We start from the raw sequence: 55690 nt of genomic DNA on the forward strand, positions 1-55690 counted from the left end.
CCCTCTCGCTCCGCCCGAACCCGTACGAGTTCGAGCTCTACTTCGGCGTGTAGCCCTAACGGGCACAGGCGGGCATAGCGCGCAGAGTCCGCACGATTCGACCGCACCTTCTGGTCGTCGAATCGTGCGGACTTTTTTGTGTCGGCGACTGCCAGTCACCTATAGCGTTCGAACCATGCTGGACTACGCCGTCCGGCTATCGCTTGCGCCAAACCGCTCCCGTTGGTTCGTCCGCAACCTCCATGAACTGGCCATCCTCGCGCTCCCCGCGTTGAGGCCGCTCCGGCTCCTTCGGCTGGTCACCTTGCTCAAGGTGGTCCATTCCAGGGCGGGCAATGCCCTTCGGGGGAAGATCCTCGTCTATGTCCTGGGCTCGGCCACGATGCTGGTCTATTGCGGAGCCCTCGCAGCGCTCGATGCTGAGCAGAACGCCCCGAATTCGAACATCAAGTCAATCGGAGACGCGCTGTGGTGGGCCCTTTCGACCATCACGACAGTCGGGTACGGCGACCACTACCCGGTGACCGCGGTCGGCCGATTCGCTGCAGCAGGTCTGATGCTGGCTGGGATTGCGGTGCTCGGGGTGGTCACGGCGTCTATCGCCTCGTGGCTCGTGGAGAGCGTCTCTGCCGAAACAGCGGCCAAGACCGCCGCGAGCACGGCGGCGGCCTTGGAGGCGATAGACGAACCATTGGAGGACCAGATACGAGCGCTCACGGCAGAGGTCACCCGGCTCACCGCGGCGCTGGAGGCTCGCCGGCAAGGACCTTCGGCGACCTAGGGGAAAGCGATGTGGCTCGCTTTCCCCTAGGGACCCCTAGCGGCGCTTCCCGCCCAGCCGCCACGTGATGCCAGGGGCCAGCCTCAGCGTGACCCTGCCCCTGCTGTTGACGGTGACGGGACCCACGCGCTCGCTCACCGAGAGGCCGGACTTGGAGACGTTCACCGCAGTGTTCTTCCCCACGGTGAAACGTTTGCGGTAGATCAGGCCCATGTCGTTCCCCTATTCTCGTGCCCGCGGCTAACCAAGCGCCCGGGCTACGTCCACGATCATTGAGCAAGGCCACGGCTCCCCGCAGGCGGCGCACGGAAAGCCCGTCAGCTCGGACGTAGGTTGATGTCTTTCCACGACTGGACGCCACATCTCGGCGGTCGCCACGACGTGCTGCGAATCGCTCGAACGCAGCGCGTTCAGCTTGCCCAGAATGCCGAGGTAGAGCGGCGCGGCCAACTCCCCCTTGTTCATGCCCGAAGCGTACCTCAGGACCCGAGACTTTGGCTGTCAGAAATCAGGGAGCACTCGCTCATTCGCCCCGCGATCCGGGCGGACGCGGCTACTGACCCCGCCGCCACGCGTCAAAGGCCGCCGCACGGTCGCGTTCCCTCATCGCCTCGAGAGTCCGCACCAGCTTTCCCTCGCTCGCTGCGAGGGCGACCGCGGCGTCCTCCAGCCGTTCGACGAGGCTCTCAAGTCGGCTGAGATCGACTGACGGAGCTGCTTCATCACTCATCTCTCTCCCTTCCCTCGCCGGATCCCATCGTTGGCGGGGCCCGTGACAAGTCAACTGTCCCAATCAGAGGCCGCGAGAACATGCGTACCCGGTACTCGAATCCGCGCAGGCGAAGGGCGGGCACCACGTGCTGCTCGAGCGTTGTACTCGCCAAGCCCACTCGCCGCCGAGTCAGGTACCTTCCGCTGGCCGTCGTGATGGCCTTGTGAGGAACAGCGGACGACGGCGGTCAGCCGGCAATCGTCGAGAGGATCAGCACGGCGTCGCCCAGCGCAACCACGTCGTGGCGCGGCCCGGGCAGTGCGACGAGTCCGCCCTCCTCGACCCTCGTCTCCCCCTCACCGGCCCGAACGAGGACCGATCCGGACAGGACATGGAGCGTTGCTGCCTCGGGTTTCGGATGGTCGCCGAGCGCCTGACCGTCGAGCAGGGCGATGAGCGTGTGCCGGAGTCTGCCGTCATGCAGAAGCGCCCGCGCGCTGCGTCCGTGGGGGCTTACCCTCGCGCGGTCGAGCTCCAGTTCGGCCGCCGCCGCGACGTTGACCAGCTCTGCCATCCGTGCCCTCCTTGACCGTGTCCGCGACCGTCAGCGGCTGACGGCGTAGAACTTCTCCTCGAATACATGGCGTGTGCGGCGCGTGAGCTGAAGGTACTGCTGCTCGAGCGCGCTCGCCTGGCCGGGGGCGTACCCGCACCACCGTGCGACGGCCTCGAGATCACGTCGGGACGACGGCAGCATGTCCGAGGGCCGGCCCGTCCAGACCACGTTCGCGCTGCGGATCCGGCTCGCAAGTCGCCATGTCTCGGCGAGCAGCGTCGCCTCCCGTTCTTCGAGGAACCCCAACTCGGCCGCTGCGTACAGGCCTCCGAGAGTCGACGTTGTCCGGAGCTCTGGATGCCGGGCCGCGTGCTGGAGCTGGATGAACTGCACGAGCCACTCGACGTCGCTGAGGCCGCCGCGGCCGAGCTTGAGATGGCGTGCCGGATCGGCTCCGCGCGGAAGCCGCTCCGCCTCGACTCGGGCCTTGATCCGCCGGATCTCCGTGACGTCGGCTGGCGAGAGCTGCTCGGGGTAGCGCACGCTGTCGGCGAGCCGCATGAAGTCGGCGGCCAGACCGTCGTCGCCCGCCATGGGACGCGCCCGCAGGAGCGCCTGCCACTCCCACACGAGCGCCCACCGCCGGTAGTACTCGGCGTACGAATCCAAGGAGCGCACGAGCGGCCCCGCCTTGCCCTCGGGCCGAAGGTCGGCGTCGAGCTGCAGTGTCCGCTCGGCGAGAACCGCGGGCCGAATCGGCTGCGTCAGAAGGCCTGACATCGCGCTGACGATTTCCTTCGCCTGGCGCTGTGCCTCCCCGGGATCCGCGCCGGGGAGCGGACGGTGCACGTACATGACGTCTGCATCCGATCCATACCCGATCTCGCGGCCGCCCTGCCGACCCATCGCGACGACGAGCACGTGCGTCAGGAGCGGCCCGCGGGCTGACGCCTGATCCTCGGCGACCCGCAGAGCACCGAGCACGGCGGCCTGATCCGCGTCGGCGAGGGCGTTGCCCACTGCGTCCTGGTCGAGCAGGCCCGCGCTGTCGGCGATTGCGGTACGCAGGATCTCTCGACGCCGGATGAGCCGGACGAGCCTCATGCGCGCGGTCGGGTCCTCATGGCGGGAGATCTTGGACTGGATCTCCTGCCACTGCGCCTCGAGAGGCACGGGCGCGAGGTCCCTTTCATGGCCCAGCCACGCCACGGACTCGGGTGAGACCTCCAGAAGGTCCGCGATAAGCCGAGAATTCGCGAGAACGTGGCACAGACGCTCGGCTGCCGCGGCCGAGTCCCGCAGCATGCCGAGATACCAGTGCGTCGTGCCCAGCGCTTCGCTGACCCTGCGGAACGCGAGCAGGCCAGCGTCCGGGTCGACGCCCTCGGCGAGCCAGTCGAGCAGGACCGGCAGGAGTTGGCGCTGGAGGGCCGCACGACGGCTGACGCCCGCTGTGAGCGCCTCGATGTGCCGCATGGCCCCCTGCGGATCCCGATAGCCGAGCGCGGCCAGACGCCCCTGAGCGGCCTCGGGCGAGAGCTTGGCCTCCTCGGGGCTCAGGTTGGCGACGGTGTTGAGGAGCGGTCGATAGAAGATCCGCTCGTGGAGCTCCCTGACGCTCCGTTTGGTCCGATGCCATGAGTCGAGGAGGGCCTCGGGCGAGGCCTTCCCCGTGTCCATCACGCCCTGGACTGCGCGTGCCAGCGCGCGGAGAGCGTCCTCCTTCACGGGCATGAGATGAGTCCGGCGCAGCTGGGCGAGTTGGATCCGGTGCTCGAGGAGACGGAGCCTGCGGTACGAAGCATCGAATTCGGCGGCCGCGCTGCGCCCGATGTAGCCTCCTGCAGCCAGGGCCGCGATCGCGGATGTGGTGTCCCGGACGCGGAGCGTCTCGTCCGCACGCCCGTGAACGAGCTGGAGGAGCTGCACAGTGAATTCGACGTCGCGCAGGCCGCCCGCTCCGAGCTTGATCTGCCGATCCGCCTCAGCGGGCGGGATGTGCTCGGTAACGCGCCGACGCATCGCCTGGACGGAGTCCACGAAACCTTCGCGACCTGCGGACGCCCACACGAGCGGCGCGACCGCCTGCTCGTACCGGCGTCCCAGTTCGGCGTCGCCCGCGATACAGCGGGCCTTGAGAAGGGCTTGGAACTCCCAGCTCTGGGCCCACCGGTCGTAGTACGCAAGGTGTGACGCGAGCGTCCGCACGAGGGGACCGTCCTTGCCTTCCGGGCGAAGATTCGGGTCGACCTGCCACAAGCCAGGCTCCCGGGCTGTCCCGGACACCGCGCGGGAGAGGCCGGTCGCGAGCGAGGTGCCAATGCCCAGGATCGTCGAGGCGTCGAGTCCCGAGTCGTCGTCGGCGTCCACGACATAGATGACATCGACGTCGGAAATGTAGTTCAGCTCGCGCGCCCCGCACTTGCCCATCCCGATCACGGCGAGGGCGACGGCGCCAACCGCCTCGGTGCCGAACGTCGCCGCGGTCTCGGCCCGGGCGACGGCGAGCCCCGCCTCAAGGGCCCCAGCCGCGAGATCGGCAAGCTCGGCGGCGGCGATGGGGAGGAAATCGGTCGGAGACGCCGCGCCCAGGTCCCGGATCGCCAGTTCGCAGAGATGGCGGCGATAGCGAATCCGGAGCGCCTCCCATGCGTCGGCCCCGGTCCTGCTCGAGACCGGGCGCGCCGACGCGGGGTCCGCGCCGACCGAGCGAAGGAGCGAGGCCCGCAACGCCACGGGGTCCGCTCCCTGCGGTTCGGCGGAAGGAACCACATCGAACACATCGACGTGTTCGGGGTGCCGGATCAGGAACTCGGCGAGCGCCTCTGACGCCCCGAGAAGCCGGAACAGCGGCTCTGAGCGTGCCAGGCCAGCGTCGACGGTCGCCCGAAGACGGGGCTCCTTCTCAAGGAGGCGCACAAGCGCGACGAGCGCCCCGTCCGGATCCGGCGCAGCCCCGAGACCCTCGAGCAGAACCTCCTCGTCGATCCCAACGAGCTCGGGTGCCCCAAGAAACCGTTCGGCCCGTTCCGGGTCCGACGAGCCGAGGGCGATGAGCCGTCGAGTCAGGCTTGGCGCCATGGCTGACTAGAGGATGCCGAGGTTGCGATGCAGCTCGTAGGGAGTGACCTCGAGGCGATACTCGTTCCATTCCTGGCGCTTGTTGCGCAGGAAGTACTCGAACACCTGCTCGCCGAGGATCTCTGCCATGAGCTCCGAATCCTCCATGGTGCCGATTGCATCGTAGAGGCTCGCTGGAAGCGGGGAGTGGCCGAGCACGCGCCGCTCGGCCGACGTGAGGGACGAGATGTCGTCCTCCGCCGCTGCCGGCAGCTCGTACTCCTCCTCGATGCCCTTGAGCCCGGCACCGAGGAGGACCGCGTACGAGAGGTAGGGGTTGGTCGCCGAATCAATCCCCCGGTACTCGACGCGCGCCGACTGTCCTTTGCCCGGCTTGTAGAGCGGGACGCGGACGAGTGCGGAGCGGTTGTTGTGACCCCAGCTGAGGTAGCTCGGCGCCTCGCCGCCGCCCCAGAGCCGCTTGTAGGAATTCACGAACTGGTTCGTCACGGCCGTGAACTCGTTCGCATGACGGAGCAGGCCAGCGATGAAATGCCGCGCCGTCTTGGAGAGCTGGAACTCCGCGCCGGGTTCGTGGAAGGCGTTCGAATCCCCCTCGAAGAGGGAGAAGTGCGTGTGCATCCCGCTCCCGGGGAACGCCGTGAACGGCTTCGGCATGAACGTCGCGTAGGCGCCCTGCTGGATGGCGACCTCCTTGACGACCGTCCGGAACGTCATGATGTTGTCCGCCGTCTGGAGCGCGTCCGCGTAGCGGAGGTCGATCTCGTTCTGGCCCGGGCCGCCCTCGTGGTGGCTGAACTCGACGGAGATGCCGACCGACTCGAGCATGTTGACGACCGTCCGCCGAAAGTCCTGGGCCACGCCCCCGGGGACGTGATCGAAGTAGCCGCCCTGATCGATGGGAACAGGCGCGCCGTCCGGACCCAGGCGGTCGGACTCGAGGAGGTAGAACTCGATCTCCGGGTGCGTGTAGCACGTGAAGCCCATCTCGGCGGCCTTCGCGAGGGTGCGCTTGAGGACGTTTCGGGGATCCGCCGGCGACGGCTCGCCGTCGGGCGTCAGAATGTCGCAGAACATCCGCGACGTCGGCTCCGTCTCGCCGCGCCACGGCAGGATCTGGAAGGTCGAGGGATCCGGCTGGAGCAGCATGTCGGACTCGGAGACGCGGGCGAGGCCTTCAATCGACGAACCATCGAACCCGAGCCCCTCCTCGAAGGCGCCCTCCACCTCGGCGGGCGCCAGGGCGACTGATTTGAGGGAGCCGACGACGTCGGTGAACCACAGACGAACGAAGCGGACGTCGCGCTCCTCGATGGTCCGGAGCACGAATTCCTGCTGACGGTTCATGGGGGAAGTCTCCCTTACGGTAACGGGCCTGAGCGCTTCCCCCACTCTACTCAGCTTGGACTAGTCTCGGTGGTATGGTCCCCTCCACTCCTGACGAGTCTCCCGCGCCCTACGGATCCGGGCCGCGGCCGGCTGGCGCCCTTTCCGCGGGCCGCCCCGGGGCGCGCGTGCGCATCCACCATCTCGCCGCGGCGAAGCAGCGCGGCGAGCGCTTCGCGATGCTCACCGCCTACGACCAGTACGCGGCCCAGATCTTCGACGAGGCGGGCATCGAGGTCCTCCTGATCGGCGACTCGGCCGCCAACAACGTCTTCGGCTACGAGACGAGCCTGCCCGTCACGGTCGATGACCTCCTCCCCCTGTGCCGCGCCGTCGCCCGTTCCGCCCGCCGGGCGCTCGTCGTCGCGGACCTGCCCTTCGGCAGCTACGAGACCTCCCCCGCCCAGGGCGTCGAAACGGGCGTGCGCTTCCTCAAGGAAGGCCTCGCCCACGCCGTGAAGATGGAGGGCGGGGCCTACTACGCGGACACCGTCCGCGCCATGGTCCAGGCCGGCATCCCCGTCATGGCCCACATCGGCTTCACCCCCCAGAGCGAGCACGCGCTCGGCGGCTACCGCGTCCAAGGACGGGGCGACGACGCCGCGCGCCTCATCGAGGACGCCAAGGCCCTCGAGGCGGCCGGGGCCTTCTGCGTCCTCATGGAGATGGTGCCCGCCGAGACCGCCGCCGCCGTGGACGCCGCGGTCAGCGTGCCGACCATCGGCATCGGCGCGGGCGCCTCGACCACCGGCCAGGTGCTCGTCTGGCAGGACATGGCGGGCCTACGAGGCGGCGAGGGCACGCGGATCGCCAAGTTCGTCAAGCAGTACGCGGACCTGCGCGGAACCCTGCTCGACGCCGCCCGCCGCTACGGCGAGGACGTCCGCTCAGGCACCTTCCCCGGGCCCGAGCACAGCTTCTAGCCCCGGCGCCTTCTAGCCCCGGCGCGGCCCTCAGTCCCGGTCCGACCAGCCGTCGCCGTTGGCATCGTCCGGGTCCCACGACCGGTTCCGCTCCTTGACCTTCTCGAGCGCGTGCTCGGCCTCTTCCCGTGTCGCATAGGGCCCGAGAAGCTGGGTCCAATCACTCATCGCGTCCTCTTCGACCTGATGGGTGCGGACGTTGTACCAATACTGCGTCATGCCGCTCGCCCTCCGTTCCCTCACGAGTACACTCAGCCTATGCCTTCACCGTCACCCACGGCACCCGTGGGCACACTTGTGCCCGGGTCCGTCTCGCCACTGCGCACCGTTCCGGGATCGATCCCCCGGCCCGAGTACGTCGGCAAGGACGGCCCGGAGCAATACCAGGGCAACGACGTGTATTCGCCGGAACAGATCGATCGCATCCGGGCAGCCGGGAGGATCGCGGCGCAGGCGATCGTCGAAGTCGGGCGGCACATCCGCCCTGGGGTGACGACAGACGAGCTCGACCGGATCGGCCACGAGTTCCTCGTGTCCCACGGCGCCTATCCCTCGACGCTCGGCTATCGAGGCTTCCCGAAGTCGCTGTGCACGTCGCTCAATGAGGTGATCTGCCACGGCATCCCGGATACGACCGTCCTCGCCGACGGCGACATCATCAATATCGACATCACCGCTTTCAAGGACGGTGTCCACGGCGACAGCAATTACACGTTCCTCGTGGGAGACGTGGACGACGAGTCGAGGCTGCTCGTGGAGCGGACGCAGGAGTCCCTCCGCAGGGCCATCAAAGTCGTCGCGCCCGGCCGCGAGATCAATGTGATCGGACGCGCGATCGAGTCGTACGCCAAGCGGTTCGGCTACGGCGTGGTGCGCGACTTCACCGGGCACGGAGTAGGCGAGGCCTTCCACTCCGGGCTGATCATCCCGCATTACGACGCCGCACCGGCTTACAGTCGGGTGATGGAGCCGGGGATGGTCTTCACGATCGAGCCGATGCTCACGCTCGGCAGCATTCAGTGGGACATGTGGGACGACGGTTGGACCATCGTCACACGCGACAGGCGGCGGACCGCTCAATTCGAGCACACGCTCGTGGTCACCGAGACGGGAGCCGAGGTCCTGACCCTCCCTTAGCCCGCTGTCCGGCTGGCCGCCGCCCGACCCCACACCACCCTATGAACACCTCCCCTACCTGCGAGAGGCGCAACGCATGTCCAAAGACGACAAGAAGAAGTCCACCCACCTCATCGGCGTCGACATCGGCGGCACGGGGATCAAGGGCGGAATCGTCGACCTCAAGAAGGGGAAGCTCGTCGGCGATCGTGTGCGCATCGACACGCCTCAGCCGGCCGCTCCTGAGCCGGTGGTCGAGGTCGTCGCTCGGGTCGTCGAAGAACTCTCAGCCCGGGACGGAGCGCCGGCCAGGGACACCCCGATCGGTGTGACGTTCCCCGGCATCATCCAGCATGGGGTAGCCCATTCGGCGGCAAACGTGGACAAGTCGTGGATCGACTTCGAGATCGACAAGTTCTTCAGCGAGCGCCTGGGGCGCCCTGTCGAGGTGATCAACGACGCCGACGCTGCTGGCCTTGCCGAAGTCCGCTACGGCGCCGGCAAGGGCGTTGACGGCACGGTCCTCGTCATCACGCTCGGAACGGGGATCGGCTCAGCCTTCGTCTTCGACGGCAAGCTCGTTCCCAACGCCGAGCTCGGGCATCTCGAGATCGACGGCTTCGACGCTGAGAGCAAGGCCTCCGCCGTTGCACGGGAACGGGACGGCATCGGCTGGGAAGACTACAGCGTCCGCCTCCAGCGCTACTTCTCCCACGTCGAGTTCCTGTTCTCGCCCGAGCTGTTCATCGTCGGTGGCGGCATCTCGAAGCGCGCCGATGAATACCTCCCACGGCTCAAGCTCCGCACCCCGATCATCCCGGCCGAGCTCAAGAACGAGGCTGGGATCGTGGGGGCCGCGCTTCAGGTGGCCATCCACCACAAGCTCAGGAAGTAGTCAGGCACAGGCCTGACGAGGAGGAGCCCGTTTCCGGCAGCTGCCTCGTCAGGCCTGTCCTGTTCGCCCTGTCAGCCGGCGTTCGCCCTGTCAGCCGTCGCCTACGGTGACTCCGCGTCGAGGCTGCCGCCCGACGCCGCTTCGGTCTGCTCCGACCGGAGCAGCTGGATCGCGGCCTCGAAATCCTCGAGCGAGTCAAACGACTGGTACACGCTTGCGAACCGCAGGTATGCGACGTGGTCCAGTTTCCGCAGGGGCCCGAGGATGGCCAGACCCACCTCGTGGGCTTGGATCTCCGCGGCCCCGCTCCCCCGGACCGTCTCCTCGACTTCTTGGGCCAGCATCGCGAGATCGTCCTCGGTCACGGGGCGGCCCTGACAGGCCTTCCGGACGCCGTTGATGACCTTGGACCGGCTGAACGGCTCGCCCACCCCCGAGCGCTTGACGACGGTCAGGCTCGTCGTCTCGATCGTGGTGAAACGCCGCCCGCACTTCGGGCACTGCCGTCGCCGACGGATCGCAGAGCCGTCGTCCTGGATGCGGCTGTCGACGACGCGCGAGTCCGGGTTGCGGCAGAAGGGGCAGTACATCCCTCAATTCTAGGGTGGGCCGGGAGCACCGCCAAGGCGATGACCACTAGATGTAGTGGTCGCCCCCACTAGGGGCGGGGGTCGAACTCGCGCTCCTCAAACCGACGGGCGACGGCGTCGCCATGCCCGGGGAGGTCCTCGGCGTCGGACAGGCTCCTGATGTGGCGGGCCACGGCGTCGAGCGCTGCCTCACTGTAATCGACGATCTGGACCGCCTTGAGGAACGTCGCGACGTTCAGTCCGGACGAGAACGCTGCGGTCCCGCTCGTGGGAAGCACGTGATTGGAACCGGCTGTGTAGTCGCCGAGGCTCACGGGGCTGTAGTCGCCTACGAAGATCGCCCCCGCGTTCCGGATGCGCGTCGCCACCTCAGCCGCGTCGGCCGTCATGATCTCGAGGTGCTCCGCGGCATAGGCGTCGCATACCGCTATGCCTGCATCGACGTCGTCCACGAGGACCGCGCCCGACTGACGCCCGGACAGCGCAGTCAGGACCCGCTCGCGGTGCTTTGTCACCTCGGCCTGTTCGGCGAGCTGCGCGCGTACGGCCTCGACGAGCGCGGGCGAGTCCGTGACGAGGACCGAGCCCGCGCGCGTGTCGTGTTCCGCCTGACTGATGAGGTCGGCGGCAACCAGCTCCGGCCGTGCAGTGCAGTCGGCGAGGATGGCGATCTCGGTCGGTCCAGCCTCGGCGTCAATGCCCACGATCCCCTTGACGAGGCGCTTGGCGGTGGCCACGAAGATGTTTCCGGGCCCAGTCACGACGTCAGCTGGCTCGATCGACGGCAGGAGGCCCTCGGCGTCCTCCGCCGAGGGAATCCCGTAGGCGAACGCGACGACTGCCTGAGCCCCGCCGATCGCATAGACCTCATCGATGCCCAGCAGCGCGGCAGCGGCGAGGATGGTCGGATGCGGAAGCCCTCCGTTGTCACGCTGCGGGGGTGAGGCGAGAGCGATGGACCCGACGCCCGCGGCCTGCGCCGGAATCACGTTCATGATCACCGAGGACGGGTAGACGGCGAGGCCACCGGGGACGTACAGCCCGACCCGACGCACGGGCACCCAGCGCTGGGTGACGGTAGCGCCGTCGCCGGGCCGAACGGTCACGTCCGCCGGCCGCTGCGCCTCGGCGAAGAGCCGAGCGCGCCGAATCGACTCCTCGAGAGCGGCGCGCACGGACGGATCGACCGATTCGAGCGCCTGCACAATTGCCTCGGCGGGAACACGCGGGTGGCGCTGCGCGACGCCGTCGAACTTCTCCGCGAACATCGACAGCGCCGCAAATCCGCCCGAGCGGACGTCAGCGATGATGCCGCGGACCGCGTCCTCGACCGCCGCGCCCTGCTCGGCCTCGAGCCGGGGCACGAGGGCCCTGAGTTCGGCGAGACCGAGGCTCCTGCCCCTGAGGTCGATCGTGCGGAAGTCGAGGGCGGATGCTGGCGATGTCACCCGCCCAGTCTACGTGTCGAAGCGATCAGCGGCGCGCGGGAGGGCTCCACAGGACGGTCACCAGCGCGAGGATGACGACGGCGACAATGGCCGGCCACAGCGCGAGCGCGCTGAGCGCGTCGAGGCCGAACGCTGAGCCGTCCACGCTCGGATCCTTCCGCGACGAGCCCAGCACCTGGCCGAGGCCGGTTCCGGTGAGCCACATCAGGAGACTCCCGATCACCGAGCCGACCAGGGCCGCGAGGTAGCGGGCAGCGAAACCGAAGCGAAGGTGCGCGCGGACGACGAAGACCACGACGACGAGCCCGGCCAAGGCCGCGAGGCCCGCGAACACGAGGTCGCGAGGGAGCCACTGCTGATAGTCCGAGCCGTCCCCGTACAGCCGGCCTCCCGGCGCCGCGAGCCACCAGACGACGCCGAGCACGATCCCCGCCACGAGAGGCGAGAGCAGCCAACGGAGGACAAGGGGCCACCCAGGCCAGAGGCGGGGCTCAAGCATCGAGGCACGCCGGGCCGAGGAGGACTTTGAGGTCGCCGAAGAGGGCAGGATTCGGATTCACGCGCAGATGGACTCCCAGTTTCATGACCTCGATGCTCCGGGTCCCTTGGAGCCGGAGCTGGACCTCGCTGTGCCCCGGATGCGTCTTGAGCACTTCGCCGAGCCGGGTGACGACGCGCTCCGTGGCCTTGTGGGTCGGCATCGAAATCACGACGGGGCCGCCGTCGGCCTGGCTCAGGTCGGGGACAGTGAGCTCCATCGCGCTCAGCATGACGGCGCCGTCGTCCCGCCGCTGGAGGCGGCCCTTGACCACGACGATGAGGTCCTCGGCGAGGATTGACGAGATGGGCCCGTAGACCTGGCCGAAGAACATGACCTCCATCGACGCACCCAGGTCCTCGACCTCGGCCCGCGCATAGGCGTTGCCACTCGCCTTGGCAATGCGGCGGCTGAGCGACGTGATCATGCCGGCAATCGTGACGATCGCGCCGTCGGCCGGGCCTTCGTCCGAGATGAGCTGGGAGATCGCATGGTCCGCGTGACCCTCGAGCACGCCCTCAAGGCCCTGGAGCGGATGGTCCGAGACATAGAGTCCGAGCATGTCGCGCTCGAACGCGAGGCGGTCCTTCTTCTCCCATTCGGGCAGCTCGGGAATCTCGACCGCGAGCCCCGACGAGAGTTCGCCGCCCGCGCCGCCGTCGAACGCGCTGAAGAGGTCGAACTGGTTGGCCGCCTCGTTGCGTTTGAGGACGACGACGGCGTCGACCGCCTCTTCATGGATCATCGCCAGGGAGCGACGCGGGTGGCCGAGCGAGTCGAACGCACCGGCCTTGATGAGCGATTCGATCGTGCGCTTGTTGCAGACGACCGCCGGGACCTTCTGGAGGAAGTCGCTGAAGCCGGTGAACGCCCCCTTCTCCTCGCGGGCTTCGACCATCGAGTGCACGACGTTCGCGCCCACGTTGCGGATCGCGCCCATGCCGAAGCGGATGTCGTTGCCCACTGGGGTGAAGTTGAGCGCCGACTCGTTGACGTCCGGCGGCAGGACGGTGATGCCCATCCGTCGGCATTCGTTGAGGTACATGGCGCACTTGTCCTTGTCGTCGCCCACGGACGTCAGGAGCGCCGCCATGTATTCGGCGGGATAGTGGGCCTTGAGGTAGGCGGTCCAGTACGAGACGACGCCGTAGGCCGCCGAGTGCGCCTTGTTGAAGGCGTAGTCGGAGAACGGCAGCAGAATGTCCCAGAGTGTCCTGACCGCATCGGCTGAGTACCCGCGCTCGCGCATTCCAGAGGAAAAGCCTTCGAACTGCTTGTCCAGCTCGGACTTCTTCTTCTTGCCCATCGCGCGCCGAAGGATGTCGGCTTGGCCGAGCGAGTAGCCGGCGAGCTTCTGCGCGATGGCCATCACCTGCTCCTGGTACACGATCAGGCCGTAGGTCCCGCCGAGAATGTCTTCGAGGGGCTCCGCCAGTTCCGGGTGGATCGGCGTGATTTCCTGCAGTCCGTTCTTGCGCAGCGCGTAGTTCGTGTGGGCGTTCGCGCCCATCGGGCCGGGACGGTAGAGGGCGAGGACGGCGGAGATGTCCTCGAAGTTGTCCGGTCGCATGAGCTTCAGGAGCGACCGCATGGGACCGCCATCGAGCTGGAAGACGCCCAGCGTGTCGCCGCGGGCCAGGAGCTCGTACGAATCGGCATCGTCGAGCGGGAGGCGTTCGAGGTCGAGGTCCTCTCCTCGATTGAGCTTGATGTTGTCGAGCGCGTCGGTGATGATCGTGAGGTTCCTCAGCCCGAGGAAGTCCATCTTGATGAGGCCGAGGCCCTCGCAGGTCGGATAGTCGAACTGCGTGATGACCTGGCCGTCCTGCTCGCGGCGCATGATCGGGATGATGTCGATGAGCGGATGCGACGACATGATGACGCCGGCCGCGTGGACACCCCACTGGCGCTTGAGGCCCTCTAGCCCGAGTGCCGTCTCGAAGACCCGCTGTGCGTCCGCGTCGGTCCGCAGGAGCTCGCGCATCTCCTCGGCCTCGCCGTAGCGCTTGGCCTCAGGGTTGTGGATGTCGACGAGCGGCATGCCCTTGCCCATGACGTCGGGCGGCATGGCCTTCGTGAGCCGCTCGCCCACCGAGAAGGGGTACCCGAGCACGCGGGAGGAGTCTTTGAGCGCCTGCTTGGCCTTGATCGTTCCATACGTGACGATCATCGCGACCCTGTCGTCGCCGTACTTCTCGGTCACGTACTTGATGACCTCGGGACGGCGGCGATCATCGAAGTCCACGTCGAAGTCCGGCATCGAGACCCGATCAGGGTTGAGGAAGCGCTCGAAGATGAGGCCGTGGTCGAGCGGGTTGAGGTCGGTGATCCGCATGGCGTACGCAGCCATGGAACCGGCACCGGAACCGCGGCCGGGGCCGACGCGGATTCCGTTGTCCTTGGCCCAGTTGATGAAGTCGGCAACGACGAGGAAGTAGCCCGGGAAGCCCATCTGGGTGATGATCCCGATCTCGTACTCCGCCTGCTTGCGGACCGCGTCCGGGATCCCGTCCGGGAAGCGGTAATGGAGGCCACGCTCGACCTCCTTGACGAACCACGTCTCCTCGTTCTCCCCATCGGGGCAGGGGTAACGGGGCATGTAGCTCGCCTTGGTGTTGAACTCGACGTCGCACCGCTCGGCGATGAGCAGCGTGTTGTCGCACGCCTCGGGGTGGTCGCTGAAGATAGCCCGCATCTCTGCCGGCGACTTGAGGTAGAACTCGTCGGCGTCGAACTTGAAGCGCTTTGGGTCGGCGAGCGTCGAGCCGGACTGGACGCACAGGAGCGCGGCATGGCTCGAGGCATCCTCGGCGTGCGTGTAGTGGAGGTCGTTGGTCGCCACGAGCGGGAGCCCCAGGTCCTTCGCGAGCTTGATGAGGTCCGCCTGCACCCCGCGCTCGATGTCCAGGCCGTGGTCCATGACCTCGCAGAAGAAGTTCTCCTGGCCGAAGATGTCCCGGAACTCCGCGGCGGCCTCCCGCGCCTCCTTGTAGAGGCCAAGACGCAGTTTGGTCTGGACCTCGCCGGACGGGCAGCCCGTCGTGGCGATGAGCCCCTTGCCGTAGGTCTGGAGGAGCTCCCGGTCCATTCGAGGCTTGTAGAGGTAGCCCTCGAGGGAGGCGAGCGAGGACATGCGGAACAGGTTGTGCATTCCCTGGGTGTTTTCCGCCCACATGGTCATGTGCGTGTAGGCACCCGCGCCCGAAACGTCATCGCGCCCGCCGTCGCCCCACCGGACGCGCGTCTTGTCCCGCCGAGCGGTTCCCGGAGTGAGGTACGCCTCGACGCCGATGATGGGCTTGATGCCCGCGTCGGTGGCCTTCTTCCAGAAGTCGAAGGCACCGAAGACGAACCCGTGGTCCGTCGTCGCGACGGCGTTCATGCCGAGCTCTTCCGCGTGGCTGAAGAGGTCGCCCAGACGCGCCGCGCCGTCGAGCATCGAGTACTCGGTGTGGTTGTGGAGATGAACGAACGACCCGGTGGAACTCACTGCTCCAGTCTAGGCTCGACGTCCGACAGGTCAGCGGCGGTCGCCCCGCAGCGTGTCGATCGCGTACTGCAGATCGGCCGGGTAAGGACTCGTGACCTGGATCCACTCGCCGGTGCGAGGGTGGGCGAAGCCGAGCCGGTACGCGTGCAGCCACTGGCGTGTGAGGCCGAGCTCGGCGGCAAGCCGTGGGTCGGCTCCGTAGGTGAGGTCGCCGGCGCAGGGGTGGTGGAGCGCGGAGAAGTGTACGCGGATCTGATGGGTGCGTCCGGTCTCAAGGTGGATCTCGACGAGGCTCGCGCGGCCGAACGCCTCGAGGACCTCGTAATGCGTCACGGAGGCGCGGCCGTCCTCGACCACGGCGAACCGCCAGTCGTAGCCGGGGTGCCGGCCGATCGGCGCGTCGATCGTGCCCTCGAGGGGATCCGGAAGCCCCTGCACGACGGCGTGGTAGACCTTGTCCACCGTCCGCTCCTTGAACGCCCGCTTGAGCGCGGTATAAGCGGGCTCGGTCTTCGCCACGACCATCGCGCCCGAGGTCCCCACGTCGAGCCGGTGAACGATCCCGGCGCGCTCCGGAGCGCCCGAGGTCGAGATCCGGAAGCCGTCGGCCGCGAGGCCACCCACCACCGTGGGGCCGACCCAGCCCGGGGACGGGTGTGCGGCGACGCCCACCGGCTTGTCGACGACCACGAAGTCCTCGTCGTCGAGGAGGATCTCGAGGCCGTCCACGTGCTCCACCACCACTTCCAGGGGATCGCGCCCTTCCGGCGCGTCGACTTCGATCACTTCGCCGGCCGTCAGCCGGCCGGACTTGGCCAAGGGACGGCCGCCGACGGTGGCATGGCCGCCGGCAAGCAGCTGTGCAGCCGCCGAGCGCGAGACCCCCAGCAAGGCTGAGAGCCCGGCGTCCGCGCGCGCGCCCGCAAGCTCCTCCGGCACACTGTACCGTTCAGGCACCCGGCGTCTCCCCGGCGTCGTCCGAGGGACCGCTTGCGCCCTTGGCGCTGCCGCGTCCGTGACGGGTGCCGTCTGCCCCAATCCCGAGGAGTGTGAGGAGACAGATGAGGGCCACACCGGTGACGACCGCTGAATCGGCGACGTTGAAGATGGCGAAGTTCGGCAGCTGGATGAAGTCCACGACGTGCCCCATCCCGAAGGACGGCTCGCGGAAGAGCCGGTCAGTGAGGTTGCCCAGCGCCCCTCCGAGGACAAGGCCCAAGGCCACCGCCCAACCGATCGAGCGGACTCGGCGGGCAAACACGATGATCGCTACCGCGACCACGGTCATGATGATGCTGAAGACCCAGGTGACGTTCTCTCCGATGGAGAACGCTGCCCCCGAGTTCCGGATGTAGTACCAGTGCAGGAGCGGCGGAAGCACCGGGATGCGCTCCCCCTCCACCATGGTGCTGGTGACCCAGTGCTTCGTCGTCTGGTCGAGAACATACGCGACGACCGCAAGGGCCGCGAGGACCACCAGGGCCCGGCGGTCGATCCGCTTCTCGGGCGCGGGCTGCTGGTTCCGCGGAGGCGTCACCGGGGAGGAGTTGTCCATACTGCTTTCCGTTGGCATGCCGAAGCCGGCGACCGCAGGATTCGCGGCCGCCGGCTCGGGACTTCGCTTGTCAGACCTCGGCGTTGTCGGGGATCTCGCTCGACACGACCGAGCCACGGGCGTCGAGATCGCGGAGCTGACCCTCGATGTAGGCCTTGAGGCGTGCCCGGTAGTCGCGCTCGAATCCGCGGAGCTGCTCGACCTTGCGCTCGAGTACCGAACGCTGCTGCTCGAGGGCGCCCAACGTCTTGCGGGACTTCTCCTGGGCCTCGTTGACGAGGCTGCTCGCCTCGATCTGGGCCTCGGCGATGATCTTGTCCCGCTGGTCGATGCCGTCCTGCACATGCTTGTCGTGCATCTGCTGTGCCATCGCAAGGAGGCCTGCGGCCGACTCGGCCGTCTGGTTCACATTCGCCTGAGCGGGGGCCGGAGCCTGGGCGGGCGTCGGCTCCGGCTTTGCGACCTCAGCGGGCTTCGTCTCCTGGGCGGCCGGCTTCTCCGCCGGAACAGCAGCGCCGCCCTTGGAGGTGAGCTCGGCGACCTTCTTGCGAAGCTCGTCGTTCTCCTGGTTCAGACGGCGAAGCTCGATGACGATCTCGTCCAGGAAGTCATCAACCTCGTCCTGGTCGTATCCCTCGCGGAACTTCGTCGGCTGGAAACGCTTGTTGACGACATCTTCTGGCGTCAGAGCCATCTGCTCACCTCTTTGGTCTAGTCAGTCAGGGGCTTGCGCCACCTTGACTACCGTAACTGACTTGCGCCCGCACGCTCCACTCCGCGGCATCATGCCGCTTCGTGGCGTCGGGACTCTGCTATGAACCTACGCGAGATTCCTAACGATTGCCATAGCGATGTTGACAACAATCGCCAGGACGATAAAGCCGAGATCGAGACTCATCGAACCGATCCGGACTGGCCGGAGAAGGCGCCGTGAAAGTCTCATCGGCGGATCCGTCACCGTGTAGATCGCACTCGCAGCGACGAGCGAAGCGCCTCTCGGCCGCCACGACCGCGCAAAGGACTGCACCCAGTCATAGACCAAGCGCCCCAGGAGTGCCACGAAGAACAGCTCGAGGAGCAGATAGACGACGGCCCACAGGATGCTCACGGAACTCAGCTCTGGTTGAAGAAGGTGGCCTGCCCGTCGCTGACCTTCTTGTCCTCGCCGAGGACTTCGATGGTCGTGGGCGTCAGAAGGAAGACCTTGTTCGTGACACGCTCGATGCTGCCGTGGAGGCCGAAGACGAGGCCAGCCGAGAAGTCCACGAGTCGCTTCGCGTCGGCCTCGCCCATGTCCGTGACGTTCATGATCACGGGAATGCCTTCGCGGAAGCTCTCGCCGATCACCTTGGCGTCGTTGTACGAACGGGGATGCACGGTCGTGATCTGGCGGAGGCCAGAGTCCTCGCGGACCGCGGCAGCGCGCTTGATGGGGGTCACGGGGGCCCGGTACTCCTCTACTTCGGCAGCAGCAGGCTCGCGGGTGGCGAGCGCCTGACGGCGTTCTTCACGCTCGGTGTGCACCGGCTTGTCCTCTTCCGTACGTACGTCTTCCGTGCGGGCGTTCTGGGGCTCAGCCTCGAACTGCTCATCGCTGTCCGCGAGGCCGAGGTAAACCATGGTCTTCCGCATAACTCCGGCCATGCTCGACTCCTGTACTCGGGCCGCGCGGTCCTCGTGCACCGGGTCCCGGCCCTGAAGGTCCCGACTCTTCGACGCTACAACACGCGGGGCCGCGGACCGAGCACATCCGTACCGATCCGAACGTGTGTCGCACCTGCCGCAATCGCCTGCTCGAGGTCCTGGCTCATGCCTGCAGACACCATCGTCGCACGCGGATGGCTCTTTCGCAGTTCAGCCGCACAGTCAGCAAGGCGCGCGAACGCACGAGCCGGTTCCTCTCCCAGCGGGGCCACCGCCATGATGCCCGCGAGCCGCAGCGCCGGAGAGGAGGCGATGAGGTCGGCCAGGGACGGGACGTCGGCAGGGAGTGCGCCCCCTCGTCCGGGCGCCGCATTCTGGTCCAGGTTCACTTGGATGAGGCACGCGAGCGGAGGGCGACCCTCACGCGCCCGGTCGGACCCGGCGGCCTTGGCGAGCGCCGAGGCGAGAGCCGGCCGATCCACGGAATGGACCGTGTCGGCGTACCGCACGACGCTCTTGGCCTTGTTGGTCTGGAGTTGTCCGATGAAGTGCCACGAAAGGTGGAGATCGCCGAGCAGGGCGGCCTTCGCGGATGCCTCCTGGTCGCGGTTCTCCCCCACCTCCGTGACCCCGAGTCCGGCCAAGGCACGGACGTCGCTCGCCGGATGAAACTTTGTGACCACGATGAGCTGGGGGGCCGCGTCGCGGCCCGCGGCACGCGACGCGGCCTCGATCCGTTCCCGCACCCGGGCCAGGTTGGCCGCGAGCTCGGCACGGCGTTCGTCCGTCGGCAGGGTCGGCGCCTCAGCCATGCGACCACACGACGCCGGCGAACCGACCTTCCCCGGGTGCACGGCGGTGCGAGAACAGCCGCGCCTCCTCGAGCGTGCAGCCAACGGCCTCCTTGTGCACCGCAACCCCCAATCCGGCGAGCTGGCGTTCGACGCCGGCGGGCAGGTCGAGCGCGGGCGTGCCCCACGAGGTGGCCGAGGCCGTCCCCGGCGCGAGCGCCGAGACCTCGTCACGCAGCGGGGCGGGAACTTCGTAGCAGCGGCCGCAGATGCTCGGCCCCAGCCAGGCCTCGAGGTCCGCCGCTCCGCGCCGTCGCAGTGCCTCCACAGCAGCAGGGACCACGCCCGCGGCCAGCCCGACGCGGCCAGCATGGACCGCGCCCAGCGCCGGGCGCCCGTCGTCGAAGTGGCCCGCAAGCAGGATGGGCACGCAATCGGCGACCATGACCGCCACCGGAACGCCGGCCGAGAGGAGCGCGTCCGCAACCGGAGCGTCCCCACTCTCTTCCGCCCACACGGCCTCTGCCCCGTGGACCTGCTCCATGTACTGCACGCGCTCGGTGCCGACGGCCGCCGCGAGCGACGCCCGGTGGCGGCGCACGGCGTCGTCGTCCGAGCCGACGTGGAACGCGAGGTTGCCTGCGGCGACGGCGGTGAAGGCGGCAGTGACGCCGGGACGGATGTCCCGGCGCCACCAGAAGATGTCCGTTGCGACGGCGCCTTCCGGGCCCTGCCCGGACGTGCGCTGGGTCACTTGAGGAAGTCGGGCACGTCGAGGTCGTCGCGCGAGCCGGTGAGGTCGTGCTCGACCACGGCGGGCAGTTCGACGTCGAAACCGGAGTCGGCGGGCGTCGTGTGGGACTGGCTCCACTGGCTGAGACCGCCGTGGGTCTGCGCCGGCTGGGCGACCGGGCGCGTCGGGGCCTGCTGCGGGGCGGACGACGGCGGTCCGGCCGGGGCGGGAGGCGCCGCCTTGGCCTTCGTGTCCTCGAGCGACGGCGACGTGGCCTTGACGTCGTCGAAGCCGGCTGCGATGACCGTCACGCGCGCTTCGTCGCCGAGCGCGTCGTCGATCACGGCGCCGAAGATGATGTTCGCCTCGGGGTGCGCGACCTCCTGGACGAGACGCGCCGCCTCGTTGATCTCGAAGAGGCCGAGGTCGCTGCCGCCTTGGATCGAGAGGAGCACGCCGTGTGCGCCGTCGATCGACGCCTCGAGCAGCGGCGACGCGATGGCGAGCTCGGCGGCCTTCACGGCGCGGTCCTCGCCCCGCGCGGAGCCGATACCCATGAGCGCGGAGCCCGCACCCTGCATGACGGACTTGACGTCGGCGAAGTCGAGGTTGATGAGGCCGGGGGTCGTGATGAGGTCCGTGATGCCCTGGACGCCAGACAGGAGGACCTGGTCGGCGGAGCGGAACGCATCAAGGACGGAGACGTTGCGGTCGCTGATCGAGAGCAGCCGGTCGTTGGGGATCACGATGAGCGTGTCCACCTCGTCGCGGAGCGCCTCGATGCCATTCTCGGCCGACGTTGCGCGACGGCGCCCCTCGAACGTGAAGGGGCGCGTGACGACGCCGATCGTGAGCGCACCGAGCGAGCGGGCGATCCGTGCGACGACCGGCGCACCGCCGGTGCCGGTTCCGCCGCCCTCGCCTGCGGTGACGAAGACCATGTCGGCCCCGCGAAGGACCTCCTCGATCTCGTCCGCGTGGTCCTCCGCCGCCTGGCGACCGACCTCCGGGTTGGCGCCGGCGCCGAGACCACGGGTGAGCTCGCGGCCGACGTCGAGCTTGACGTCCGCGTCGCTCATGAGCAGCGCCTGGGCGTCCGTGTTGATGGCGATGAATTCCACACCTCGCAGACCGACTTCGATCATGCGGTTGACTGCGTTCACGCCACCGCCGCCAATGCCGACGACCTTGATGACGGCCAAGTAGTTCTGCGGTGCTGCCACGTTGAGTGTCCCTTGTTCGAAAGCCTGCTAGTTCTGCAAGAGGCTGGATCCCACAACCTTAACCCTCAACTGGAAGGTTATAGTTATGTCAACTAGCTCTTGGTGAAGACGGTATTTCCCGGGATTCGCAGGCGCAACGACCATGACAGCGTGTCGCCGTCATTGTGTCGCGCCCTATCGCGTCACGGGATGCCACGGCGTACTGACATCGAAGACGTTCACGGGGGCCTGGCCCTGCGCCGGATTCTGTGCGCTCTTCATGAGCGCTTGGAGCACCTTGGCCTTGAGGTCGCGGTCCTGAGCGTTCCCCCAGACAACCGTCTGGCCGTTGGAGAGCTTGAGCTGCACCGAGTCCACGGACTCGGCCGAGGCCGTGGCCAGCTGACCGAGGACGTCCGCCGGGAGGGCCGAAAGCACCCCGGTGACAGCCAGGAAAGTGTCGTGCGACATGTGGGCGCCCTGCGGGTCGATGACCGGCACGGGATAGGCCGACGGGTCCTTCGCCGTCGCTATCTGGACTCCGTCCCCGTCGACCACGGAGTATCCGTCCGTCTGCTTCACAAGAGCTACCGGCACGCGTTCGACGACTGTGACCAGGAGCGTGTTCGGCGGGACTGCCCGGCTCTCGACAGACTTGACCTGGACGATCGGTGCTACGAGGCGGCTCACGTCGGAGGGAGTGACGAGCGGCAGCGGCCTGCCCCGCAGTGGCGCAAGGGCTGCTTGGACCTGGGCCGGGGCCAGCATCTTCGTGCCCTCGACGGTGATCGTGCGGACCGCCAGCACGGGGCTGAAGACGGCGAGTGCCATGACGGCCGCGACCACCGCAACGATGGAGACGACGGCGAGGATGGCCCGGCGCCGGACTCGCTTCGCACGCGGAACAGGGAAGGCGAGCACGGGCGCAGGTCGCCGCGCGGCACGGCTGGGCCGATCATCGGAGCCGTCGACGGCGTCCCCGACCTCGGCATCTCGGGTGCCGGCATCGGAGGCGTCGACGGGATGAAGCACGGTGACCTTGGCCGAACGGCCGAGCGAGATCCGGCTGCCGCCCGGGTCTTCGCTGCCGCCGGCGACGAGCGGCGGCTCGTCGAAGGACGTCCCGCCGTGGTCCTCCGCAGTCGACGGGCTAGACGTCGGAGACCCTGAGGACCCCAGCCGGGGAACCCCCGGCTTCCGTGGACTAGGCGCCATCTTCCGCCCCCCTTCTCCGGCCCGAGCCTTCCAGCGCCGCCAGGAGGGCCGGTCCGAGGGCCGTGACGTCGCCCGCACCGACGGTGAGCAGGATGTCTCCGGGCGCGGCGATGGCGGCAAGCTCGGCGACCGCCTTCTCCGCCGACGGCGCGTAGGAGCCTTCCGGGAGGGTATTGGCCACGAGCTCGCTCGTCACGCCGGGAATCGGATCCTCCCGGGCAGGATAGATGTCCAGCACACGCACTGTGTCAGCCGCCGAAAGCGCTGCTGCGAAGTCCCGGGCGAACTCCCGCGTGCGGGTGAACAGATGTGGCTGGAAGATGACGTGCACGCGCCCCTCCCCCGCGACCGCGTGCGCCGCACCCAGCGCCGCGCGCACCTCCGTCGGATGGTGGGCGTAGTCGTCGTAGACCCGGACACCGCGCGCCTGGCCCTTGAATTCGAACCGCCGCGCCGCGCCGCTGAAGGTCGCGAGCGAGGCGGCCGCGGCTCCGGGGTCCGCCCCGAGCCCTACGACGACGGCGGCGAACGCGCCCGCCGCGTTGAGCGCGTTGTGGGTTCCGGGCACTGTGAGGGGAAGCGGAACGGTGCCTCCCTCCCATTCCACTTCCCATCCTGGCGACGCGCCGTGCTGCGCGACGAGCCGCACGTCGGCGTCGGCTGACGTCCCGTAGAGGAGGACGCGCGGACGGCCGCCGAGCGCCGTTCGCCGCCTTTCCGCGACTCCTCGAGCGCCAGGGTCGTCTCCGCAGGCGACGAGCAGGCCCTCGGAGGGCAGAAGCCCTGCGAACTCGTCGAAGGCGGCCCGGACAGCCTCCGCGGTGCCGTAGTGGTCCAGATGATCGGCTTCGACGTTCGTGACGACCTCGACGAGGGGCCGATAGTTCAGGAACGAGGCGTCCGACTCGTCGGCCTCCGCCACGAAGATGTCCGCCGCCCCGTGAGCGGCGTTGACACCGAGGGCCGGGATGTTGGCCCCGATCGCGAAGCTCGGGTCGAGGCCCGCGCCGCGCAGCATCCACGTGGCCATCGACGTCGTCGTCGTCTTGCCGTGGGTTCCGGCCACCGCGAGGACACGGCTCCCGGCCATGGCTGCGGCCAGCCCTTCGGAGCGGTGCAGGACGCGGAGGCCACGGGACCGGGCTTCGGCAAGTTCAGGGTTGTCGGGCCGGATCGCCGACCCGGCAACGACCGTCTGCGCGTCGCCGAGGTTGGCCGCGTCGTAGCCGACGGCGATCCGTGCGCCGAGCGCGGAGAGATCGGCCAAGACGGGGAGGTCCTTGGCATCCGAGCCGCTCACCGGCACGCCCCTCGCGACCATCACGCGCGCCACGGCCGACATGCCCACACCACCGACGCCGACGAAATGGACGCGCCCGAGTTCCGCCAGGGCAGTGCCGAGCTCGCCCGCGCCGGTTGGGTCCCCCTGGATCGAGTTCTGTCCGTTCACGCCTGAGCCGCCTCCATCACCATCGCCGCCATCGCATCGTCCGCGTCGCGGACTCCGAGCGCTTTCGCTCGCTCGGACATGTCCTTGAGCCTCACGGGGTCCGCCAGAAGCGGCAGCACTTCGCGTTCAACCCATTCCGGAGTGAAGTCCGCGTCCCGAACGAGCAGCGCCCCGCCGGCTTCGACGAGGCCGCGTGCGTTGAGGGCCTGCTCCCCATTGCCGATCGGAAGGGGAACGAACACCGCGGGGACCCCGACGGCTGCAACCTCGCAGACCGTGCCGGCGCCCGCGCGGCACAGGAGCAGGTCGGCCGCGGCATAGGCAAGCTCCATGCCGTCGACGTACTCGACCTGTCGGTAGCCCTCGGCGGCGAGGGGCTCGCCGTCGTCGCCCTTGACCGCCTTGCCCCGGCCCGTGATGTGGAGGGTCTGGATGCCCTCCCGGGAGAGTGCCTCCAAAGACGCCGCCAGCGTCCGGTTGATGCTCAGGGCACCGGACGACCCGCCGGTGACGACGAGCGTGGGCCGCTCGGGATCGAGTCCGAGCGCACGCCGGGCATCGCCCTGCACCGCCTCTCGGTCCAATCTGGACACCTCGGGCCGCATCGGCATTCCCACGAGCCGCGCGTGCCGTAGCTTCGTCTCCGGGAACGCCTTCCCGACCCGTTCGGTGAAGAGGGCTCCGACCCGGTTGGCCAGACCCGCACGGGTGTTGGCCTCGTGGAGGACGATCGGGGTCCCTCGCCTCCGCGCCGCGATGTACATCGGGGTGCAGACGTAGCCGCCGACTCCGACCAGCACGTCCGCCTCTGCCCGCTCGAGCACTTCCGTCGCCTGGCGCACTGCGCGGGCGAGCCGACTGGGCAGGCGGACGAGGTCGAGGCTGGGGCGGCGCGGGAGGGGCACCCGATCGATCGTCGCCAGTTCGAATCCCGCCTGGGGTACGAGCCTCGTCTCCATCCCCGACGCCGTGCCGACAGCGAGGATCTTCGCCGAAGGCTCACGCCGCACCACGGCCTGCGCGATGGCCAAGAGCGGGCTGACGTGCCCTGCGGTTCCTCCACCGGCGAGGACGACGGACAGTCCGGACGATGACGCGTGCGCGGGCATTCCAGTGGAGTCCTCAAGGGGCATTGCTACGTGGTGACCTTCCGCTTCGTCGCCGTCTGCGACCTCTTTGCGCGGCCGAAGATCCGCTTCGGGCGCTCGCTGCCCTCGGGTCGTATCTCCTCGCGGGCCAGAGACAAGACTACGCCGATGCCGCACAGACAGCTCACGAGCGCCGAGCCGCCCGACGAGATGAAGGGCAACGGCACGCCGATGACCGGGAGGAGGCCCGTGACCATCGCCATGTTGAGGGCGGCCTGGCCGAGGATCCAGGCCATGATCGTGCCAGCGAGCACTCGGGGGAAGAGCTCCTTCTGGCGCACGACGACCCGGAAGATCGCGATCGCGAGGACCGCGAAGAGCGCCAGGACGAGCAGCGTGCCGAAGAGCCCCAGCTCCTCGCCGAGGACCGAGAAGATGAAGTCGTTCTGGGCCTCAGGGATCCAGTTGTACTTCTGCCTGCTCTGGCCGAGCCCCACACCGAGCCAGCCTCCCGAGGCGAGGCCCTGCAGGCCGTTCTGGACCTGGTACCCGAAGTCGGCTCCTTGGGTGCACATCGCCGGTGATTGGCCCAGCCATTCGTAGATGCGGCACATGCGGTTCGCACTCGTCACCGCGAAGCCGGCGGCGCCCACACTCATGAGGGCCCCGGTCGCCACGAAGATGCGCGTCGGGATCCCGCCGAAGAACAGGCCGGCCGTGACGACGAGAAGGATCACGAGCGTCGTCCCGAGGTCGTGGCCCCAGATCACCAGACCGGCGACGAGGAGCCCCATGGGGACGACCGGCACAAGGGCGTGGCTCCACCGGTCGAGGAGTTCGGACTTCTTGTTCAGGACGGTGGCCATCCACAGCGCCAGAAGGAGTTTTGCGAACTCGGAGGGTTGGACGCTGAACCCGGCGACATCGATCCAGTTTCGGTTGCCGAGGACCCGGCTGCCGACGATCTGCACGAGCCCGAGGAGCACCAGGGTGATAGCCATGCCCGGCCAGGCGAACCGTTTGAGCCACCTCACGTTGATGCGAGAGATCACGAACATCCCGACGACGCCGAGGACACCGAAGAGAGCCTGCTTGAGCGCCGCGCTGTAGGGGCTCTCGCCGAGCGAGATGCTCTCGACGCTCGATGCCGAGAGCACCATCATGATGCCGATCGCGGTCAGGGCGAGGGTTGAGCCCAAGATGAGGTAGTAGCCGGCGCCCGCCCCAAGCCGTCCGGGGCCCTCGAGGCGTCCCCACAGCGTCTGGACTGTCCTCGCCGGACGTTCCTGCTGCGCTGTGGCCATCCTCTACTCCTTGCTCTGGGCCTTCCCCTCGGCGAGCCTGCGCACGGCGTCGGTGAACGCCTTGCCACGCTGCGCGTAGGACGCGAACTGGTCCATCGAGGCAGCCGCCGGTGCCATGAGCACCGTGTCGCCCGTCCCCGCGGCCTCTGCCGCGCGCTCGACGGCGCGGGCCATGATGGTCGCCCCGTCGGGCCGGTCTTCTTCAGTGTCGCCCGGCTCGATGCGGATCACCGGGACATTCGGAGCGTGTCGCGCGAGGGCTCCCGAGAGGTCGCTGCTGTCGACCCCGATCAGCACAACCGCCTTGAGTCGGACCGCCTGCCGCGAGACCAGCTCGTCGTACGTCACGCCCTTGGAGAGCCCGCCTGCGATCCACACGACGGAGCCGAAGGCGGCGAGTGAGGCACTCGCCGCATGGGGGTTGGTCGCCTTCGAGTCATTGACCCAGACGACGCCGTCGATCGTCGCCACGGGCTGGATGCGGTGGTCGCCGGGGAGGTAGTTCCGCAGGCCCTCGCGGACCGCGACCGGCTCTACCCCGACGGCACGCACGAGGGCCGCGGCTGCAAGGGCGTTGGCCACCATGTGGCGGGGTGCGATCTCGCCGAGGTCCGTGACCGAGGCGAGCTCCGCCGCGTGGTCACGCCTCTCCGGGATGAAGGCACGGTCCACGAGCAGCCCATCGACGACTCCGAGCATGCTCAGTCCAGGGGTGTGGGTGGTGAAGCCGATGGCCCGGCAGCCCTCCACGACGTCGGCTTCCTCGACCATCCGCTCGGTCTCGATCTGCTCGGCGTTGTAGACCGCCGCCATCTGGGTGTTGCGGTAGATCTTGGCCTTGTCGGCGAGGTAGCTCTCGTAGGAGCCGTGCCAGTCCACGTGGTCCTCGGCGACGTTGAGCACGACCGACGCGACGGGTGAGAGCGACTCGGCCCAGTGCAGCTGGAAGCTCGAGAGCTCTACGACGAACGCGTCGTAGTCCACGGGCTCCCGGATCGCGTCGAGGATCGGTGTGCCCACGTTGCCCACAGCAACGGCCTTGAGCCCCGCGGCCCGCAACATGGACTCAGCCATGCCCACCGTCGTCGTCTTCCCGTTGGTGCCCGTCACGGCGAGCCACGCTGCCGTCTTCTTGCCGCGCCGTGACCGCACCCGCCACGCGAGTTCGACGTCGCCCCAGACGGGGATGCGCTTCCGGTCTGCCGCGGCGAGGACAGCCTGATCCGGCCGCCAGCCGGGGGAGGTCACGACCAGGTCCGGCAGCTCCCCCTCGACGAGGGGAAGGGCCTGCACCGCTTCGGGGCCGAGCAGCACGTCGACGGCGCCGACGATCCGGAGGGTCTCCGCCTGCGCCTGGGTCCGCTCGGTCACCGATCCGTCGACGACGACGACGCTCGCCCCGAGTTCGATGAGCGTGTCGGCCGCGGCGAACCCCGAGATCCCGATGCCTGTGACGACGACCCGGAGCCCGGACCAGTCGGCGTCCCATGAACTGAGCGATGCGAGCCGTTCACGCCGTTGCTCCTGCAAGTCCTTGCCTCCGGTCACAGTCCAGCCACCCACTCCGCATAGAACACTGCCAGCGCCACGGCCACGAAGAGCCCTGCGAGAATCCAGAATCTGACGACCACCGTCACCTCGGCCCAGCCCTTGAGTTCGAAGTGGTGCTGGAGAGGGGCCATCTTGAACAGGCGTTTCCCCTTTGTGAGCTTGAAGTAGCCCACTTGGAGGATGACCGAGAGCGTGATGAGCACGAACAGGCCGCCCATGATGCCGAGCAGGAGTTCGGTGCGGGTGAGGATGGCGAACCCTGCGATCGCCGCCCCGATCGCGAGCGAACCGGTGTCGCCCATGAAGATCTTCGCGGGCGAGGTGTTCCACCATAGGAATCCGACGAGCGCGGCGCTCATGATCGCGGCGAGCAGCGCGAGGTCGAGCGGATCGCGGACCTGGTAGCAGACCGAGCCGGGCACCCGCGCGGAGCCGCAGTGCTGGTTGCTCTGCCAGATTCCCATGAGGGTGTAGGCGCCGAAGATCATGATGGATGCCCCGGCCGCGAGACCGTCGAGGCCGTCGGTGAGGTTCACGCCGTTGCTGGCTGCCGTCACGAGGAAGTTCGCCCAGATGACGAACAGGATGGCGCCGAGGACCGAACCGCCGAACGCCAGGTTGAGCCACGGGATGTCCCGCAGGAACGAGATCATCGTGGACGCCGGCGTCCTGCCCTGTCCGTCCGGGAATTGGAGGACGAGGAGGGCGAAGATGATGCCGATCGCACCCTGGCCGATGAGCTTCGCCCGCGCGCTCAGGCCCAGGCTGCGCTGTTTCGAGATCTTGATGAAGTCGTCCAAGAAGCCGACGATGCCCATGCCGACCATGAGGAACAGGAGGAGCATGGCGGACATGGTGGGGCCGCCGGCGCCGGGATGCATGAGCCACACAATGAAGTGGGCCAGAAAGTAGGAGAGCACCGTGGCGAGGACGAAGACCGCGCCGCCCATGGTCGGTGTTCCGCGCTTCGTGTGGTGGCTTGTCGGTCCGTCGTCCCGGATGAACTGCCCGTACCCTTTGTGGACGAGCAGCCGGATGAAGAGCGGCGTGCCGGTAAACGCGAGTACGAGGGCGAGCCCGGCACCGATGAGCAGGGCGATCACATGAGCTCCGTTCGCGCGGTGTCAGTCGGCTGAGCCTGCGCGGCCCATGCTATCCGATCGCCGAGATGCCGAAGCCCCACACCATTCGACGACTTGACGAGGACGAGATCGCCGGGTTCGAGTTCGCGCTCGAGAAGCGAGAAGGCCTCGTCGACGTCCTCGACGAAGGTGCATTCTTCGCCCCAGGAGCCTTCGTTGATTGCCGAGATGTACAGCGCGCGCGCCTCGCGCCCGACGACGACGAGCCGGTCGATGTTGAGCCGCACCACGAGCGTCCCCACGGCAGTGTGGGCGCTGATCGACTCGTCGCCCAGTTCGAGCATGGCTCCCAGGACTGCCCAGGTGCGACGCCCGCGGCCGAGGTCGGCGAGCGTCTGAAGCGCGGCCCGCATGGACTCGGGATTCGCGTTGTACGCGTCGTTGATCACCGTGACGCCATCCGCGCGGTCGGTGCGCTCCATGCGCCAGCGGCTCGCGGCCCCCTGGGCAGAGAGGGACGCCGCGATGGTCTCGGCCTCGACGCCCGCAGCGTTGGCGGCGCCGGCGGCGGCGAGGAGATTGCCGAGGTGGTGCGCTCCGATGAGCTGGCTGCGGACCGGGATGGGTGCCGCTCCCCCGATGCTCAGCCCGAACACGGGCCTGCCCTCCTCGTCCGTGCGGCTCTCGACGGCTGCGACGAGCGTCCCCCGCGCCGCGGCCTCGGCGGCCGCATCCGGGTGGGCGGTGAAGAACGTCTTGCGGGCCGTCGTCCTGGCCTCCATGGCCCGGACTCTGGGGTCGTCGTAGTTCATGACGGCGGTTCCCTCCGGAGCGAGCGCCTCGACGAGTTCTCCCTTGGCGATCGCAATGTTCTCGACGCCCCCGAACTCGCCCGCATGGGCGCTGCCGACGACCAGGACGACACCGATATCCGGAACGACCATGTCCGCGAGGTACCGGATATGCCCAATGCCGGTCGCGCCCATCTCGATGACGAGATAGCGGGTCGCTTCGTCTGCCGTGAAGACCGTGAGCGGGACGCCGACTTCTCCGTTGTACGAGCCCTGGGGCGAGATCGTCGACGTCGGACCCGCGGAGCCTTCCGGTGTGGAGCGGAAGATCCCCGTCACGAGATCCTTGGTTGTCGTCTTCCCGGCGGAACCCGTGATGCCTACCACCGTGAACTTCTGCCCACGCTCGGCGCGCTTCTCCCGGATCCGGCGCACGGCCTCCTTCGCGAGCGCTCCCATGGCGAGCACCGCGTCTGGCACGACGACGGACGGGAACGGGTTGCCCGCGTCGTCGGCGGCCTCGCGTTCGCACAGCGCGAGGACCGCGCCGGACGCGAACGCGGCCCCGATGAAGCTGTGTCCGTCGGCGCGTTCCCCGGGCTTCGCGACGTACAGCGAACCGTCGACGACCTCCCGCGAATCGGTCGTGACATGGGTCGGGATGGTCTGCGGGTCGCCGACAAGGCGCCCGCCGGTGATGCGGGCGATCTCCGCCGCGCTGAACTCAATCATCGGTTGTGGACTCTATCTGCTCATCGACGGGGCTGAGGAATCCACGGCCCACCAGGGCATCGCGAAGCTCAACCCTGTCGTCGAGGGCGTGGTTGACGCCCTTGACCTCCTGGAACACCTCATGGCCGCGTCCGGCTACCAGGACGACGTCGTCCTCCCCTGCGAGCTCGACCGCACGGCGGATGGCCGCCGCACGGGGAGCCACCTCCTCGATCGTCCGGCCGAGCCCCCTTGCGGCGTCTTCGCGCCGGGCGCCCTCCGCGACATCGCCGCGGATTGCCGCAGGATCTTCGTCATGGGGGTCGTCGTCGGTCACGATGACCACCTCGGCACCCCGCACGGCCACAGCTCCCATGAGGGGGCGCTTGCTTTGATCCCGCTGCCCCGTTGCGCCGAAGACGATGATCACCCGACCGGTCCCATCGGGAGGGCGCACGGCGGCGAGAGCCCGCTCGAGCGCATCGGGATTGTGCGCGAAGTCGACCACGGCCGCCGGTCGGGTGCCCACGAGCTGCATTCGGCCGGGGACCTCGACGCTGAAGGGGTCTCCGTCGTCGGCCGCCCGCTGGATACGCTCGAGCGGGACGCCTGCGGCGTGGACCAGGAGGGCGGCGAGGGACGCGTTGGCCACGTTAAAGGCGCCGGGGAGACCCGTTCGAAGCCGCAAGGCTCGGCCGTCCGGACCCGCGAGCTCGAAGGCAGTGCCGAGGCCCTCGCGACGGCTGTCCGCAAGCCTCCAGTCTGCCGGAGCGCCGGCGAGGGAGAGCGTCGTGACCGGGATGGGGGCCGAGTCCGCGAGGCGGCGCCCCCACGGGTCGTCGACGACGACGACGCCGCGCGTCGCGCGCTCGGGCGTGAAGAGCCGGGCCTTCGCCGCGAAGTAGTCCTCCATGGTGACGTGGAGGTCAAGGTGGTCCTGGGTCAGGTTCGTGAAGCCCACTGCGTCGTAGCGAACGCCGTCGACGCGGCGGTATTCGATCGCGTGCGAGGAGACCTCCATGGACGCAGCCGTCACGCCCTTTTCACGCATGAGGGCGAGAAGGGCGTGGACGTCCGTCGACTCGGGGGTCGTGAGGCGGCTGGGGATCGGCTCTCCGCCGGCCACGATCTCGATCGTCCCAATGAGACCCGTGCGGTGTCCGAGCGCTTCGAAGAGGGAATTCACGAAGTAGGTCGTCGTCGTCTTGCCATTGGTGCCTGTGACCCCGAGGAGCAGCGGGCGAGGACCGGAGTCCGGCTGGCTGTCGAACACGAGCGCCGCGACGGGCCCCACGGCTGCCCTCGCGTCGCCGACCACCAGGACGGGGACCGCCTCGTCCTCGTCGAGGGCGAGGAGATGCGCCCCGGCCTCGTCGGTCAGGACGGCCACAGCGCCAGCCTCGATGGCCGGCGGCACGAACGACGCCCCGTGCCGGCCCGTGCCTGGCACCGCGACATAGAGGTCGCCCGGCTCCACACTCCGCGAGTCGAGCGCCACTCCCGTAAGGTCCACTCCGGCGGTGCCTTCGTGCGGAAGCCCGAGCAGTTCAGCGACTTTCGCGAGCGGTACGGGCCGAGTGTGCTGTGGACGGAAGGCGGACCTCGACCCTGCGCCCCTGTGGGACGCGGACGGCTTGTCCACAGAACTCGCGTGCTCGCTCACATTCACCTTCGTTGCATTTCGGGGATTCCAACTCTAGCCGCTGGGCCGGGGACAGGGTGGCCCCGCCCGCGCCGCGGCGACCGCTCGAGCAGCACTCGTCGAAGCCTGCTACTTGCCGTACTGCGGGTAGGCGACGGGGGTTCCCGTCGACGGCGGGACGTTGTAGAGCCGCAACGCCTGGGACATGATGCTGCGGAAGACCGGGCCCTGCGTGATGCCATAGATGTTGCCCTGAGGCCGCTGGATGACGACCGCCACGATGAAGCGCGGATCCTCGATCGGCGCCATGCCGATGAGCGATGCGGTGTACCCGTCGTAGCCGGGCGTCCCGTCGTCCCGGGGCGCCTGGGACGTGCCGGTCTTGGCACCGACCCGGTACCCGGGAATGCCGGCGTCCTTCACCTCGCCCATGGTCACGTCGCTCTCAAGCATGTTCTTGACGAGTTGCGCCGTCTGCGGGCTGATGACTTGCGTGTTCGGCTTGGCGGGCGACTTGCTCTCGACGCCGTTCGATCCGATATAGCCGTCGATGAGCCGAGGCTGCACCATCGTGCCGTTGTTCGCGATGGCGTCATAGGCGCGCACCGTCTGGAGCGTCGACTGGGTCACGCCCTGCCCGAAGAGAATGGTGTTCTGCTGGCGCACGTCCCACTTGTCGGGGGTCGCGAAGATGCCCGATGCCTCGCCGGGAAGGCCGATGTCCGGAGCCTGGCCGATTCCGAACTTCGTGAAGTAGTCGTATCGCTGCTGGTTCGTGAGCGCCTGACCGGCCAGGACCGTACCCGTGTTCATCGAATAGCCGAGGATGCCGGCGAGAGTTCGATTCTCCGTCCCATGGGTGAAGGCGTCGCTGAAGGTCTGCCCCTCTTCGGTCACGGTCGGCGGGACCGTGTATTCGCTCAGCGGATTGGCTTTGCCCTCTTGGATGAGCGCTGACATCGTGAGCGCCTTCTCGACGGACCCGGGCTCGTACGCCGCTGTCACGGCGCGCACTCCGCGGTCCTGCGCGCGGGTCTTCGAGGGGTCGTTCGGGTCGACCGGACTCGTGTCGGCCATGGCGAGGATATCGCCCGTCTTGGCGTCCATCACGATCGCGTTGCCCCATTCCGCATGGAGCTGGTCGACCGAAGACTGGACAGCCTGCTGAGCGAAGTACTGCAGATCGGAATTGATCGTGAGTTTGATCGTCTGGCCATTCTGAGCCGGCGTCAGGTCATCTGTCGCGACCGGGATCCGCAGGCCGTCCGCCCCGATCTCGTACGTGCGCTTGCCGTCCGTGCCTGAGAGCAGCGAGTTCTGCGTCTGCTCGATCCCCGCGAGACCGGTCCCGTCGCTTCCCACGAAGCCGACCAGGTTGCCGCCCACCGCGCCCTGGGGGTACACGCGCTGCGACGTGCCTTCGGAGTAGACGCCCGGGAAGGCCAGGTCGGAGACGCGCGATTCGACGTCAGGGGTGACGTTTCGGGCGACGTAGTTGAACTTCCTGCTCCCCGTGACGGCGGCGCTGACCTGGTCCACCGTCATGCCGAGTGCGCCCGCCAGGTCCGAGATCGCCTGGTTCCGGGTGACGGTGACAAGCTTCGTTCCGTCGCCGTCCTTCTCCGTGCGCTGATAGTCAGTGAAGTTCGAGGCCACCGTCTGGTCGACGGTGATGTTGTATCGAATGACGCTCTGGGCCAGGACCTTGCCGGTGGAGTCGAGGATCTCGCCGCGCTCTGCGGGAAGGACGGTGGTCTGCAGGCGCTTGTCGAGCGCGGCCTGGGCGTAGCCGCCGATGTCGAACCCCTGGACCATGACGAGCCGGCCGCCGATGACCAGCAGGAGCACGAGCATGATGCCGACTCCGAGGCGGAGTCGGCCGGTGACGTGCGGGAGCCTGATGGGACTCCCGGAGCGACCTCGGCCACGGCCCGCCGTCATCCGTCCCGTCTGCGCCGTGCTCTTGCTCGCTTTGGCCACGCTTACGTCCCTTGCTCGTTCCATCTGCCCGGGCCGGGCCGGCAGGCTACTGGCCGGGCGTCTTCTGCTTCGGCGCGGGAACCGTCCCGCCGTTCAGCACCACCGGCGGGGCCGGGGCGGCCGCCGCCGCTGCCTTCGGCGCCGGGGTCGCGGCCGACGTTGCCTTGGCCGCCGCGTTGGTCTGCTTCAGCGCGTCCGAGGCGGGGGCCGAGGGAGCGGGATTCGCGCTGTAGCCGGCGACTTCCGGTGCCGCGATGACCGCGCCCTGCGGCGTGCCCTTCTCGGCAGGCTTCGGCTGGCCGGTGACCATGAGCGTCTTCAGATCGATCTGTCCCTTCGACGTCGCCGCCACCATTCCCAATTGTGCCGCCCGAGCGGCCAGATTCTGGGGAGCCTCGTAGTTTTGGACACGCTGCTGCAGGTCCTGGTTCTGCTGCTCGAGCCCGAGCTGCTCGTTCCGGAGTTGGACGAGCTGGTACTGGCCGGTGGTGACGGAGATGTTCAGGACGAGCACCGTGATGAGCGCAGCTGCGAGAACCCCGAGGCAGAAGATGGCGAAAGGGGCACGCCGGCGAACAGGGAGGGTGCGGACGAGCGAAAGGGGTGCGCGTTGTGGCGCACTCGCCGGTGCGGGGCGTCCCGCGACGGCTGACGTGCCCGACGTCATGGCCTTCGTCTGGGCTGCTGCGCTCATCGTGTGCTCCTGATCTTGATGCGTTCGGCGGCTCGCAATCGGGCCGAAGCGGCCCGAGGGTTTTCTTCGATCTCTTCGGCCGTGGGAACCTCGGTGCCCCGCGTCACGAGCTTCAGCTCCGGCCGGTGCTCCTCGAGCTCCACGGGGAATCCAGGCGGCGCGGTGGAACGCGCCCGCGACTGGAGTGCGTTCTTGACGATCCTGTCTTCGAGCGAGTGATAGGACATGACCACGATCCGTCCGCCGAGCCGAAGCGCGTCGACCGCGGCTGGCACGGCTCGTTCGAGCACATCGAGTTCCTCGTTGACCTCGATCCGCAGAGCTTGGAACGTCCGCTTCGCAGGATGCCCGCCCGTACGCGCCGCGCTCGCCGGCACCACCGCGCGGATCGCGTCCACGAGCTCGCCCGTGGACCCGAACGGCCGGCTCGCCCGCTCCTCGACGATGCGCCGCGCGATCCGGCCGGCGAACTTCTCTTCGCCCCAGGCCCGGATGATGCGGGTGAGGTCCTCCAATGAGTACGTGTTGACCACGTCCGCCGCGGTATGCCCTCGGCTCGTGTCCATGCGCATATCGAGAGGAGCGTCGTACGAGTACGCGAAACCCCGCTCGCGCTCGTCGAGCTGAAGCGAGGAGACTCCGAGGTCCATCAGGACACCGTCGGTGCCGTCCAGGCCGAGGTCCTCGAGAACGTCGGGGATCTCGTCATAGACCGCGTGGACGAGCCGTGCCCTCTGGCCGAAGGGTTCAAGGCGTGCTCCTGCGAGGCGGATCGCCTGCTCGTCGCGGTCGATGCCGACGAGCGTCACGTCGGGGAAGCGCTCGAGGATTGCCTCGCTGTGGCCGCCCATCCCCAGAGTCGCATCGACGACGACGGGGGCGCGCCCGGCCTTCCGCGCGGCGTCGACGCCGGGCGTCAGGAGGGCCACGCAGCGTTCCTTCAGCACGGGAACGTGCCGCTCGGATGTCGGCCGGTTGTCGTCCTGCTGCGGCATTTCCCCTCCTTCGCTGCCGAATGCCTGTACAGCGCCGGGCCGGGATCCCCCTCCGCACCGTGGGTCCCTCCCTGGCTCCGGGGAAGGTGAGCCAGGACGGGGCCGCGGGCGGCTGGAGATCTCGGTCCGCCGACCGTTGCCTCAGAGGAGCCCGGGCAGGGCATCCTCGTCGGTGTCCGAGAAGGAGGCTTCCTTCTCGGTGAGATAGTCCTCCCAGGCCTGGGCGTCCCAGATCTCAGCCCGGGTCCCCACGCCGATCACGGCTAGGTCCCGGTCCAGGCCTGCGTACTTCCGCAGGTTCTGGGGGATCGTGACGCGCCCCTGCTTGTCGGGCACCTCGTCAGAGGCTCCAGACAGGAAGACCCGGAGGTAGTCACGCGACTGACGCGAGGAGATAGGGGCTTCTCGCATCTGCTCGTGAATCCGTTCGAACTCTTTCTGGCTGAAGACGTAGAGGCAGCGCTCCTGGCCCCGTGTCAGAACCAGCCCGTCGGCCAGCTCGTCGCGGTATTTCGCCGGGAGGATGAGCCGCCCCTTCTCGTCCAGGCGTGGCGAATGCGTACCGAGCAACATCGGCACCACCACCCGTCTGGTCCGAGGAGCTGAACGTCCCTATTCCGCCCACTTCCCTCTTACAACCACCACTTTACTCCACTCTTCCCCACCGTCAACGCGACACGGGCTCATTCTTCTGACAATGCACATGTAAAAACCCCGGAATCTCGCGAGAGACCCGGGGTGGGGGAAAGTGGGGCGCCAGTGGAGTTCCGGGGAGGGGCGCAGGGGGCGGCCGAAGCGCCCCACCCCCCAAGCACGCCTTAAAAGCCGTGGGACCCGCACGAGGCGGGTCCCTGCGGAGCTACGTGGCGCGCGCCGGACGCGAAGCGGGGAGGAAAGTGGAGGCCTCTGAGGGCCTCAGCCCTGCTCCCGCCGGCGCTCATCCCAGCGCGCCTCGAGGCGGGACAGGAATCCGCTCTTTCCCCGCCCTGCGCGGGCAGCGCGCATACGGCCTGGGCGCCTCAGCGTCCCGTAGTAGACACTCGCGCCCATGATGAGAAATCCGACGACGCCGACGAACACGTTCGAGAATTGGACCCCGCCCAAGAGCAGGACCAAGAGCCCCACGATGCCCCCGAGCACTCCGAGGACGACGTGGCGCGTCGAGAATCGACGTAGCGCGTCGGCCCCCATGGAGTCTGCGAATTTGGGATCTTCCTCGTGCAGCTGCTTCTCAAGCTGCTCGAGCATCTTCTGTTCGTGCTCGGAGAGAGGCATCGCGACTCCTTCATGCTTACTGCGACGGACACAGGACCGCCATCAGCACAACGCATCGGACCGACGTCCAGTTCCGCGAGCATCAGTTGGGGCTCAACGAGCTGCCCCGCCCGTCCGTGATAGTTCTCCGGCTGCCCGCCGATTCGATGCTTCACCGATATTCAAGGTCTTTTAAGGATATGCTTTCGGGTTCTCATCCAAAAGAGGCGGCGGGACCATCGGGCCCTCAGGAGGTGCCCGGAAGAGAGGGCGGACGACGCCGATCGTCGCCGTCGTCCAGGAGGCTCGCCGGGCGCAGAGAGGCGTGTCCGAAGCGCGCGGTGACGGCGTCGAGCGCTTGTTCTGCCGTGCGCCAATTGTCGTCGCGCCGTTCGAGGCTCAGCTGGACCGCACCCCCACCGCGCGCGAGCCGCTCACCGCGGAGTCCGATCAGCCGAACGCTCTGGGGCCTCGGACCGAGCCCGGCCAGAAGGCGCGCGCCCTCCTCGAACAGCACCTGCGCCGAGTCGGTGGGGACCGTGAGCGCCCGCGACCTCGAGAGCGTCGAAAAATCGGCATAGCGAAGCTTGAGCGCTATGGTTCCCGCCTCGAGTCCGGCCGAGCGGAGCCGGCCTGCAACCCGGTGGGCCAACCTCAGGAGCTCCCGGCGCAGCACCGCGTCCTCGGTCACATCCACGCCGAAGGTCTCCTCGGCGCCGATGCTCTTCTCATCGCGCTCGGGTGTAACCCGCCGGTCGTCGAGCCCCCAGCTGAGGGCCTTGGCGTGCAGGCCCGAGGCGCCGAGGATCCGTTGGAGCGTCGAGTCAGGCGTGTGAGCGAGGTCGGCAACGGTATGGATGCCGAGCCGCGCCAGAACCTCTGCCGTCTTGCCTCCGATGCCCCAGAGTGCGTTGACCGGAAGGGAGTGGAGATACGGGACCGTCTCCTCCGGACGGATGACGAGGAGGCCGTCGGGCTTGCAGCGGGCCGACGCGATCTTGGCCACGAACTTGGTGGACGCGACGCCTACCGAGGCCGTGAGGCCCAAACGATCCCGTACCGCGGACTTGATTGAGGCGGCGATCCGCTCGGGCGCCCCGAGCCTGCGGACCGCCCCAGAGACGTCGAGGAACGCTTCGTCGACGCTGAGGGGCTCGACCAGGTCGGTGAATTCGCCGAGGAGCTTCATGAGCTCACGCGAGACCTCGTAGTACAGCGTGTGCCTCGGCTCCACCACGATCGCGCGCGGGCACAGGCGCAAGGCGTTCGCCATCGGCATGGCGCTCCGCACGCCGTAGGCACGGGCCTCATAGCTTGCAGACAGCACAACTGACCGCTCCGAGGGGAAGCCGACGATGACCATCTTGCCACGCAGCTCGGGGCGCTCCCGCTGCTCCACGCCCACGAAGAACGCATCCATGTCAACGTGCAGGATCCCGCGACGACGCAGGGCTTCGAGCGGTTCGCCCGCGGATCCCCCGTCGTCTCGCATCTCCATTCCTCCATGCTAGGCCGGGCGTTCGACCATGCTAGGCCGGGCGTTGGACCCCCTGCCCTTTAGACTTGACCGGGTACTCGGCCCGGGCCGCCTCGGCCGAGAGCACCGATACGACTCGAAGAACCAGACCGATGAGAAGCGTCAGACACGTGCGGAGGATGCGAGTGACAGTGCCGAGAATGACAGCGCAGTTGAGGAATCGTCGTGGAGCGCTCGTCCCCGTTGTCGCCATCGCGGCCGTGCTCCTCGCGGGCTGTTCGGACGGAGGGTCGACGAGCGCGCAGTCCACGTCTTCCCCCACCACGACGTCCTCCGCCTCGCCGACCGACACCGCGTCGCCGACGGTCAGCGCGAGCGACACCCCGTCGTCGTCCGCCTCGTCGACCGTCAACGCTCTGGTTCCCGGCTTCCCGACCAAGGTGATTCCCATCATGCCGGGCTCGACTCCCCTCTCGACGAGCTACGACGCGACGACCAACCCCGCGAAGGCCTCGCTCGTCGCCTCGACCACCTCGGCCTCGGCGCAGATCCTCTCGTACTATTCGGGCCAATTCACGAGCCAGGGCTTCACGGCCGTCGCCCCGACAAGAGTCGGCACCACGGACAGCCAGGACTTCGTGCGGTCCAACGGCAAGGAGACGGTGAACGTCGCCGTCGTCGTCGTCGACGGGCGCACGACCTACACCGTCGGCGCCACCGTCAACCCCTCGGCCCTCAAGTAGCCATGCACGTCCAAGCAGCCACACCGGCCCAGCACGATGAGCAGGCCCGCTATCGCGAGCACCTCGCGCGCGAGCTCAGCCAGTTCATCGAGGGACGAGCCGCGGAGATGGCTTCCGTCTCCGAAGACGTCGCACCGCTCATGGACGCGATCTCGGGACTCGTGACCGGCGGGAAGCGGCTGCGGGCGCTGTTCTGCTATTGGGGCTGGCGCGGAGCTGGCGGCGACATCCTCGGTCCAGAAGCCGTGCAGGCCGGGGTAGCGCTCGAGCTGTTCCAGGGCGCGGCGCTCATCCATGACGACATCATCGACCGCTCCGATATCCGAAGGGGCGGCCCCAGCGTCCACCGGCGCTTCGGGCAGCTCCACCGGGACCGGGGCTGGGCCCTCGACGAGGAGCGGTTCGGGCAGGCAGCCGCGATCCTCACGGGCGACCTGTGCCTCTCCTTCTGCGAGGAGGCATTCACCGCAATCGGACCGGCCGCCGGGTCGACGACGTCCGCGCGCCGCATCTTCAATACGATGCGCGCCGAGGTCATGGCCGGCCAGTACCTCGACATCCTCGAGGAGGTCGCCGGGCCGCTCCGTCCCCGAGGTGAGGCCGTCGCGGCCGCGGCGAACGTGATCCGCTACAAGTCTGCAAAGTATTCGACCGAGCATCCGCTCGCGATCGGCGGGGCACTCGCTGGCGCCGACGAGGTACTTCTCGCCGCATACTCGCGCTTCTCGCTCCCGCTGGGCGAGGCCTTTCAGCTTCGCGACGACGTCCTCGGAGTCTTCGGAGACCCAGGGACGACGGGTAAGCCCGCCGGCGACGACCTCCGCGAAGGAAAGCGCACAGTCCTCGTGGCCTACGCACTCGAGCGGTCGACGGCGGAGGGAGCCGCGCTCCTCGAGGCGAGCCTGGGGAGGCAGGACCTGACGGACGACGACGTCGAGCGCCTGCGGGCGGTCATCGCCACGAGCGGCGCGCTCGACGCCACCGAGGCCCTCATCGACAACCTCTCGACACGGGCCTTCGACGCGCTCGGCGAGTTACCCGTGCCCGAGGACGTCCGGGCTGCGCTCCAAAGCCTCGGCCTCGCCGCCGTCCAGCGAGCCGCCTGAGCCCCCGCGCGGCCAGAAGAGACCGCCGACCCGCGGACCGCCGAGGGCGCCTACCAGGCGAGGATCTGCGCCCGCCGACGGATCTCTGTCTTCCGGCCCTCCCGGAGGGCGTCGATCGGACGACCTCGCAGCGATTCGTCGGGTGTGAAGAGCCAGGTGATGAGCTCTTCATCCGAGAACCCAGCGTCGGCGAGCACTGCGATCGTGCCCTTCAGGCTGTCCACGACGTGGTCGCCGTCAAGGAAGAGCGCAGGAACCGAGCGGATGCCCCGTTCGCCGATCCGCAGGGCGACGAGCGCCCGCTCATCCAAAAGCCCGTGGACCTTGGTGATCTTGCAGCCCAGCCTTTCGGCAACTTCGGGCAGCGGAAGCCACTCTGACACCAGGTCATCAATCTCACTCACGGCATAAGCGTGCCACGGAGCAGGCCGCCACTCCTAGTCCGGCTCCTGTGCGGCCTCCCTCCCGCAGGGCCGGGCTCCCCCGCGCCTTGTACTTACTGGGGATCCGTGAGAGATTCACCTGAGTCACAGGTGTATCGGAAGTTGTCAAAAAACACTTTTGTCACAAGAGAAACATCAGTCACAGGGAGGACTCTTCATGTCGGCCACACGCCAGGCTCTGCCCGGGCACAGGTCCAAGCTGCCCGCGGTCGCCGTCACTACGGCCACGCTCCCTGCCGTGGTCCTCTCGTCGCTTGCCCTCGCCGAACCGGCCTCAGCGGCGACCGCGCCCGCCCAGCTTCAAGGCGCGCAGGCCAACGTGGACGCAACGGCCCCTCAGGCCGACGTCGTTCCCGCCTCGCAGATTGCTGCCCTCGTCCCGAGCCGCCTTGCCCCTTCAATCGTGCCCGCGGCTCCCTCCGCACCCGCCCAGTACACGGTCCTCGAGGGCGACACGGTGATCGGCATCGCGACGCGCTTCGGACTCGATTGGCATCGGGTCCTCGAGCTCAACGGGCTCGATGAGAACTCGTTGATCTTCCCCGGCCAGACGCTCGCGCTTGCGGGCGACCCCGCCTCCGATCCGGCCATTGCCCCTGCCGCCACGTCCGCGTCACCGGCTTCGACCGTCCCGCAGTCCGGCGCGAGCTACACGATCCGGCCGGGTGACACGCTCTACGGCATCTCTGCGAGGCTGAAGGTCGCTCTGGGAGACCTGCTCGCCGCCAACGGCCTCAGCCTCTCCTCGGTCATCTATGCCGGGCACTCGCTCAAGCTCCCGGCCGCACCTGCTGTCGCGGCTGCCTCCGCCGCCCCAGCGAAGCCGCTCGTCGGCAACAGCTTCCTCGGCTTCACCTACCCAGACGCCGTGGTCACCTCGGCGAACGAGAACAAGCGGATCCTCAACGCGTCGCCGGTGCCGACGCGCGAACAGATGAAGCAGATCGTGGCCGACACGGCCAGCGCGATGGGCGTCGACCCTGTCCTCGCCCTATCCCTCGCGTACCAGGAGTCCGGCTTCAACCAGCGGGCCGTCTCCCCGGCCAACGCGATCGGCGTCATGCAGCTCGTGCCGTCCTCGGCAGATTGGGCGTCGGGCCTGGTGGGCCGAAAGCTCAACCCGCTCGACCCGCGGGACAACGCGACGGCGGGCATCGCGATCCTGCGCGCGCTCCTCGACGCGGGACCGTCCCAGGACATCGCGATCGCGGGCTATTACCAAGGCCAGACGTCCGTCGCGAAGCGCGGAATGTTCGATGACACCAAGGCCTACGTCCAGGCCGTCACGGCGAACATGGCGCTCTTCCGCTAGCGGCGAGGAGCGGGCCTTCGATCCAGCGGGTGAGGTCGGTGGTCAGCGCGTTCGAGCCCCACGTCCCCACGTTCGGCATAGGATCGTAGGGTGAACGGACAGCACACGGAGGGCCTCGTGGGCGGCCTCGTCGGCGGCCGCTACGAGGTCGAGTCGCTGCTCGGTACCGGCGGAATGGCGACGGTCTATCTCGCCGTCGACACGACGCTCCAGCGGCGGGTCGCCCTCAAGGTCCTCCATCCGCATCTGAGCCGGGACCGGAACTTCGCCGAGCGCTTCGAGCGCGAGGCCATCGCCGCCGCACAGCTGTCGCATCCGCACGTCGTCTCCATGCTGGACCGCGGTCAAGACGGCGGTGTGCTGTACCTCGTCATGGAGTACGTTGCCGGACGCACGCTGCGAGATCTGCTCGACGAGAGCGGGGCCCTCGCGCCGAAGCAGGCCCTCGCGCTCATCGACGCGGTGGTGGAGGGGCTCGCCGCCGCCCGCCCGGCCGGGATCATCCACCGGGACGTCAAGCCGGCGAACGTGCTCCTGGCCGACGACGGCCGCGTGAAGGTCGGGGACTTCGGACTCGCCCGCAGCCTCGCCGCCACGAACGTCACCGACACCCTTTTCGGCACCGCGGAGTACATCGCGCCAGAGATGCTGACGGGGCGGCCCGTCGATGCGCGCACTGACCTCTACGCGACCGGCGTGATGCTGTTCGAGATGTTCACCGGGCGGCCACCGTTCACGGGGGGCGAACGGAGCTATGTGGCATACCGCCACGTGAACGAGGACGTGCCTGCTCCGTCGACCCTCGCGCCGGGACTTGCCCCCGAGCTCGACGAACTCGTTGGCTGGATGACCCGGCGCGACCCCGATGGCCGACCACCGAGCGCCCTCGCGCTCCTCGGCGAGATCCGCGACATTCGACGCTCACTCACGGACCAGCAGCTCGACTACCGGGCGCCGGGCGCGAGGTCGCGCGCTGCAGAGCCCGCCACGGACCTTATCGGGCCGCACGAATCCCTGACCGAGAGGATGTCGGACAGCCGGACGCAGGCGCTCTCGCAGGGTACCGAAATCCTCGCCGGCACGGGATCCGGGCACACGAGCCTCATGCCGCGGCCCGCGCCGCTCAGCCCGCGCGAGCAGCGTCGGCAGCTGAAGCAAGCGGACCGGGCGGCACGCGCTGCGGCGGTGCGACCCACCCATCAGCTTGGCAGGGGAAATCCACGCCGACGCGCGGCGATCTGGCTCGCCGTCGTCGTCGTCCTCGCGCTCCTGGCCGCCGCACTCGGCTGGTTCTTCGGCTTCGGGCCCGGCGCCCTCGCGACCGTGCCGCCGGTCAAGAACCTCACGGTCGCGCAAGCCCAGTCGCTCCTCCAGGACGCGGGGCTCCCCTTCACGACGCACGACGTCTACGACGACACGGTCTCCGCAGGCCTGGTCGTCGCAAGCGATCCGGGTGCCGGGAGCCAGGTGCGCAAGTTCGAGGGCGTCCAGGTCATGGTGTCGAAGGGCCCAGAGCTCTTTCCTCTCGCGGACCTGACCAACTCCTCGCTCGACGCGGCCAAGACCAAGCTTTCCGACGCGAAGATGGCGCTGGGCACTGTGAGCGAGGCGTACAGCGACAATGCGGCGCCCGGGACGGTGATGTCGCAGAATCCGCCCGCTGGGACACCCGTCAAGCACGGCACCGCGGTCTCGCTCACGGTTTCGAAGGGGCCTCAGCCGGTTGCCGTGCCACGCGTCGTGGGGCTCGGCCAGGACAACGCCGTCGCCGCGCTCCAGGCTGCGGGCCTGCAGCCCGCGATCGCTGATGCGCCGGTGTTCGACCGCAACGTCCCTGCGGGCTCCGTCGCCGCCCAGACGCCGGCCGCAGGCCAGAACGCACCGAAGGGCTCGACCGTGACCCTCACCCTCTCCAAGGGACCACGGATGGTGCACGTCCCGAACTTCGTGGGCCAGCAGGTGAGCGTCGCCCAGGCGGCCCTGCAGAAGCTGGGCTTCGCGGTCAACGTCCAGGACATCCTGGGCGGCTTCTTCGGGACGGTCCGGGCTCAAGACCCCGTGGACCGCGACGTTCCCGAGGGGTCGACGATCACGCTCACGGTGGTCTGAGGCCAGTTCAACCGTGCGTCAGGGCCTCGGAGACGAGGAACGCCATCTCGAGGGACTGCATGTGGTTGAGCCGGGGATCGCACACCGACTCGTAGCGGTCCTCGAACGCCGCCTCGTCGATCGGGTCCGAGCCGCCGAGGCACTCGGCGACGTCGTCGCCCGTCATCTCCATGTGCAGCCCGCCGGGAACCGTGCCGAGGGCGTGGTGGACCTCGAAGAAGCCGCGCACCTCGTCCACGACATCGTCGAAGCGGCGGGTCTTGTACCCGTTCCGTGACGTCACGGTGTTGCCGTGCATGGGGTCCGTGACCCACAGGACCTGCGCGCCGGAGGCGGTCACCTTCTCGACGACGGCCGGGAGCTTCTCCCGGATGTTCTTCGCGCCCATCCGAGTGATGAACGTGAGCCGTCCCGGCTCGCGCTCGGGATCCAGCCTGTCGATGAGCCGCAGCGCGTCGTCGCCCGTGACGTTCGGGCCGAGCTTGACGCCGATGGGGTTGCGGACGCGCGAGAGGAAGTCGACATGGGCGTGATCGAGCTCGCGCGTGCGCTCCCCGATCCAGAGGAAGTGCGCCGAGGTGTCGTACGGGAGGCCGGTGCGGGAGTCGATCCGGGTCAACGCACGCTCGTAGTCCAGCAGGAGAGCTTCGTGGCTCGCGAAGAACTCGACCCGCTTGAGCGCCTCGAAATCGGCCCCGCACGAGTCCATGAACTTGACCGCCCGGTCGATCTCCCGGGCGAGCGACTCGTAGCGTGCGTGGGCCGGATTCTTGGTGAAGCCCTGGTTCCACGCGTGGACCAGGCGGAGATCGGCGAAGCCACCCTGGGTGAACGCCCGGATGAGGTTCAGGGTCGCGGCCGAGGTGTGGTAGGCCTGCAGCATCCGCCGCGGGTCGTGAGCCCGGGATTCCGGCGTGAAGTCGTAGCCGTTGACGATGTCGCCCCGGTACGCGGGCAGCGTCACACCCTCGCGGGTCTCGGTGTCCGAGGAGCGCGGCTTGGCGAACTGGCCCGCCATGCGCCCCATCTTGATGACCGGCATCGCCGCACCGTACGTGAGGACGACGGCCATCTGGAGGATCGTGCGGATCCGTCCGCTGATGCGGTCCGCCGTCGCAGCCTCGAACGTCTCCGCGCAGTCGCCGCCCTGGAGCAGGAAGGCTCGGCCCTGGGGCGCATCCGCGAGCCGGTGGCTCAGGAGGTCTACTTCGCCCGCGAAGACGAGCGGCGGAAGAATCGACAGCTCGGCTACCGAGCGCTCGAACGCGGCGCTGTCAGACCACGAGGGCTGTTGCGACACGGGGAGCGACCGCCATTCGTCGAGACCCGGATAGTCCGCGGCGCCGCTCTGCGAGGTGCTCGTGAACGGGGCCGGCGGGGGCGTGGAGAGTTGAGTCACGAGACAAGGCTAGCTCAGCGGCGGCAAGCCCAGAGCCGCATGACGACGGCCCCTCACATACCCTCCGCCGTCTCCTCCCCGCGGTCCTTGAGGTCGGCGCCGTGGGCGGCCTGCTCGGCCGCGAGCTGCGCCTTGACGGTGGCTGCATAGACGTCGACGTACTCCTGCGCCGAGAGTCGTTGGAGCTCCTGCATGATGCGGTCGGTGACCGTCCGCTGGACCGTCCTGTCGTCGGCGTTCCCATAGAACTCCGAGAAGTCGAGGGGCTGGCCGAAGATGACCCCGACGCGTCGGATGCTCGGAAACCGCTGACCGATGGGCTGGACCTTCTCAGTGCCGATCATGGCAACTGGGACGACCGGAACGCGGGCCTCGAGCGCGAGCCGGGCGACCCCCACTTTTCCCCGGTACAGCCGACCGTCGGGCGAGCGCGTGCCCTCGGGATAGATCCCCAGCAGGCCTCCGTCCCTCAGCACCTGGGCGCCGGCACCGAGGGACGCGGTCGACGCCGAGCCGCCTGAGCGGTCCATGGGGAGCTGATTGGTGAGCCTGAAGAAGGCCGCGGTCAGGCGCCCCTTGAGGCCCGCGCCCGTGAAGTACTCCTGCTTGGCGAGGAACACGACCGGCCGGCGGACCATGAGCGGCATGAAGATCGAGTCCGAGAACGAAAGATGGTTCGACGCGAGAATGGCTGGCCCCGCATCCGGGACATTTGCGCGCCCCTTGACCCATGGCCGGAACAGCACTCTGACGATTGGCCCGATGAAGATCCGTTTCAGAATCCAGTAGATCAACGCTTGCCTTCCGTCGACAGCGCGAGCGTGCTTCCTGAGTTCACTCTAGCGATGCAACGATGAGTCCATGAGTTCGCGCGCCGACGATTCCGAGCCCCGCTGCGGCGTGGCGATCTGTCACGGGTTCTCCGGCGCGCCGTCGTCCGTGCTGCCCTGGGCGCAGGGACTCGCTGCCCACGGCTTCGACGTCGAGGTACCGCTCCTCCCGGGCCACGGCACCACGTGGCGCGACCTCGAGAGCCGGCGCTGGCGCGAGTGGGCGGAATGCTTCGAGGAAGCGTGCGCCCGCGTCGCGGCGCGGAACGACCTGCTGTTCGTCGCGGGGCTCTCGATGGGCGGTGCGCTGGCCCTGAGGACCGCCACAAGGCTCGATGTCGCAGGCATCGCGGTCGTCAATCCGGGGCTGGGCTTCTACGACTGGCGCGTCCGCTATCTCGGAGCGATCCGGCTCGTCCGCCGCACGACCGCGCCCATCGACGAGCCGGCGGCCCCAGACCCCGTAGGCGACGAAGGGGACTACTCGGTGACGCCCCTCGCGGCCGTCCACGAACTCCGCCTCCTCTTTCGGGAGGTCGAACGTTCGCTGCGCCGCGTCACGGCGCCGCTCATCGCTTTCAAGTCCGACGTCGATCCGGTCGTCCCGCCGTCCTCGATACGTCACATCCTGCGGAAGGTCGCGAGCCGTGAGCTGGACTTCGTGCCGCTGCACGCGAGTCCGCACGTGGCGACTCGCGACGTCGAGGCCCCACTCATCGTGGCGCGCACCGCCGAATTCTTCGCCCGGTGCGCGTCGGGTCCTGAGACTCGTACGGCGGGAACGCGATCGGGGCATAATGCTTGACATGAACAGCGTCTCGGCGACGGTGGGTGTCGTCCTGAGCCATGGCTTCACGGGCAGCCTCGCGGCCGTCACCCCGTGGGCCGAAGCCCTCCGTGCCGAGGGCTTCCGGGTCGTGACGCCGTTGCTCCCCGGACACGGCACGACGTGGGGTGACCTGGCCAAGCGCACGTGGCACGAGTGGTACGACGCCTACGAGTCGGCGTATCTCGAGCTTGCCGAGGAGTGCTCCGTGGTCGCCGCCGCGGGCCTCTCGATGGGCGGAGCCCTCGCGTTGCGCCTCGCCGCGCTGCACCCCGTTGCCGCCGTCACCGTGGTGAACCCGGCGCTTGTCGTCGACGACCCGCGCTCGCACGTCTCCGGCGTCATGCGCTACGCACTGCGGTCCGTGCCGGCCATCGGCAACGACATCAAGCGGCCCGGTCAAGACGAACAGGCCTACGATCGCACTCCGGTCGCAGCCGCGCACCAGCTCAAGCTCCTGTTCCGCGACACCGTCGCGCTGCTCCCCCGCGTGACCGCTCCGCTCCAGGTCTTCCGCTCCGCCGTCGACCACGTCGTGACGAGCGAGCGCAGCGTGGGTGCCATCACCCGTCGCTACGGCGGCTCCGATCTTCGCTTCGTACGGCTGCCGGACAGCTACCACGTCGCCACCCTCGACAACGACGCCGAGTCGATCTTCACCCGGTCCGCGGCGTTCATCCGCGAAGTCACCTCCCCCGCCGCCAAGCCCGAACACACCGAGGAGCACGCATGAACGGGCGTCCCGATCCGGACCGAGCGAACCACGCGGCCGACGACGACATCTGGCGCGACCTCGTCGCGCGGCTGCGGGCCGACGATCCGCGCCTCGGTCCGGGTTTCGCAGACGAGGAGTTCGGCCCCGCCCCAGCGGAACCATCGGCCGCCGAGCGTGCCGCGGCGGTCCGCGCGCTCGAGCCGGCCGACGACGACGCGCAGACGCCCGACTTCGAGGAATTCGATCCCTTCGGCCTGACGCGCCCCCGCGGCAAGCCGTTCCATGATGATGAGCCGGAGGGCGACGGAGAGTTCGTCCCCGAGGAGCCCGAGCCCATCCTGGCGGGCGCCGACCCGGCGATCGTCCTCGCATGGCTCGGCGCTCTCGGGGCGCCGGTGGGCCTCCTGCTCTCGGCGCTCTTCTGGAGGGGGATCCCCGCGTGGGCGATCGCCGTCATCGTCGCTGCGTTCATCGGCTCCGTGGGCTACCTCATCATGCGCTTGCCGCGGGAGAAGGACGAGGACGACAACGGCGCTCGCCTCTGAGCGCTAGCGTCCTGCGGCCCATCCTGCCCTCGGGCTCACTCGGGAGAGGTCGGCCGCGCCGATGAGCCCCGCCTGAGGCCCGAGTTCAGCGCGCTCGATGCGGGCTGCGGGACGGAAGCCCCGCCCGGTGAGGTTGCGTGCGAACGCTCGCCGCGCGGGCTCGAGCAAGAGGTCGCCGGCGTCGCACAGGCCGCCGCCCACCACGAACGTGCCCGGATCGAGGGCCGCCGCGAGGTTGGCGAGGCCGAGGCCGAGCCATTCGCCGACGTCCTCAAGGAGATCCCGTGAGGCCCTGTCCCCCTTTCGGGCGAGCTCGGTGACGACAGCCCCCGTGATGGCGTCGACGTCTCCGCCGACGGACTTGAGGAGCTCCTGCGCGACGGGCGAATTGGCCCGCGCCAGCTCCCGGGCCTCCCTGCCAAGCGCATTCCCGGAGGCATACTGCTCCCAGCAGCCGCGGTTCCCGCACTCGCACCGGTGGCCACCCGGCATGATGACCTGGTGTCCGAACTCCCCCGCGACGCCATAGCGTCCGCGCTCGAGCCGCCCGCCGATGACCATGGCACCGCCGATCCCCGTACCGAGGGTGATGCAGACGAGTCGCTGCTCGCCCCGCCCCGCGCCGAACCGCCACTCGGCCCACGCCGCAGCATCGGCGTCGTTCGTCAGGAGCACCCGGCGCCGGAGGAGCCGCTCCAGATTGTCGCGCAGCGGTTCGTTGCGCCACGCGAGGTGGGGACTGAACAGGACGGTCCCCCCGTCGAGGTCCATCCAGCCGGCCGCACCGATGCCGACCGAAGCGATGCGATGGTCGACGCTCAGCTCCTGGACCAGTTCGACGATGACACGCTCCACCTCCCGCGGCTGCGAGCCTGGCGTTGTCCGACGGGCCTCCCGGATGATCTGGCCTTCGGCGTCGACGACCCCCGCCGCGACCTTCGTCCCGCCGATGTCGATCCCGATCGCGAGCCCGCGGCGGCGGAGGCGGGGGCCGGCTGGCCGACGGGGCGGGAACGGGCGTCGCGGAGTGGGCACCGGGCCAGTCTAGTGGGGGCAGCTGGGGCCCCCGGCAGTGGCGGACTCTGGGGGCACCCAGTAATGTTACTCGCCAGTAGCATTCGGAAACGTGGCACGAACCACACGAGCAGGGGCCTTGGCTATGGTTGAGGTACGCACCTCTCGAGGGCAAAACAAAGGAGTCAACGTGCGCGAGAAGATCGTCCCGCCCCTTGTCCCCCACGCGGTTGCACGGAACATCACCGACTTCCTCATCGAGCAGGCGGAGAAGCCTGCGGATCCACCCCTCTTCGCGCGTCGCGATTCCACGGGCGCGTGGAAGGACGTCCGGGCGACCGAGTTCCGCGCGGACGTGGAGCGCCTCGCGAAGGGCCTCATCGCGAGCGGGGTCGGGCAGGGGGCCCGCGTAGGCATCATGGCGCGCACGTGTTACGAGTGGGTCCTCGTCGACTTCGCCATCTGGTTCGCCGGCGCAGTCTCTGTGCCGATCTACGAGACGTCCTCCCCCTCTCAGGTCGCCTGGAACCTCGGCAACTCGGAGGCCGTCGCCGCGTTCGGCGAGACCGCCCACCATGAGGACATGATCCACGTCGCGATCGAGTCCGAGGGGCTCCCGGTGGCCAACGTCTGGCAGATGACGCCTGCAGGCCTGGACCAGCTCCGGGCCGCCGGGGAACGCGTGAGCGATGAGCAGCTCGAGGCACGCCGGACGGCCGCGACCCTCGACTCCCTCGCGACGATCATCTACACCTCGGGGACGCTCGGGCGCCCCAAGGGCTGCGAGCTGACCCACGGCAACTTCGTCGGACTCTCCGAGAACGCGATCGCGGCCGTCCCCGAGGTCTTCGCGCACGGGGCGAAGACCATCATGTTCCTGCCCCTCGCGCACGTCTTCGCGCGGTTCATCTCGGTGCTCTGCGTCGCCGGCGGCATCCGGGTGGGCCACACACCTGACATCAAGAACCTGCTCCCGGACCTCCAGAGCTTCCAGCCGACCTTCATCCTGGCCGTCCCTCGCGTCTTCGAGAAGGTCTACAACTCCGCGATCACGAAGGCGGAGAACGAGGGCAGGGGCCGCATCTTCGCGCTCGCCGCGGAGACGGCCATTGCGTGGTCGGCGGCGCACGACGACGGCGGCAGCCCGAGCATGACCCTGCGGCTCCGGCATCGGCTCTTCGACGCGCTCGTCTATCGGAAGCTGCGCGCCGCAATGGGAGGCCACATCCGATACGCCGTCTCCGGCGGCGGACCCCTCGGGAAGCGGCTCGGGCACTTCTTCCACGGAATCGGCCTGCTCGTCCTCGAGGGCTACGGCCTCACGGAGACCACGGCGCCCATCGGCGTCAACACCCCATCGCTCATCAAGATCGGGACCGTCGGTGCCCCGCTCCCCGGCAACGGCGTGCGCATCGCCGACGACGGCGAGATCCTCGCCAAGGGCGTGTGCGTCATGCGCGGGTACTACAAGCTGCCGGAGCTGCAGGCCGAGACGTTCACCGACGGCTGGTTCCACACGGGCGACATCGGCGAACTCGACGTCGACGGGTTCCTGACGATTACGGGCCGCAAGAAGGATCTCATCGTCACGGCGGGCGGGAAGAACGTCGCCCCGGCCCCGCTCGAAGACCAGATCCGCGCCGACGCGCTCGTCTCGCAGGTCGTCGTCGTGGGCGAGGGGCGGCCCTTCATCGCCGCCCTCGTGACCCTCGACGAGGAGGCCCTGCCTGGATGGCTCGAACGGCACGAACTGCAGCCCATGGGCCTCGCCGCCGCGGCGGAGAACGAGACGGTGCGGAACCACGTTCAGACCGTCATCGATCGGGCGAACGACTCGGTGTCGAAGGCCGAAGCGATCAAGGCCTTCCGAATCATCCCGGCGGACTTCACCGAGGAGTCAGGCCACCTCACCCCATCGCTCAAGGTCAAGCGCGCCCAGATCATGGCCGATTTCGGACCCGTCGTGGAGGAGATCTACGCCGCGCCCAAGGCGGCGTCCGTGTGACGGCGTCCCACATCAACGCTCCCGCTGAGGACGAAGCCCCTCCGAGAGGGTTCAGCCTCAGCCGATGAGCTGGTCCACTACGAGGGCGGCGAGCTCGGTCGCGGCGGCGCGGGTCGCCGGGCGGAGCTTGCCGAACTCGATCTGCGACCCCTCCGCGAGGTGGCGGTCATGCGGGATCCGGAGCACGTGAGCAACGCGCGTGCGGAAATGCTCCTCGATCTCGTCGATGTCGACGCGGGTGCCCTCGCCTGCGCCGATGTTGATGACGACGATCGCCTTCTTGACGAGGTCATCGCGCCCGTGGGCCTCGAGCCACGTGAGGGTCTCCGAGGCGAGGCGGGCCTCATCGACGCTTCCGCCGGAGACCAGCACGACCGCATCAGCCTTCTCCAGAGTGCCCTTCATGACCGAGTGGACCATCCCCGTTCCGGAGTCCGTGAGGACGATCGAGTAGTACCGTCCGAGGACGTCGGTCACGGCGCGGTAGTCCCCGTCGTCGAACGCGTGCGCGACCATCGGGTCCGGATCGGAGGCGAGCACGTCGAGCCGCGATCCCTCGCGGGCCGTGTACTCGGAGAGCTGTGCGAACGAGTCGACGGAGAAACGGTCCTTGACCAGATGGCGGGCCGTGTAGGTCGCGCGCCCCGGGTTGCGGTCGGAGAGCGTTCCCCGGTCCGGATTGGCGTCCAAGGCGATGACACGATCCTCGCGGAGGTCTGCCAGAGCCATGCCGAGGAGCGTCGTCACGGTCGTCTTGCCCACTCCGCCCTTGCGCGAGAGCACCGGCACAAAGCGGGTCCGCTCCCCCAGGCGCGTTGCGATGCGGTGCTCAAGGGCGCGTCGGAGCCGCACGTGATCCGGGTCGCCGAGGTTGACGTAGCCCAACGTCGCCCGGTAGAGCCAGAGGCGCCAGCCGCCCACGGGCGGCGTTGCGGCCTTTTCGATGAGTCGGTCTGACGTGAGCGACGACGCCGGCTCGGGCCCTTCGGGACGCGTCCGGCGCTCGCTTGCCTGCTCGGGATCCGCTGGGGGTTCCGCTACGGTGTCCGCCCCAGTGTCCGATTCCGGATCCGCTTCCTCGCGCTCGGGGACGCGCGACGAGACCGGGAGGTACCCGGCAGGAGGCTTCCCCGGAGCTGGGGGGACCGAGGCGCCGGCGATCGGTTGGGGAAGCGTGAGCCCCGCGAGAGAACCAGCAGACACGCGGTCCCGAGCGTCGGGTACCGCCACCACCTCGAAGGGCGTGCCGTCCGGCTCGGGCGCGCTGTCGGCGTCGTTCTCGTGCTTCTTCTCGTCGGTCATGGCTCCCGCTCAGGCTCGGCTGCTCACGCTCGGTAAAGGTCTCGCGAAGAGCCGGGTCAGGCAACGCCGTGGCGCCGCCTGACCCGGCTCTTCGACCGCAGCCAGTGTAGCGGGTGGCCCCGCGCAGGTTCAGGAGTTCTTGACCACCAACAGGAGGTCTCCACCCTGGACCTGCTGCACCCCGTGCATGACGACGCGCGAGACCGTGCCTGCCGTCGGCGTCGTGATCGAGGCCTCCATCTTCATCGCCTCGATCGTCGCCACGGTGTCGCCGGCCTTGACCGTGTCCCCCTCCTTCGCGGTGACCGTCACGGCACCGGCGAACGGGGCGGCGACGTGGTTCGGGTTCGCCGGATCGGCCTTCTCCGCCTGGGCGACATTGCTCTCGACCGACCGGTCGCGCACTGCCACGGGCCGGGACTGACCGTTGAGGAGGGCGAGAACAGTCCGCATGCCCTTCTCGTCGGGCTCGGAGACAGCCTCAAGCTGCGCGATGAGCCGGACGCCCCGCTCCAGCTCGATCACGTGCTCTTTGCCGCGCTGGAGCCCATACAGGTAGTCACGGGTGTCGAGCACGGACAGGTTGCCGTAGGTCTCGCGGTTCGCGAGGTACTCCTTGGTCGGGCCGGGAAAGAGGAGCCGGTTGAGAGTGGCACGGCGCGTCGCGGAGTCTCCGCGAAGCGCCTCCGAGTCCTCGGGGCTCAGGGTCGCCTCGCGGACCTTCACGGTGCGCCCCTGCAGAGCCTTGGTGCGGAACGGCTCGGGCCAGCCTCCGGGCGGGTCGCCGAGCTCGCCGCCGAGGAACCCGATGACCGAGTCCGGGATGTCGTACTTCTGCGGGTTCTCCTGGAACTCCGCCGGGTCCGCGTTGAGGCCCACGAGGTGCAGCGCCAGGTCTCCCACGACCTTCGACGAGGGTGTCACCTTCACGAGGTGGCCGAGAATCCGGTCCGCCGCCGTGTACATGTCCTCGATCGCCTCGAAACGCTCCCCGAGGCCCAGCGCTATGGCCTGCTGGCGCAGGTTCGAGAGCTGGCCGCCCGGGATCTCGTGTCGGTACACGCGCCCGGTCGGGCCCGGGAGGCCGGACTCGAATGGCGCATAGACCCGGCGCACAGCCTCCCAGTAGGGCTCGAGGGCGCTCACGGCCTCGAGCGAGATGCCCGTATCCCGCGGCGTATGCGCGAGCGCGGCGACGAGGGCCGACGCGGGCGGCTGGCTCGTCGTGCCCGCGAGCGAGGCCGAGGCGACGTCGACGGCGTCGACGCCCGCGTCCACGGCGGCAAGGAGCGTCGCGAGCTGGCCGCCCGCCGTATCGTGCGTGTGCAGGTGGACCGGGAGGTCGAACCGTTCGCGGAGCGCTGCCACGAGCTTGGCCGCCGCGGCCGGGCGCAGGAGCCCGGCCATGTCCTTGATCGCGAGGATGTGGGCGCCGGCGTCGACGATCTTCTGGGCGAGATCGAGGTAGTACTCGAGTGTGTAGAGCTTCTCGTTCGGGTCGAGAAGGTCGCCCGTGTAGCAGAGGGCCACCTCCGCCACGGCCGTGCCCGTCTCGCGGACTGCCCGGATAGCCGGTGCCATCTGGCTGACGTCGTTGAGGGCGTCGAAGATGCGGAAGATGTCGATCCCGGTCTCTGCGGCCTCCTTGACGAACGCGTCGGTGACCTCTTCCGGATACGGGGTGTAACCCACCGTGTTGCGACCGCGCAGGAGCATCTGGATGCAGATGTTGGGGATCGCGGCACGGAGGGCCGCGAGACGCTGCCACGGATCCTCGCCGAGGAAGCGGAGTGCGACGTCGTAGGTCGCACCGCCCCACGCCTCCACCGAGAGCAGCTGCGGCGTGAGGGTCGAGACCGCGGGGCCGGCGGCCACGAGGTCCCGGGTCCTGACGCGTGTCGCGAGGAGCGACTGGTGCGCGTCCCGGAATGTCGTGTCGGTCACAGCGACCGGCGTCTGCTCGCGGAGGGCCTTGGCGAAGCCCTCGGGACCGAGTTCAAGAAGGCGCTGCCGGGAGCCGGCCGGCGCGCTCGAGACGTCGACGGCTGGAAGCTTCTCGAGCGGATCGGCATGCACTGTGAGCTCGCCGTTCGGCTTGTTGACGGTGACGTCGGCAAGCCAGGTGAGCAGCTTGGTTCCGCGGTCGGCCGAGCTGCGGGCATGGAGCAGTTCGGGGCGCTCGTCGATGAACGAGGTCGCGACATTTCCCGCGACAAAGTCCTTGTCGTCGAGCACGGCCTGGAGGAACGGGATGTTCGTGGATACCCCGCGGATACGGAACTCCGCGAGGGCCCGACGAGCGCGCTTGACCGCGGTCGCGTAGTCGCGCCCGCGGCACGTGAGCTTGACGAGCATCGAGTCGAAGTGGGGGCTGATCTCGGCCCCCTGGTACACCGTCCCTCCGTCGAGCCGCACGCCAGCGCCGCCCGCGGAACGGTAGCCCGTGATCTTCCCGACGTCGGGACGGAAACCGTTGGCCGGGTCCTCGGTCGTGATGCGGCACTGGAGTGCCGCGCCCTTGAGCTGGATCGACTCCTGCGAGAGTCCGAGATCAGCAAGCGTCTCGCCAGAGGCGATGCGGAGCTGCGCCTGGACGAGGTCGACGTCGGTCACCTCCTCGGTGACCGTGTGCTCGACCTGGATGCGCGGGTTCATCTCGATGAAGA

The 55690-nt window shown here is 68.6% G+C and carries 51 protein-coding genes; 12 read left to right on the plus strand and 39 right to left on the minus strand.

Annotated elements, in window-relative coordinates; all coding sequences use genetic code 11:
* Positions 1-175 precede the first annotated feature (175 nt).
* The gene (locus V7053_RS01350; RefSeq protein ID WP_334170463.1) at positions 176-781 is read left to right on the plus strand and encodes a potassium channel family protein; all 606 of its coding nucleotides are present in this window, start codon (positions 176-178) and stop codon (positions 779-781) included.
* A gap of 36 nt (positions 782-817) precedes the next feature.
* Here the strand turns inward: V7053_RS01350 and V7053_RS01355 are convergent, their stop codons facing one another.
* From V7053_RS01355 to V7053_RS01380, 6 genes are all read right to left on the minus strand, one after another.
* Positions 818-994: a DUF4236 domain-containing protein gene (locus V7053_RS01355; RefSeq protein WP_334170464.1), complete on the minus strand. Its 177-nt coding sequence runs from the start codon at positions 992-994 to the stop codon at positions 818-820.
* A 27-nt stretch (positions 995-1021) separates the two neighbouring features.
* Complete coding sequence (locus V7053_RS01360) at positions 1022-1246, minus strand: hypothetical protein (RefSeq protein WP_334170465.1); 225 nt, start codon at positions 1244-1246, stop codon at positions 1022-1024.
* A gap of 88 nt (positions 1247-1334) precedes the next feature.
* A complete protein-coding gene (locus tag V7053_RS01365; protein WP_334170466.1) occupies positions 1335-1511 on the minus strand; it encodes a hypothetical protein in 177 nt (58 codons plus the stop codon).
* Positions 1512-1740: 229 nt separating this feature from the next.
* Positions 1741-2067 (minus strand): cupin, encoded by a 327-nt coding sequence (locus V7053_RS01370; protein ID WP_334170467.1) that lies wholly within the window; start codon positions 2065-2067, stop codon positions 1741-1743.
* Between the two features lie 30 nt (positions 2068-2097).
* Entirely contained in the window at positions 2098-5130 is a 3033-nt protein-coding gene (locus tag V7053_RS01375; RefSeq protein WP_334170468.1) for a bifunctional [glutamine synthetase] adenylyltransferase/[glutamine synthetase]-adenylyl-L-tyrosine phosphorylase, read from the minus strand.
* Between the two features lie 6 nt (positions 5131-5136).
* Positions 5137-6477 carry a glutamine synthetase family protein gene (locus tag V7053_RS01380; protein ID WP_334170469.1) on the minus strand — a complete coding sequence of 447 codons (1341 nt, stop codon included), beginning with the start codon at positions 6475-6477 and terminating at the stop codon, positions 5137-5139.
* Positions 6478-6551: 74 nt separating this feature from the next.
* Between V7053_RS01380 and panB the strand changes: the two genes are divergently transcribed.
* Positions 6552-7439 carry a 3-methyl-2-oxobutanoate hydroxymethyltransferase gene (gene panB, locus V7053_RS01385; RefSeq protein ID WP_334170470.1) on the plus strand — a complete coding sequence of 296 codons (888 nt, stop codon included), beginning with the start codon at positions 6552-6554 and terminating at the stop codon, positions 7437-7439.
* A 30-nt stretch (positions 7440-7469) separates the two neighbouring features.
* Here the strand turns inward: panB and V7053_RS01390 are convergent, their stop codons facing one another.
* Positions 7470-7658 (minus strand): SPOR domain-containing protein, encoded by a 189-nt coding sequence (locus tag V7053_RS01390; protein ID WP_334170471.1) that lies wholly within the window; start codon positions 7656-7658, stop codon positions 7470-7472.
* 39 nt (positions 7659-7697) lie between these two features.
* On the opposite strand from V7053_RS01390, the gene map reads away from it, so the two are divergent.
* Entirely contained in the window at positions 7698-8576 is an 879-nt protein-coding gene (gene map, locus V7053_RS01395; protein WP_334170472.1) for a type I methionyl aminopeptidase, read from the plus strand.
* Positions 8577-8652: 76 nt separating this feature from the next.
* A complete protein-coding gene (ppgK, locus tag V7053_RS01400; RefSeq protein WP_334170473.1) occupies positions 8653-9450 on the plus strand; it encodes a polyphosphate--glucose phosphotransferase in 798 nt (265 codons plus the stop codon).
* Positions 9451-9551: 101 nt separating this feature from the next.
* Here ppgK and nrdR read toward each other — a convergent pair whose 3' ends face one another.
* From nrdR to dinB, 26 genes are all read right to left on the minus strand, one after another.
* Complete coding sequence (nrdR, locus tag V7053_RS01405) at positions 9552-10040, minus strand: transcriptional regulator NrdR (protein WP_334170474.1); 489 nt, start codon at positions 10038-10040, stop codon at positions 9552-9554.
* 68 nt (positions 10041-10108) lie between these two features.
* Entirely contained in the window at positions 10109-11488 is a 1380-nt protein-coding gene (gene hisD / locus V7053_RS01410) for a histidinol dehydrogenase (protein WP_334170475.1), read from the minus strand.
* A gap of 25 nt (positions 11489-11513) precedes the next feature.
* Complete coding sequence (locus tag V7053_RS01415) at positions 11514-11987, minus strand: hypothetical protein (RefSeq protein WP_334170476.1); 474 nt, start codon at positions 11985-11987, stop codon at positions 11514-11516.
* Positions 11980-15516 carry a DNA polymerase III subunit alpha gene (gene dnaE / locus V7053_RS01420; RefSeq protein WP_334170477.1) on the minus strand — a complete coding sequence of 1179 codons (3537 nt, stop codon included), beginning with the start codon at positions 15514-15516 and terminating at the stop codon, positions 11980-11982. The genes V7053_RS01415 and dnaE overlap by 8 nt, the downstream gene beginning before the upstream one ends.
* A 30-nt stretch (positions 15517-15546) precedes the next feature.
* Entirely contained in the window at positions 15547-16473 is a 927-nt protein-coding gene (locus tag V7053_RS01425; RefSeq protein WP_334170478.1) for an RluA family pseudouridine synthase, read from the minus strand.
* Positions 16466-17071 carry a signal peptidase II gene (gene lspA, locus V7053_RS01430; protein ID WP_334170479.1) on the minus strand — a complete coding sequence of 202 codons (606 nt, stop codon included), beginning with the start codon at positions 17069-17071 and terminating at the stop codon, positions 16466-16468. The genes V7053_RS01425 and lspA overlap by 8 nt, the downstream gene beginning before the upstream one ends.
* A gap of 70 nt (positions 17072-17141) precedes the next feature.
* Complete coding sequence (locus tag V7053_RS01435) at positions 17142-17765, minus strand: DivIVA domain-containing protein (protein ID WP_334170480.1); 624 nt, start codon at positions 17763-17765, stop codon at positions 17142-17144.
* 126 nt (positions 17766-17891) lie between these two features.
* On the minus strand, positions 17892-18179 hold the full coding sequence (locus V7053_RS01440) for a YggT family protein (protein WP_334170481.1): 288 nt from the start codon (positions 18177-18179) through the stop codon (positions 17892-17894).
* 5 nt (positions 18180-18184) lie between these two features.
* The gene (locus V7053_RS01445) at positions 18185-18715 is read right to left on the minus strand and encodes a cell division protein SepF (protein WP_334170482.1); all 531 of its coding nucleotides are present in this window, start codon (positions 18713-18715) and stop codon (positions 18185-18187) included.
* Between the two features lie 74 nt (positions 18716-18789).
* Positions 18790-19527 (minus strand): YggS family pyridoxal phosphate-dependent enzyme, encoded by a 738-nt coding sequence (locus V7053_RS01450; protein ID WP_334170483.1) that lies wholly within the window; start codon positions 19525-19527, stop codon positions 18790-18792.
* Positions 19520-20260: a polyphenol oxidase family protein gene (locus V7053_RS01455; RefSeq protein WP_334170484.1), complete on the minus strand. Its 741-nt coding sequence runs from the start codon at positions 20258-20260 to the stop codon at positions 19520-19522. Before V7053_RS01455 ends, V7053_RS01450 begins: the two co-directional genes overlap by 8 nt.
* A complete protein-coding gene (gene ftsZ, locus V7053_RS01460) occupies positions 20257-21462 on the minus strand; it encodes a cell division protein FtsZ (protein WP_334170485.1) in 1206 nt (401 codons plus the stop codon). Before ftsZ ends, V7053_RS01455 begins: the two co-directional genes overlap by 4 nt.
* A gap of 174 nt (positions 21463-21636) precedes the next feature.
* Positions 21637-22656, minus strand: a complete 1020-nt coding sequence (locus tag V7053_RS01465; RefSeq protein WP_334170486.1) for an FtsQ-type POTRA domain-containing protein — start codon at positions 22654-22656, stop codon at positions 21637-21639.
* A complete protein-coding gene (gene murC / locus V7053_RS01470; RefSeq protein ID WP_443022479.1) occupies positions 22646-24106 on the minus strand; it encodes a UDP-N-acetylmuramate--L-alanine ligase in 1461 nt (486 codons plus the stop codon). The genes V7053_RS01465 and murC overlap by 11 nt, the downstream gene beginning before the upstream one ends.
* Positions 24103-25215 carry an undecaprenyldiphospho-muramoylpentapeptide beta-N-acetylglucosaminyltransferase gene (gene murG, locus V7053_RS01475; protein WP_334170487.1) on the minus strand — a complete coding sequence of 371 codons (1113 nt, stop codon included), beginning with the start codon at positions 25213-25215 and terminating at the stop codon, positions 24103-24105. Before murG ends, murC begins: the two co-directional genes overlap by 4 nt.
* Positions 25216-25241: 26 nt before the next feature.
* Positions 25242-26498, minus strand: coding sequence for a putative lipid II flippase FtsW (ftsW, locus tag V7053_RS01480; protein ID WP_334170488.1), 1257 nt, complete (start codon positions 26496-26498; stop codon positions 25242-25244).
* Positions 26499-26501: 3 nt separating this feature from the next.
* Positions 26502-28046 (minus strand): UDP-N-acetylmuramoyl-L-alanine--D-glutamate ligase, encoded by a 1545-nt coding sequence (murD, locus tag V7053_RS01485; protein WP_334170489.1) that lies wholly within the window; start codon positions 28044-28046, stop codon positions 26502-26504.
* The gene (mraY, locus tag V7053_RS01490; RefSeq protein WP_334170490.1) at positions 28043-29152 is read right to left on the minus strand and encodes a phospho-N-acetylmuramoyl-pentapeptide-transferase; all 1110 of its coding nucleotides are present in this window, start codon (positions 29150-29152) and stop codon (positions 28043-28045) included. The genes murD and mraY overlap by 4 nt, the downstream gene beginning before the upstream one ends.
* Positions 29149-30654 carry a UDP-N-acetylmuramoyl-tripeptide--D-alanyl-D-alanine ligase gene (locus tag V7053_RS01495; protein WP_334170491.1) on the minus strand — a complete coding sequence of 502 codons (1506 nt, stop codon included), beginning with the start codon at positions 30652-30654 and terminating at the stop codon, positions 29149-29151. The genes mraY and V7053_RS01495 overlap by 4 nt, the downstream gene beginning before the upstream one ends.
* The gene (locus tag V7053_RS01500) at positions 30647-32296 is read right to left on the minus strand and encodes a UDP-N-acetylmuramoyl-L-alanyl-D-glutamate--2,6-diaminopimelate ligase (RefSeq protein WP_443022481.1); all 1650 of its coding nucleotides are present in this window, start codon (positions 32294-32296) and stop codon (positions 30647-30649) included. Before V7053_RS01500 ends, V7053_RS01495 begins: the two co-directional genes overlap by 8 nt.
* A 108-nt stretch (positions 32297-32404) precedes the next feature.
* Positions 32405-34216: a peptidoglycan D,D-transpeptidase FtsI family protein gene (locus V7053_RS01505; RefSeq protein ID WP_334170512.1), complete on the minus strand. Its 1812-nt coding sequence runs from the start codon at positions 34214-34216 to the stop codon at positions 32405-32407.
* Between the two features lie 85 nt (positions 34217-34301).
* Positions 34302-34949, minus strand: coding sequence for a hypothetical protein (locus V7053_RS01510; RefSeq protein ID WP_334170492.1), 648 nt, complete (start codon positions 34947-34949; stop codon positions 34302-34304).
* Complete coding sequence (gene rsmH, locus V7053_RS01515; RefSeq protein ID WP_334170493.1) at positions 34946-35944, minus strand: 16S rRNA (cytosine(1402)-N(4))-methyltransferase RsmH; 999 nt, start codon at positions 35942-35944, stop codon at positions 34946-34948. The genes V7053_RS01510 and rsmH overlap by 4 nt, the downstream gene beginning before the upstream one ends.
* A gap of 141 nt (positions 35945-36085) precedes the next feature.
* Positions 36086-36517 carry a division/cell wall cluster transcriptional repressor MraZ gene (gene mraZ, locus V7053_RS01520; RefSeq protein WP_334170513.1) on the minus strand — a complete coding sequence of 144 codons (432 nt, stop codon included), beginning with the start codon at positions 36515-36517 and terminating at the stop codon, positions 36086-36088.
* Positions 36518-36859: 342 nt separating this feature from the next.
* Complete coding sequence (locus V7053_RS01525; RefSeq protein WP_334170494.1) at positions 36860-37219, minus strand: DUF3040 domain-containing protein; 360 nt, start codon at positions 37217-37219, stop codon at positions 36860-36862.
* A 226-nt stretch (positions 37220-37445) separates the two neighbouring features.
* On the minus strand, positions 37446-38696 hold the full coding sequence (gene dinB, locus V7053_RS01530) for a DNA polymerase IV (RefSeq protein WP_334170495.1): 1251 nt from the start codon (positions 38694-38696) through the stop codon (positions 37446-37448).
* A 179-nt stretch (positions 38697-38875) separates the two neighbouring features.
* Between dinB and V7053_RS01535 the strand changes: the two genes are divergently transcribed.
* On the plus strand, positions 38876-39418 hold the full coding sequence (locus tag V7053_RS01535) for a hypothetical protein (RefSeq protein WP_334170496.1): 543 nt from the start codon (positions 38876-38878) through the stop codon (positions 39416-39418).
* A 2-nt stretch (positions 39419-39420) separates the two neighbouring features.
* On the plus strand, positions 39421-40524 hold the full coding sequence (locus V7053_RS01540) for a polyprenyl synthetase family protein (RefSeq protein WP_334170497.1): 1104 nt from the start codon (positions 39421-39423) through the stop codon (positions 40522-40524).
* A 50-nt stretch (positions 40525-40574) separates the two neighbouring features.
* Here the strand turns inward: V7053_RS01540 and V7053_RS01545 are convergent, their stop codons facing one another.
* Entirely contained in the window at positions 40575-40907 is a 333-nt protein-coding gene (locus V7053_RS01545; protein ID WP_443022482.1) for an Rv2175c family DNA-binding protein, read from the minus strand.
* A 217-nt stretch (positions 40908-41124) separates the two neighbouring features.
* Between V7053_RS01545 and V7053_RS01550 the strand changes: the two genes are divergently transcribed.
* Positions 41125-42279 carry a lytic transglycosylase gene (locus tag V7053_RS01550; protein WP_334170499.1) on the plus strand — a complete coding sequence of 385 codons (1155 nt, stop codon included), beginning with the start codon at positions 41125-41127 and terminating at the stop codon, positions 42277-42279.
* Positions 42280-42369: 90 nt separating this feature from the next.
* On the plus strand, positions 42370-44388 hold the full coding sequence (gene pknB / locus V7053_RS01555; protein ID WP_334170500.1) for a Stk1 family PASTA domain-containing Ser/Thr kinase: 2019 nt from the start codon (positions 42370-42372) through the stop codon (positions 44386-44388).
* A gap of 7 nt (positions 44389-44395) precedes the next feature.
* Here pknB and V7053_RS01560 read toward each other — a convergent pair whose 3' ends face one another.
* Together V7053_RS01560 and V7053_RS01565 are read right to left on the minus strand one after the other, a co-directional pair.
* A complete protein-coding gene (locus V7053_RS01560) occupies positions 44396-45787 on the minus strand; it encodes a class II 3-deoxy-7-phosphoheptulonate synthase (RefSeq protein WP_334170501.1) in 1392 nt (463 codons plus the stop codon).
* A gap of 53 nt (positions 45788-45840) precedes the next feature.
* Positions 45841-46581, minus strand: a complete 741-nt coding sequence (locus tag V7053_RS01565; protein WP_334170502.1) for a lysophospholipid acyltransferase family protein — start codon at positions 46579-46581, stop codon at positions 45841-45843.
* Between the two features lie 67 nt (positions 46582-46648).
* On the opposite strand from V7053_RS01565, the gene V7053_RS01570 reads away from it, so the two are divergent.
* Genes V7053_RS01570 through V7053_RS01580 form a run of 3 tightly spaced genes read left to right on the plus strand, consistent with a single transcriptional unit; the run spans position 46649 to position 48703 of the window.
* Positions 46649-47422, plus strand: coding sequence for an alpha/beta hydrolase (locus tag V7053_RS01570; protein WP_334170503.1), 774 nt, complete (start codon positions 46649-46651; stop codon positions 47420-47422).
* 1 nt (position 47423) lies between these two features.
* The gene (locus V7053_RS01575; RefSeq protein WP_334170504.1) at positions 47424-48176 is read left to right on the plus strand and encodes an alpha/beta hydrolase; all 753 of its coding nucleotides are present in this window, start codon (positions 47424-47426) and stop codon (positions 48174-48176) included.
* Complete coding sequence (locus V7053_RS01580; protein WP_334170505.1) at positions 48173-48703, plus strand: hypothetical protein; 531 nt, start codon at positions 48173-48175, stop codon at positions 48701-48703. Before V7053_RS01575 ends, V7053_RS01580 begins: the two co-directional genes overlap by 4 nt.
* A 3-nt stretch (positions 48704-48706) precedes the next feature.
* On the opposite strand, the gene V7053_RS01585 is transcribed toward V7053_RS01580, so the two are convergent.
* Complete coding sequence (locus V7053_RS01585) at positions 48707-49738, minus strand: ROK family glucokinase (protein WP_334170506.1); 1032 nt, start codon at positions 49736-49738, stop codon at positions 48707-48709.
* A 169-nt stretch (positions 49739-49907) separates the two neighbouring features.
* On the opposite strand from V7053_RS01585, the gene V7053_RS01590 reads away from it, so the two are divergent.
* Entirely contained in the window at positions 49908-51722 is a 1815-nt protein-coding gene (locus V7053_RS01590; protein ID WP_334170507.1) for an AMP-dependent synthetase/ligase, read from the plus strand.
* A 57-nt stretch (positions 51723-51779) separates the two neighbouring features.
* Here the strand turns inward: V7053_RS01590 and V7053_RS01595 are convergent, their stop codons facing one another.
* The gene (locus V7053_RS01595) at positions 51780-53024 is read right to left on the minus strand and encodes a MinD/ParA family ATP-binding protein (RefSeq protein WP_334170508.1); all 1245 of its coding nucleotides are present in this window, start codon (positions 53022-53024) and stop codon (positions 51780-51782) included.
* Positions 53025-53153: 129 nt separating this feature from the next.
* Positions 53154-55690: pyruvate carboxylase (locus V7053_RS01600; RefSeq protein WP_334170509.1), on the minus strand; the 2537-nt coding region annotated here is incomplete at its 5' end.

This window comes from Sinomonas sp. (assembly GCF_036848755.1).
Taxonomy (GTDB): domain Bacteria; phylum Actinomycetota; class Actinomycetes; order Actinomycetales; family Micrococcaceae; genus Sinomonas.

Coding starts and splice junctions, on each gene's coding strand:
- V7053_RS01390 (WP_334170471.1), bottom strand. CDS start 7,658: ATGACGCAGTATTGGTACAACGTCCGCACCCATCAGGTCGAAGAGGAC.
- V7053_RS01510 (WP_334170492.1), bottom strand. CDS start 34,949: ATGAGCGCAGCAGCCCAGACGAAGGCCATGACGTCGGGCACGTCAGCC.
- V7053_RS01435 (WP_334170480.1), bottom strand. CDS start 17,765: ATGGCTCTGACGCCAGAAGATGTCGTCAACAAGCGTTTCCAGCCGACG.
- V7053_RS01350 (WP_334170463.1), top strand. CDS start 176: ATGCTGGACTACGCCGTCCGGCTATCGCTTGCGCCAAACCGCTCCCGT.
- V7053_RS01575 (WP_334170504.1), top strand. CDS start 47,424: ATGAACAGCGTCTCGGCGACGGTGGGTGTCGTCCTGAGCCATGGCTTC.
- V7053_RS01365 (WP_334170466.1), bottom strand. CDS start 1,511: ATGAGTGATGAAGCAGCTCCGTCAGTCGATCTCAGCCGACTTGAGAGC.
- V7053_RS01445 (WP_334170482.1), bottom strand. CDS start 18,715: ATGGCCGGAGTTATGCGGAAGACCATGGTTTACCTCGGCCTCGCGGAC.
- V7053_RS01535 (WP_334170496.1), top strand. CDS start 38,876: ATGACAGCGCAGTTGAGGAATCGTCGTGGAGCGCTCGTCCCCGTTGTC.
- V7053_RS01370 (WP_334170467.1), bottom strand. CDS start 2,067: ATGGCAGAGCTGGTCAACGTCGCGGCGGCGGCCGAACTGGAGCTCGAC.
- panB (WP_334170470.1), top strand. CDS start 6,552: ATGGTCCCCTCCACTCCTGACGAGTCTCCCGCGCCCTACGGATCCGGG.
- V7053_RS01375 (WP_334170468.1), bottom strand. CDS start 5,130: ATGGCGCCAAGCCTGACTCGACGGCTCATCGCCCTCGGCTCGTCGGAC.
- ppgK (WP_334170473.1), top strand. CDS start 8,653: ATGTCCAAAGACGACAAGAAGAAGTCCACCCACCTCATCGGCGTCGAC.
- dinB (WP_334170495.1), bottom strand. CDS start 38,696: ATGGAGATGCGAGACGACGGGGGATCCGCGGGCGAACCGCTCGAAGCC.
- rsmH (WP_334170493.1), bottom strand. CDS start 35,944: ATGCCGCAGCAGGACGACAACCGGCCGACATCCGAGCGGCACGTTCCC.
- V7053_RS01355 (WP_334170464.1), bottom strand. CDS start 994: ATGGGCCTGATCTACCGCAAACGTTTCACCGTGGGGAAGAACACTGCG.
- map (WP_334170472.1), top strand. CDS start 7,698: ATGCCTTCACCGTCACCCACGGCACCCGTGGGCACACTTGTGCCCGGG.
- V7053_RS01595 (WP_334170508.1), bottom strand. CDS start 53,024: ATGACCGACGAGAAGAAGCACGAGAACGACGCCGACAGCGCGCCCGAG.
- nrdR (WP_334170474.1), bottom strand. CDS start 10,040: ATGTACTGCCCCTTCTGCCGCAACCCGGACTCGCGCGTCGTCGACAGC.
- murG (WP_334170487.1), bottom strand. CDS start 25,215: ATGCCCGCGCACGCGTCATCGTCCGGACTGTCCGTCGTCCTCGCCGGT.
- lspA (WP_334170479.1), bottom strand. CDS start 17,071: ATGGACAACTCCTCCCCGGTGACGCCTCCGCGGAACCAGCAGCCCGCG.
- V7053_RS01580 (WP_334170505.1), top strand. CDS start 48,173: ATGAACGGGCGTCCCGATCCGGACCGAGCGAACCACGCGGCCGACGAC.
- V7053_RS01495 (WP_334170491.1), bottom strand. CDS start 30,654: ATGATTGAGTTCAGCGCGGCGGAGATCGCCCGCATCACCGGCGGGCGC.
- V7053_RS01380 (WP_334170469.1), bottom strand. CDS start 6,477: ATGAACCGTCAGCAGGAATTCGTGCTCCGGACCATCGAGGAGCGCGAC.
- mraZ (WP_334170513.1), bottom strand. CDS start 36,517: ATGTTGCTCGGTACGCATTCGCCACGCCTGGACGAGAAGGGGCGGCTC.
- V7053_RS01540 (WP_334170497.1), top strand. CDS start 39,421: ATGCACGTCCAAGCAGCCACACCGGCCCAGCACGATGAGCAGGCCCGC.
- V7053_RS01505 (WP_334170512.1), bottom strand. CDS start 34,216: ATGACGGCGGGCCGTGGCCGAGGTCGCTCCGGGAGTCCCATCAGGCTC.
- V7053_RS01450 (WP_334170483.1), bottom strand. CDS start 19,527: ATGGCTGAGGCGCCGACCCTGCCGACGGACGAACGCCGTGCCGAGCTC.
- V7053_RS01465 (WP_334170486.1), bottom strand. CDS start 22,656: ATGGCGCCTAGTCCACGGAAGCCGGGGGTTCCCCGGCTGGGGTCCTCA.
- V7053_RS01525 (WP_334170494.1), bottom strand. CDS start 37,219: ATGCCTCTCTCCGAGCACGAACAGAAGATGCTCGAGCAGCTTGAGAAG.
- V7053_RS01550 (WP_334170499.1), top strand. CDS start 41,125: ATGTCGGCCACACGCCAGGCTCTGCCCGGGCACAGGTCCAAGCTGCCC.
- V7053_RS01360 (WP_334170465.1), bottom strand. CDS start 1,246: ATGAACAAGGGGGAGTTGGCCGCGCCGCTCTACCTCGGCATTCTGGGC.
- ftsW (WP_334170488.1), bottom strand. CDS start 26,498: ATGGCCACAGCGCAGCAGGAACGTCCGGCGAGGACAGTCCAGACGCTG.
- V7053_RS01570 (WP_334170503.1), top strand. CDS start 46,649: ATGAGTTCGCGCGCCGACGATTCCGAGCCCCGCTGCGGCGTGGCGATC.
- V7053_RS01415 (WP_334170476.1), bottom strand. CDS start 11,987: ATGCTTGAGCCCCGCCTCTGGCCTGGGTGGCCCCTTGTCCTCCGTTGG.